This is a genomic window from Bradyrhizobium sp. MI1.11 (genome assembly GCF_055811255.1).
On the sequence record NZ_JBVVPM010000009.1, the window covers coordinates 130156 to 183044 of the forward strand.

Sequence of the window (52889 nt, forward strand, 5' to 3'; positions counted from 1 at the left end):
CCAATCCCCCCCAGCGGGCCCCGGCCGTACCCGCCCCCACGCCTCCCCGGCTCCACCGCCCGGGGCGCCCCGGGGGGGGGGGGGCCGGGCTCCCCCGCCCGACCCAGTATCCCAGAGGCGATTGTGATTGAGCCGAGAGGCTGCGGCGTACTGGATGCCCCGCTTTCGCGGGGCATGGCAGCGGAGGGTGAGGAGCGGACGGAACGCCCCTACCCCTTCTTCTTGACGTCCTTGACGTTGGTGAACGCGATGCCTTCGGCCCGTTCCCTGGTGTAGCCGAGATAGAACTCGTTCCGCGCCAGATAGACGGGATCGCCGTCGACATCGTCGGCGATGCTGGAGGTGTTGGCGGCGATGAAGGTGTCGAGCTTCTTGCGGTCGTCCGAAGAGACCCAGCGCGCGAGCTGGAACTCGCTGACCTCGAACTCGACCGGCAGGGAATATTCCGCATCCAGCCGCGCCTTGAGCACGTCGAGCTGGAGCGCGCCGACGACGCCGACCAACGCGGGCGCACCGTCGCGGGGACGGAACACCTGCACCACGCCCTCTTCCGACATCTGCTGAAGCGCTTCCTTCAGCTTCTTCGCTTTCATCGCATCGGTGAGACGTACGCGGCGGACGATTTCCGGCGCAAAGCTCGGCACGCCGACGAAGTTGAAATCCTCACCGTCGGTCAGCGTATCGCCGATGCGCAGCGTGCCGTGATTGGGAATGCCGACGACATCGCCGGCATAAGCCTCGTCCGCAACCGAACGGTCCTGCGCGAAGAAGAATTGCGGGCTCGACAGCGGCATGCTCTTGCCGGTGCGCACGAGCTTCGCCTTCATGCCGCGGCTGAGCTTGCCGGAGCAGAGGCGGGCGAAGGCGATACGGTCGCGATGGTTGGGATCCATGTTGGCCTGGATCTTGAACACGAAGGCGCTCATGCGCGGGTCGGTGGCTTCGACCTTGCGCTGGTCGCTCTCCTGCGCGCGCGGCTCGGGCGCGAACTTGCCGAGGCCTTGCAGCAGGTCGCCGACGCCGAAATTGCGTAGCGCGCTGCCGAAATAGACCGGCGTCAGATGGCCCTCGCGAAACGCTTCGAGCTCGAACGGCTTTGAAGCCGCGGTGACGAGCTCGAGTTCGTCCTTGACCGCTGACACGTCGAGATTGGCGTTGAGCTTGGCGAGCTCGGCGATCTCGATCTGCTGCGCCGCGCCGGTCTTGGCACCGCCGCCTTCGAGCAGGCGCACGCCGCCATTGACGACGTCATAGGTGCCGAGGAACTCGCGGCCGCGGCCGACAGGCCAGGTCATTGGCGTGGTATCGAGCGCCAGCGTCTTCTCGATCTCGTCCAGGAGCTCGAAGACGTCGCGGCTCTCGCGGTCCATCTTGTTGATGAAGGTGATGATCGGGATGTCCCGGAGACGACACACCTCGAACAGCTTTCGGGTGCGCGCCTCGATGCCCTTGGCGGCGTCGATCACCATGACGGCGGAATCGACCGCCGTGAGCGTGCGATAGGTGTCTTCCGAAAAGTCCTCGTGGCCCGGCGTGTCCAGCAGATTGAAAACGAGGCCCTCGAACTCGAAGGTCATGACCGAGGTCACGACCGAGATGCCGCGCTCGCGCTCGATCTTCATCCAGTCCGAACGCGTGTTGCGGCGCTCGCCCTTGGCCTTGACCTGGCCGGCCAGATTGATGGCGCCACCGAACAGCAGCAGCTTTTCGGTCAGCGTGGTCTTGCCGGCGTCCGGATGCGAGATGATCGCAAAGGTACGCCGCCGCGACACTTCAGCGGCAAGCGAGGAACGGGCCGTCGATTCGGCTGTGGTGGCGATGTCGGACATTGCGGCAGCGTTTGGCAGGGAAAATGAGCCTGATCAAGCCTCATCTGGTGATTGCGGAGCCTTCCGGCCAGCCCCATATCGGGCTTGTTTGGGAGGGACGGCCTTCCCTTCCTATCGGCACGCCAGTCGCGGGGACGACCCTGCCTTGAATGGAGGGTCGTCATGGCCTGGAGCATCCTGTTCGTCGCCGGTCTGCTGGAGGTCTCCTGGGCGATCGGCCTCAAATACACCGAGGGGTTCAGCAAGCTCGTTCCGTCGGTCCTCACGCTCGGCGCCATGGCCGGCAGCATCCTCCTGCTCGGGCTCGCCCTCAAATCGCTGCCGATTGGAACCGCTTATGCAGTCTGGACCGGCATCGGCGCGGTCGGTACCGCGACGCTCGGCATCATCCTGTTCGGCGAGCCGGCCACCGCGTTCCGCCTCGCCAGCATCGGGCTGATCGTCGCCGGGATCGTCGGGCTGAAGCTGGTTACTTGACGAAGAGCTTGACCGCCCACCAGGAGAGCGCGGCTACGATGGCCGAGGCCGGCATGGTGATCACCCAGGCATAGACGATCGAGCTGGCGACGTTCCAGCGCACCGCCGAGAGGCGGCGGGCGGCGCCGACGCCGACAATGGCCCCGGTGATGGTGTGGGTGGTCGAGACGGGAACGCCGAGGAAGGTCGCCATGAACAGGGTCGCGGCACCGCCGGTCTCGGCGCAAAAGCCCTGCATCGGGGTCAACTTGGTGATGCGCAGGCCCATAGTGCGAACGATGCGCCAGCCGCCCATCAGCGTCCCCATCGCCATCGCGGCCTGGCACGAGAGCACCACCCAGAAGGGGACGAAGAATTCGCCGCCGAGCTGGCCCTGCGAATAGAGCAGCACGGCGATGATGCCCATGGTCTTCTGCGCGTCGTTGCCCCCATGGCCGAGCGAATAGAGCGAGGCGGAGGCGAATTGCAGGATGCGGAAGGCGCGATCGACGGCAAAGGGCGTGGAGCGTACCGAGGCCCAGGAGACGATCGCGACCAGCACCATCGCGAGCAGGAAGCCGACCAGCGGAGACAGCACGATGGCGATCACCGTCTTGGACAATCCGCTCCAGACCGCCGCCGAAAGGCCGGCTTTGGCCACACCGGCACCAAACAAGCCGCCGATCAATGCATGAGACGAGGACGACGGGATGCCGAGCGCCCATGTCACCAGGTTCCAGACGATGGCGCCAACGAGCGCGGCGAAGATCACCTGAGCATCCACGATCGCGGGATCGATGATGCCGGTGCCGATGGTCTGGGCGACGTGGAGCCCGAACACCATGAAGGCAACGAAATTGAAGAACGCGGCCCAGAACACCGCGTATTGCGGCCGCAGCACGCGGGTCGAGACGATGGTCGCAATCGAATTGGCGGCGTCGTGCAGGCCGTTCAGGAAGTCGAACAGCAGCGCGACGGCGATCAATCCGACCAGGACGGGAAGACCCAACGCAACATCCACGGCGTGGCCCCTGCCCTAAACTTGCTCGATGACGATGCTGTTGATCTCGTTCGCGACGTCGTCGAAGCGATCGGCGACTTTCTCGAGATGGTCGTAGATTTCCGCGCCGACGATGAAATCCATCGCGTTGCCGTCGCGATGCTTGAGGAAAAGTTCCTTCAGCCCGATATCATGGAGATCGTCGACGCGGCCTTCCAGCTTGCCCAGCTCTTCGGTGATCGCAGTCAGCATGGCCACGTTCTGACCGATCTTCTGCATCAACGGCAGCGCACGGCCGACCAGATTGGCGCATTCGATCAGTAGCCCGCCGATCTCCCGCATCGGCGGCTCGAAGCTGCGGACCTCGAACAGCATCACGGCCTTGGCGGTCTGCTGCATCTGGTCGATGGCGTCGTCCATCGAGGTGATCAGGTTCTTGATGTCGCCGCGGTCGAACGGGGTGATGAAGGTGCGACGCACCGCCGTCAGCACCTCACGGGTGATATTGTCCGCATCGTTCTCGAACTGGTTGACGCGCTGGCAATAGACCGGCGTCTCCTCGCCCCCGTTGAGCATGCTCTGGAGCGCGATCGAACCCTGGATCACGGTCTGGGCGTGGCGGTCGAACAGGTCGAAGAACCGTTCTTCCTTGGGCAGGAAAGAGCGAAACAATCGCATCATGGGAGAGAAACTACCGGTTGGATAATGGCCTGGCCAAAGGGGGCCGTCATGAAACTGTCATAGACCATTTTCGATCCACGCGCGTGCCACCTCACGCCCGTGGAGCCGGATCATCCACCGCTTTCGCGAGTCAACACATCTTCCATTAGATCAATGACTTACAGCGACCGGCGGAAGTAATGCGCGATTTCGCCGATGACACCACGGCGGAAGGTGAGCACGCAGATCACGAAGATCGAGCCCTGGATCACGGTCACCCACTGCCCGAACCCCGCCAGATATTGCTGCATGGCGATGATCACGAAGGCACCGACCACGGGACCGAACACGGTTCCTAGACCACCGACCAGCGTCATCAGCACGACTTCGCCCGACATTGACCAGTGCACGTCGGTGAGCGAGGCGTTCTGCGCCACGAAGACTTTCAGCGCACCGGCAAAGCCGGCCAGCGTGCCCGACAGGACGAAAGCCAGGAACTTGTACTGATCGGTGCGGTAACCCAGCGAGATCGCGCGCGGCTCGTTCTCGCGGATCGCCTTGAGGACTTCGCCGAAGGGCGAGTTGATGATGCGGAAGATCAGCAGGAAGCCGGCGAGGAAGCCGACCAGAACCACGTAATAGAGCACGGTCGGCTTGGTCAGATCGAACACGCCGAACATGCGTCCTTGCGGGATGCCCTGGATGCCGTCTTCGCCATGGGTGAACGGCGCCTGGAGGTAGATGAAGTACAGAAGCTGCGACAGCGCCAGCGTGATCATCGAGAAATAGATGCCCTGGCGCCGGATCGAGATATAGCCCGTGATGAGCGAGAGCACGAAGGCACCGGCGACGCCGACGAGGATGCCGAGCTCCGGCGGCAGCGCCCAGACCTTCAGAGCATGCGCGCTGCAATAGCCGGCCGTGCCTAAGAACATCGCATGACCGAAGGACAGCAAACCGCCATAGCCGATCAGCAGGTTGAAGGCGCAGGCGAGCAGCGCGAAGCACAGTGCCTGCATCACGAAGAACGGGTAGACTCCCGTGAATGGCACCGAAGCCAGCAGCAGCGCCATCACCACGAACACGATCATCTCGTCGCGGATCGCGCGCGGGGTTACCGGCAGCGTGTCGTCCGTCAAGGCTGTCATATCAGGCCGCCCTTCCCGTCAATCCCGTTGGCTTCACCAAGAGCACCAGCACCATCAGCACGAACACGACGGTGTTGGAGGCCTCGGGGTAGAAATATTTGGTCATGCCCTCGATCACACCGAGCGCAAAGCCGGTGATGATGGAGCCCATGATCGATCCCATGCCGCCGATCACGACCACCGCGAACACCACGATGATCAGGTCGGCGCCCATCAGCGGCCGCACCTGGTTGATCGGCGCCGAGAGCACGCCAGCAAGCGCGGCCAGGCCGACACCCAAACCATAGGTCAGCGTGATCATGCGCGGCACGTTGACGCCGAAAGCGCGCACCAGCGTCGGGTTTTCAGTCGCGGCACGCAAATAGGCGCCGAGCCGCGTCTTCTCGATCAGGAACCAGGTCGCAACACACACGATCAGCGAGAAGATGACGACCCAGCCGCGATAGATGGGCAGGAACATGAAGCCGAGATTCATGCCGCCCTTGAGCTGGTCCGGAATGGCGTAAGGCATGCCGGAGGAGCCGAAATAGTTCTGGAACACGCCCTGCACGATCAGCGCAATGCCGAAGGTCAGGAGCAGGCCGTAGAGATGATCGAGCCCCGTCAGCCATTGCAGCATGGTCCGTTCCAGGATCATGCCGAAGATGCCGACGATGATCGGGGCAAGCAGTAACGCCCACCAGTAGTTGATGCCGCCGATGTTCAGCAGGAAGTAGGCGACGAACGCGCCCATCATGTAGAGCGCGCCATGGGCGAAATTGATGATGTTGAGCATGCCGAAGATCACGGCAAGCCCGAGACTGAGCAGCGCGTAGAACGAGCCGTTGATCAGTCCCACCAGTAGCTGAGCGTAAAGAGCCTGCATCGATCCCGCACCCGGTCCCTTCGGCGTTCCCTGAAAGTCGCCCGCAGGCCTGATGGCCTGCGGGCGGTTATCTTACTTCTTCAAGAGCGCGCACTTGCTCTCGGACAGCGGCGTGAAGGCCTGGTCGCCCGGCACCGTGCCGACCAGCTTGTAGAAGTCCCACGGTCCCTTGGACTCGGAGGGCTTCTTCACCTCGAACAGATAGGCATTGTGGATGGTGCGACCGTTGGGCTGGATCTCGCCCTTGCCGAACAGATCGTCTTCCGTCGGCATCGACTTCATCTTCTCGACGACCTTGGCGCCGTCGTGCGGGTTGCCGCCGAGCGCTTCCAGTGCCTTGAAATAGTGACGCACGCCCGCATAGACGCCGGCCTGCACCATGGTCGGCGGTGCGTTGTTCTTCATCTTCTCGGCGAAGCGCTTGGAGAACGCCCGGGTCTGGTCGTTCATGTCCCAGTAGAAGGTCTCGGTGAAGTTGAGGCCTTGAGCGGTCTCGAGCCCGATCGCCTTGACGTCAGTCAGGAACAGCAGCAGCGCCGCGAGCTTCTGGCCGCCCTTGACGATGCCGAACTCGGCCGCCTGCTTGATCGTGTTGGTGGTGTCGCCGCCCGCATTGGCAAGGCCGATGATCTTGGCCTTGGAGGCCTGCGCCTGGAGCAGGAAGGACGAGAAGTCCGGCGTGTTCAGCGGGTGCTTGACGCCGCCGACCACCTTGCCGCCATTGGCCGTAACGACAGCGGTGGTGTCGCGCTCCAGCGCCGCGCCAAAGGCGTAGTCCGCGGTCAGAAAGAACCAGGTGTCGCCGCCAGCCTTCACCAGCGCCTGGCCGGTGGTGTGGGCCAGCATGTAGGTGTCGTAGGTCCAGTGCACCGTGTTGGGCGAGCACTGCGCGTTGGTCAAATCCGAGGTCGCCGCGCCCGAGTTGATGTAGACGCCGTTCTTTTCCTTGACGACGTTGTTGACCGCAAGCGCCACGCCGGAATTCGGCACGTCGACGATGACGTCGACCTTGTCGACGTCAAACCATTGCCGCGCGATCGCGGTGCCGATGTCGGGCTTGTTCTGGTGATCACCCGAGATGATGTCGATCTTCCAGCCCTTCGCAGCCAGGCCGGAATCTTCAATGGCCATCTGCGCGGCGAGCGTCGAGCCCGGTCCGCCGAGGTCGGCATAGAGCCCGGACTGATCGGACAGCGCGCCGATCTTGACGGTCTTGTCCTGCGCGAAGGCTGCACCGGTGGCGGTCACGGCCAGCGCCGTGCCGAGCAGAAACGACGCAATCGACTTTGTCATCATGCTACTTCCCTATGAATCTTCTTGTTGGCAGTTCTAGACGCCGAGATAGGTGTGGAGCTTGTCCATGTTGGCGGCAAGCTCCGCATTGGAAAATCCGTCAATGATCTTGCCGTGCTCGACCACGTAATAGCGGTCGGCGACGGTGGATGCGAACCGGAAGTTCTGCTCGACCAGGAGGATCGTAAAACCCTCTTTCTTGAGCCGCGCAATGGTGTGGCCGATCTGCTGGATGATGACGGGCGCGAGACCCTCGGTCGGCTCGTCCAGCATCAGGAAGTTCGCACCGGTGCGCAGGATGCGCGCGATCGCGAGCATCTGCTGCTCGCCGCCGGAGAGTTTGGTTCCCTGGCTGTTGAGCCGTTCCTTCAGGTTCGGAAACAGATCGAAGATCTGCTCGAGCGGCAATCCGCCGGGACGCACCACCGGTGGCAACAGCAGGTTCTCCCGGACATCGAGGCTGGAGAAAATTCCGCGCTCTTCCGGGCAGAACGCGATTCCCATCCGCGCGATCTTGTCCGAGGTCGTGCGGATGATGTCCTGGTTGTTGAACTTCACCGAGCCGGTGCGCTTGCCGATGATGCCCATGATCGACTTCAGCGTGGTGGTCTTGCCGGCGCCGTTACGCCCGAGCAGGGTGACGACCTCGCCCGCGTTCACGTCGAAGTTGATCCCGTGCAGGATGTGGGACTCGCCGTACCAGGCTTCCAGGTTGCGGACCTGGAGGAGGTTGCCGCCGCTCGCAGTCTTTGCGGGAGCGTCCGCCGTTGCCGTCTCAGCCATGACCGGCTCCCAGATAGGCTTCCTTGACGCGTTCGTCCTTGGTCAGCTCGCTGTAATGGCCTTGCGCGAGCACCTGCCCGCGCGTCAACACGGTGATGATGTCGGAGAGATTGGCCACGACGCTCAGATTATGCTCGACCATCAGGATGGTGTATTTCGCGGAGATGCGCTTGATCAGCGCCGCGATCTTGTCGATGTCCTCGTGGCCCATGCCGGCCATCGGCTCGTCCAGCAGCATCATCTCCGGGTCGAGCGCGAGCGTAGTTGCGATCTCCAGTGCGCGCTTGCGCCCGTAGGGCATCTCGACCGCGGGCGTATTGGAAAACTCGCTGAGGCCGACATCGTTCAACAGCTCGCGCGCGCGATCGTTGAATTGGTTGAGCACGGACTTTGAGCGCCAGAAATCGAAGGAGCTGCCGTGCTGGCGCTGAAGCGCGACGCGGACGTTTTCCAGCGCGGTGAGATGGGGAAATACGGCCGAGATCTGGAACGAGCGAACCAGCCCCAGGCGGGCCACGTCGGCGGGCGCCATCGCGGTGATGTCCTGCCCCTTGTACAGGATTTTTCCGGCAGACGGTTTGAGGAACTTGGTCAAAAGATTGAAACACGTCGTCTTGCCGGCACCGTTCGGGCCGATCAACGCGTGAATGCTCCCACGGCGAACCTTGAGCGCAACGTCGCGGACGGCGAAGAAGCCCGCGAACTCCTTGGTCAAGCCTTCCGTTTCGAGAATGAACTCATCGGCCAAACAGTTTTCCCCCTGCCCGCACAACGCGCGTGGCTATCCTTGTTGCTTCGGCTTTCCGGAGGCCTTGGAGCCACTCCCTGGAGCCCATCCGGAACGCCGCCTCCGGGCGCGGAATATGCCGGAGGTGACGGGGGTTAGGCAAGGCGGAAAGCTGAGCAGGTCAGGCCTCCGGCCGGGAGACTTATGCTCCCTTAGTCGGACGTGTTTTGATGTCGCGCCTGCCCGGCTTCCCGGTTCGCAAAGCGCCGATCATCAAGCCGTCGTTAACGGTCTTTCGTTCCATGCGCCAGCCTTCATAGAAAATTTTCCCGCAGCGAGGATCATGCGCGGGTTTCATGCGTCCGGAATTTCTATTCGCCGGGAATATTGTCTTGGATTTTGCAAGCGCCGCTCCTTCCGTGGTCAAGTCGATCAGGCAGCGTGATCTCCTGAACACGTGGCTGCGGCTCTATGCGCGCGAGCAGACGGCCCCGGCGATTTGGGAGTACCAGCCTGCGCGGCTCGAGGAAGAGCTCTCCGATCTGATCTATTATACGGTGGACATGTCGACGCCGACACCGCGTCTGACCATCCAGAGCGAAGGTACGCGCATCTCGCGCGCCTATGGACACACCGGCAAGGGCGTTCTGCTCGACGACTATATCGGGCCGCGTCTCGTGCCCCTGGTAATGCCGGTCTATCATGAATGCGTGGCGCGCGGGGTGCCAGTCTACAGCGTTGCCGACGTCGATGACATCTACGGCCGTATCGTCGCCTATGAGCGCCTGCTGCTGCCGTTCCAGACCGACGGCAAGGTCTGTCACATCATCGCATCGCTCAAGACCTTCTGCGAGGACGGCGGCTTCGAGATCAAGAATCTGATGCGCGGAAATGACGCGCTGCCGCGCCCGAGATTGCGCGCGGTGATCGACCGCGACCTGTTCCACCGCACCCCAGGCCGCATCGCGCCGGCCGAACTGGTCGAGTTCGCGGACCAGCAGGGCTCCGGCCTTCCCAGCGAGATCATCGAGCTGAACTAGCGCTCAGCGCGATTTGGCGGCCGCTTCCTTGGTCTTGACTTCCTTGGCATAGACGTCCGGCTTGAAGCCGACCAGCAGCTTGCCACCAAATTCAAGCACCGGCCGCTTGATCATCGATGGTTGCGCTAGCATCAACGCCAGCGCCTTTTTCTCGGAGAGGCCTTCCTTGTCGGCATCGGGCAGCTTCTTGAAGGTCGTCCCGGCGCGATTGAGCAGCGTCTCCCAACCGACCTTGTCGCTCCACTGCTTGAGCTTGTCCTTCTCCACGCCCGCCGTCTTGTAGTCGTGAAACGCGTAGGCGACGCCATGGGTGTCGAGCCAGGCGCGCGCCTTCTTCATGGTGTCGCAGTTCTTGATGCCGTAGATGATGTTGGGCAAAACGTTCCTCGCGCATCCGTCGTATCGTGATCCCAAGGCGTTGTACGCAACTCCGGTTCGCGCGACAATATTGCGAATGATGCCATCTCTTCGAACGGACACTCCATGCACGTCACTCACGATCCAGCCGCGACTGCGTCGCCAACCATCGACTTCGACACCTTCCTCGCGGTCGATATCCGCGTCGGCACCATCGTCGATGCGAAGCCCTTCCCGGAGGCGCGCAAGCCGGCCTGGCGGCTGTGGATCGACTTCGGTCCCGCGATCGGTGTGCGCAAGAGCTCGGCACAGATCACCGAAAACCATCCGCTTGAAACGCTGGTGGGCCAACAGGTGGCCGCGGTCGTGAATTTCCCGCCGCGCCAGATCGGCCCGGTTGTCTCGGAGGTGCTCACCCTCGGTTTCCCCGATACCGACGGCAAGGTCGTGCTGGTGCAGCCGAGCAAGCCCGTGCCGAACGGCGGACGGCTGTTCTAGCACCGCGCGATCAAGGGACGGTTCCAGGCCGCCGGCGGCGTCCCATTTAACGGTTCAGCCCTCCTGTTTCCCGACCCGGGGCGTCGGGATTGACCGGGATCCTTTTTTGATAATATAAATGACTGACTGATCGTTTTTTATCTCAGCCGCCCTTATCAACTACCTCCTCCGAGGAACGGATAAAACGATCGACCTGTCAGTTATTTATGGATAGCCGGATGCCCAAGATCAGCGACAAGCAACGCGAAAGCCGGCGGCAGCAGATCCTCGAAGCCGCTCTTGCCTGCTTCGCCGAGGACGGTTTTCACCAGACCGGGATGGCCGACATCGTCAAACGGTCGGGGCTGAGCCACGGTGCGGTCTATCTCTACTTCCAGAGCAAGGACGATCTGATCGAGGCACTCGCCGACGACCGGCACCGGCGCGAGGCCGTGCTCAACTCGGTCGCGCAAGGATCGGGCGATCCGATCGAAGGACTTCACGCACTGGTCGGCGTCTACGCGCAATGGCTCACCGACCCCGCCGGCGAAGCGCGCCGCCGTGTCGGTATCCATGGCTGGGCCGAGGCCCTGCGCAACCGACGCGTCCGCACCAGCGTCGTGCAAGGCATCGACATGCCGCGCGCCCTGATCGTCGCACTGGTCGAGCGCGGCCAGCATGACGGCCTCATCAAGCGCGATCTCGGTCCTGAAGCGATCGCGCGCGTGCTGATCGCGATCTTCCAGGGATTTCTGCTGCAAAAATGCTGGGGCCAGGATTTTGACATCGAGGCCTGCATGGCGGCCGTGACCGGCGTGATCGATGGTTTTCGCACCACGAAGGCCGACGTCAAGCGACGGACCAGGAACTGAGCGATGTCGTGGGTCCACGACCTGCTCGCAGGCATTGGGGTCGGTCTCATCGGCGGGCTGACATCGGGCTTCATGGGCACGAGCCCAGGAGGCGGTCTCGTGATTTTCAGCGTGCTGCTGCTCGGCGCCGAGCAACACGTCGCCCAGGGCACATCGCTGATCACGCAGGTTCCACCGACAGGACTCGCGGGTGTTCGCCGCTATTGGCAGAACGGCAATCGCAGCCCGTTGCTGTGGATCGTCTGGATCGGCATCGGCTTTCTGTTCGGCGGCGCCGGCGGCGGCTACGCTGCGGCCGCAGTCTCCGACGCGGTGTTGCAATGGACCTACGTCGTCTATCTCGTCGCACTGATCGCTCTCCTGATCCTGCGCCGCGACCGCGAGGACAAAAGCAATGAGACCGGCGACCGAGACGAGCTGCCGTGGCTGCCGCTGCTCCTCATCGGCATGCTTGCCGGATTTTCCTCCGGCTTCATGGGCATCGGCGGCGGGCTGGCGATTACCGTCGGGCTGGCGGCAGGCCTGCGGGTGCCGCAGCATCAGGCGCAGCTCGTCAGCCTCGTCTTCTCGGTCATCCCGACCAATATTCCGGCCGCGTGGATCTATTGGAGCAAGGGGCTCATGGTCGGCTGGCCGGCCATCATCGGCATCCTGGCCGGCCTCTGGGTCGGCACCGATCTCGGTGCACGCGCTGCCAATGGCGTCAGCAAATCGGTACTGCGCCGGGTCATGATCGCCCTCATCCTGCTGATGGCGCTCTACATGACCCACAAGGCGCTAACCTGATCTTACGGCCGCTTCGGAATGTTCAGCCCGCGCTCGACCGCCGGACGCGCCAGCCCGCGTTCGAGCCAGGCGGCGACGGATTTGAACTGGCTGAACTCGACGAGATCGCCGGCGCCGTAGAAGCCGATGAGGTTGCGCACCCAGCCGAGCATGGAGATGTCGGCGATGGTGTAGTCGTCGTCCATGAACCATTGCCGGCCGGCAAGATGCATCTCCATCACCCCGAGCAGCCGCTTGGCCTCGCCCACGTAGCGCTCGAGCGGCCGCTTGTCCTCAAAGTCCTTGCCGGCGAATTTGTTGAAAAAGCCGACCTGGCCGAACATCGGCCCGATACCACCCATCTGGAAATGCAACCACTGGAGGGTCTGGTAGCGGCGCGCGGGATCCTGCGGCAGCAGCTTGCCGGTCTTCTCCGCGAGGTATTGCAGGATCGCCCCGGATTCGAACAGCGGCAGCGGCCTCCCGCCGGGACCGTCGGGATCGAGGATCGCCGGGATCTTGCCATTCGGATTGAGCGAGAGGAATTCCGGCGTCTTCTGGTCGTCCTTGCCGAAATCGACGAGATGGACTTCGTAGGGAAGCCCGATCTCTTCCAGCATGATCGAGACCTTGACGCCGTTCGGCGTCGGCAGCGAATAGAGCTGGAGCAGCTCCGGGTGCTTGGCCGGCCAGCGCTTGGTGATGGGAAAGGCGGATAGATCGGACATCAGGACCCCGGCTTCGTTCATGAGATGCCGCCTAGTCTAGGCAAGCGGACGAACGACGCAAGGTCGAGTGGTCAGATCATTTTCCCGCACAGGTCACAGCGGCCGCAGCAAATGGTTGGTGGCGTGCATCACATCGCGCTGCGCGCGTTGCTCGATGAAAAGTTGGCCGGTGACCAGCAGTGCTCCGGTGAAGACGAGCGCAAGCATCGCGGTCGCGAATTGACTGCCATCCCTCATCGGACGAGCTTCTCCGTGTTCGGTTCGCACGAGGAACGCAGGCCAGCCGTCGTCTGTTCCTGCAAGCTTCAAATAAATTGCAGCTTTTTCCCGGCCCCTCGCACGCCGACAGGCTCAATAATTGATCTCCATCCGCAAGCCCCTCGGGTCGGTCTCCTCTCCGCCGAACCTCTGCGTGCTGTCGCGTGCCGCGATGGCGCAGGCACAGGCGTCGATGAGATCGTTACGGCCGATGCCGGTGCCGTGTCGTTGAGTCAGCCATTTCGGCAAACGCGCGAAGCCGCGCTGCTCCAGGAGTGCGATGCGCTGCTCGCGGCCCTCTGCCGAGGCCTTCTTTGCGAGCCGGGCCCGCCCAGCCAGATTCCAAAAAATCAATTCCGGATGCGCTTCGCCGATGGTCGCCTGCCGCTCCGGCGTCATGATCTCGTCGACGTCCCTGATCTTGTCCCTGATGTTCCAGAGCTGCGCCGACACGCCCCTGCCCTTGCCCTCGCGCTCCCAGTAGTGCCGGTTAGCTGCAGCCATATCGGCAAATCGCCAGAGGTCACGGCGCGCGCCGAGAAACACGGCGGGACCGACCCGCTCGCGTGCGCGCAAATCGCAGATGCGGTATCCGCTCCATTTCAATCCGATCGGCATGTCGATCATCGCGCGTGCATGCGGCAGCGCGAGCAGCCGCGCGAGACCCGGCGAATACTCGAAACCGTGATCGCCGCGCTGGTCGATCCAGGCGGCAACCCAGCCGAAGCGAAATCCGTCAAGGCCGAGATAGTTTGGCAACTTCCTGATCCCTGACGGGCGTCCGCCCGCTCCTTTATCCGGGTTCCTCGCCCCGATGTCGCTCGAACAGGCGCTGAGCCAACAACGCATGGCCGAGCGTGCTGCCGGCGCGAACCGCCGCCGCAATCAGCGCGGCTTCCGCGATTTCTTCGCGCGTTACACCGGCCTTCACCGCTTGCGCCGTGTGCACATCGAGGCAATAGGCGCATTGCGTGGTGAGCGCGACCGCGAGCGAGATCAGCTCCCGATATTTTGGCGGAATCAATCCATCCTCGCGCTCGACCGCGTGGTTGAACGCAAGGAACGCGCTGGCCTCGACCGGCGCGAGCGCCACGAAGGCCGCGATGGATTTCAGATCGTCAGGGCTTTGATAATCGCTCATGGCTCATCTCGTCAGATATTCGCGCATCAGAGCGCGGGCGCGATGCAGGCGTGCCTTCACGGTCTGCCGGGTCGCACCGAGTGCGACGGCGATTTCGTCGATGGTCATTTCCTTGACGTCGCGCATCAGCGCGACGTCGCGGTAGTGCGGCGGCAGCGCCTCGAAGGCCGCCGCGACGTCGAGCCGCAAATCGGCCTCAGGACGCGACAGCAGCAGCGCCTCCGCCTCCGCGTCGTCGATCGCCGGCGCAAGGCCCGCCTTGCGGGCGAGCCGCAGGCATTCGCGGCGGACCACACTGAACAGCCAGGCCGAAAACGCCAGCCAGGAGCGGATCGTGCCGACATGGCGAAACAGGATCCACAGCGCCTCCTGCGTCGCATCCTCGGCATCCGCCGAGCTGCGACAGGTGGCGCGGGCGTAGCGGCGGATGTTCGGTTGCGCCGTCTCGAGCAGCGACGCGATCGCCTGGGGATCGCCGAGGCGCGCGGCCTCGAACAGGTCCGGCGAGATCACAGTGGCGCTCATGACACGCCTCCCCTGCCGATACCGGCCATCGCGCACATCGGACAATAACCGACGAGGCCGGTCAGCGCGAAACCGGCGCCGCCGAGCGCAACCAGCCACAGCGCGGCGCCGGTGAGATACACGAATGCCGCGACGGCCACCGCGACGCCCAAGGCGATCCGCACGGCCTGATGCAGGCCGCCGATATTCTTCCTGTAAAAACCCATCACATCCTCCGAGATGAGCCGAGGCAAAATGCCTCGACCGTCAAGAGAGGGCGCGACGACCAGAAAGGATTCGCGGCAACGTGCAGATTTTTTTCGCGATCAGCCTCCGACGGCCTGATAGGCCAGACGCTTGAATTCGAAGAAAAACGGATTCCAGAAGCCCATGTAGCGCTGCGCCATCAGCACGCCGGCGGTATTGGCCTGCGGGCAGATCCACCAATGGGTGCCGGCAAGGCCGCCCCACTGGAATTCGCCGGTCGAATTCGGGGGATCGAACGGCGTCGGCGCGAAGGTGACGGCGCCGCCGAGGCCAAAGCCCTTGCCGGGGATCGGGCCGAGATTGGCGAAGCGGATGTTCTCGCCGGCGGGCAACTGGTTCGTCATCATCAACCGCAGCGTCTCCGGCTTCAGCAGAGCATCCGAGCCGGGGAGCAGCGCCCGTATCAAAGCAAGCATGTCGGGCAAGGTCGAGACCAGTCCGCCGCCACCTGACAGCCGCGGGAATTGCCGCCGATAGGCCTGCGGATAAGGCAGGTCATCGGCCCGGGTGAGGCCGGGCTTCATGGGATCGAGGACATCCGCGCCGTTGTAGAGGGCCACCAGCCTGCCCTGCTGCGCGTCCGGCACGTGGAAGCCGGTGTCGGTCATGCTGAGCGGCTCGAAGATGCGCGCCTTGAGGACGGCGTCGAGCGGCTTGCCGGAGACCACCTCCACGACACGCCCAAGCACGTCGGTCGCAACCGAATATTCCCAGGACGTGCCGGGATGAAAGGACAGCGGCAGATCGGCGAGCTGGTCGATCATGCCGGTCAGCGGCGTCAACGGATTGAGAACGCGCGCCTCGTTATAAGCTTTGAACAGCACCGTACCGGGATCGAAGACGCCGTAGCTGAGGCCGGAGGTGTGAGTCAGAAGCTGCCGGATCGTGATCGGGCTCTTCGCCGGTTCGACGTCGGCAAGGCTCAAAGCGCCCGGCTTCAGAACCTTGCGATTGCCGAGTTGCGGCAGGAATTTCTCGACAACGTCATCGAACCCGATGCGGCCTTCCTCGACCAGCAGCATGATCGCGCAGGTGACGAAGATCTTGGTATTGGAGAACGCACGAAAAATGTGATCGGGCCGCAGCGCGGTGCTCGCCTCGCGATCGGCGAAACCGACGCATTGCTGATCGACGACCTCGCGGCCCCGCAGCACCGCCCAGGATGCACCCGGAATGATCTCCTGATCGACGTAACGCTGCATTGCCGTCCACGTGGCGGAAAAATCAGGTGTTCTGGCGTCCATGTGCTTCCCCCAATGATGGTTGGGATCGATATAGCGTGAATTCGCCGGATATGAAGCCTGACCGGACGGCGCGGCTCATTCCTGCTTCATGAACGCAGTGACGTGCAGGCGGCGCCGAATCCGCATCCCCTGGCGCTGGTACAGCGCGATGGCCGATGAGTTGCTCGAGAACACGTGCAGGAACGGAATTTCGCCGCGCGCCTCGATCTGGCGCGCGACCGCCGCCAGCAGCGCCTGCGCGTAGCCCCGGCCTCGATGGTCGGGGTGGACGCAGACGGCCGTCATCTCGACGAAATTGCCCGGCTTCATGCGCTCGCCGGCCATCGCGACCAATTCGCCGCCGGCGTGGATGCCGAGAAACGTCCCGAGCTCGTGCGTGCGCCGGGCGAATGGACCGGGCTTCGTCAACTCCGTCAGCGCCAACATGGCGGGAACATCGGCCGCACCCAGCCGGACGATCTCGGCATCGCGAAGCGGACTGTCTGCCGGAGAGCCGATCATCTGCTCGCCGGTCTCCGCAAGGACGACCTTGAAGCCGGCGGGAACGTCGACGGCCTCCGGCGTGAACAGCGCGGCGACCTGCGAGCCCGACAGGAGATCACGAAGCGCGGCAAAGCTCGCCTCGGACATGTCGACCATGTCGGCAAAGGGCGTCATGTCCACCGGATAGCGCAACGCTCGCGGGCCACCCTCGGCCAGATGTTTGTGGCTGGTCGTCAGCGCGCTCCAGATCGGGCGATCCAGCAGCGTCACGTCACCGTCGGACACCGTCTCACTCCTTCTCGAAGCTGACGATGACGGCGGCATTGGCGATGAGGATGGGGTCGTTGCCCTGTTCCGGGGCCGAGGGAATCTCTAGCCCGCCCTTCACCGCGTTGACGGTGACAGTGCCGTAAGGCAGCTCCTTCGCGACCGCGTCCTTGTCGACGGCTTCGGGATTCGGCACTGCAATCGTGACGTCCACGAACATGTCGTTCGCAGTCTTGTCGATCATCCGGAAGAAGCCGAGGCTCGAATGCCTGATGGCGTCAGACACGGCACGCTTCGCCGCCTTGGTGGCGTCCCTGCCGTGGACGTCGACGCCCATGCCCATCTCGGTGATACAGCGAACGCGAGCCATGTTCTTATTCCTGTGGTTGATTGGATGATATGGACGCGACTTGTTATCGTATTCAGGCCGGCCCGCATACTCCGTCATTGCGAGGAGCAAAGCGACCGAGCAATCCAGGCCGCCCCCGCGGAGACAACCTGGATTGCTTCGCTTCGCTCGCAATGACGCGGGGGCAGCAGCATCGCACAAACTCACGCCTTCGACTTCTCCCGCGCCCGCAGCTCCTCAACGAGCACCCGCACATTCTCCGAATAATCGATCGGGATCACGACCAGATGCACGCCGCCCTCCTTGAAGGCGGCATCCAAGGTCGGGCCAAAGCTGTCGATGCTCTCGATGCGATGTCCTTTCGCTCCATAAGCCCTCGCGTACAGGACGAAATCGGGATTGCCAAAAGTCATGCCGAAATCGGCGAAGTGATCGACGGCCTGCTTCCAGCGGATCATGCCGTAGGCGTTGTCCTCGAGCACCAGCACGACGAGATTGAGCTTGAGGCGGACGGCGGTCTCCATCCTCCTGGCTATTCATCATGAAGCCGCCGTCGCCGGCGACCGCGAGCACGCGGCGCTCCGGATAGAGCATCGCGGCCATCATCGCCGACGGCAGCCCGGCGCCCATCGTCGCCAGCGCATTGTCGAGCAGCAGCGTGTTGGCGACGCGGGTGCGGTAGTTGCGCGCGAACCAGATCTTGTACATGCCGTTGTCGAGCGCGACGATGCCGTTCTCCGGAATGACCTGCCGAATGTCGTGCACGATGCGTTGCGGCGTCGGCGGCCAGCGCGCTTCTGTGGCGCGGTCGGCGATCTGCGTAAGGATCTTTTCGCGCAGTGGCAGCAGCGCGGCGGCTTGCGGCAGCTTACCTTCGAGCCGGTCGGCGAGTAGCTCCAGGCTGGGGCCGACGTCGCCGACGACTTCCGCATCGGGAAAATAGACCAGCTCGACGCTGGCCGGTGTGTAGCTGACGTGAATCACCTTGGGGCCCGATGGTCCCATGATAAAGGGCGGCTTCTCGATCGGGTCGTGACCGATCGCGACGATCAGATCGGCGGAGTCGATCGCGTCATGAACGTAGTCGCGCTCGGACAGCGCGGCGGTGCCCATGTAGAGATTGGTGCCGCCGGGCACCGTGCCCTTGCCCATCTGCGTGGTGAAGAAGGGAATACCGGTCCGCCGCACGAAACTGGCGATGCCGTGTGTCGCGCGCGGCCGGCTGGTCGCAGCGCCCATCATCACCAGCGGATGCTTCGCGGCCAAAATCATCTCGGCGGCGCGGTCGAGCGCGGCGCGATGGGCGACCGGGATCTCGATCGGATGTACCGGGATCACCGGGACCTCAGGCACTTCATCGCCTGCGATATCTTCGGGCAGTTCGAGATGCACGGGCCCTGGCCGCTCCTCCATCGCCACGCGAAACGCGTCGCGGACCACGGTGGGGATGCTGGAGGCGCTGATGATCTGCCGCGACAGTTTCGTCAACGGCTTCATGGTGGCGACCACATCGACGATCTGGAAACGCGCCTGCCGGCTGCTCATGATCGGCTTCTGGCCGGTGATCAAGATCATCGGCATCGCGCCAAGATGCGCATATGCCGCGCCCGTCGACAGATTGAGCGCGCCCGGGCCGAGCGTGGAAAGACAAACTCCGGGCCTGCCGGTCAACCGCCCGTGCGTCGCGGCCATGAAGGCGGCGGCCTGCTCGTGGCGAGTCAGGATCAGTTCGATTTTGGAGGTGCGGAGCGATTCCACCAGATCGAGGTTCTCCTCGCCGGGCACGCCGAAGATGCGGTCGACACCTTCGTTCTCAAGCGCCGCGACGAACAGGTCGGATCCTTTTGCTTTGCGTTCCCGCCCACTCATGTCGCCTCCCGGTCACAATGTCGGCTCCCGTGTTCCACGGCCGCCGGCACATGGTAACGGTCCGCAGCGCGGGCACAACTCACAAAGAGGCGCGCAACTGCATCATCCCTGTGGCGACAACGCTCGTCCCTCTCGTGTCCTTGCCGCGTGCGCTGTGCTATCGCTCGGGCGATGACTCCTAATACCTTCGAAACCCGCTGCCTGCGCCTGCCCGCCGTCACCAAGGTGGTGCAGTGGGAGGGCACCTCCGTGTTCAAGGTCGGCGGCAAGATGTTCGCACTCGGCGGCGGCTTTGCCGCGCGCTCCGGCGGCTACATGTTCAAGGTCTCGAACATGGCCTATGCCATGCTGATCGAGCACGGCCTTGCGCGGCCGGCGCCCTATCTGGCGCGCGCCAAGTGGGTGCAGCTCGTCGGCAACAACGCGCTATCAGACGCCGAGCTCACGAGCTATCTGGCGCAGGCGCACGCGCTGGTCGCGGCGAAACTCACGCGGAAGTCCCGCAAGGCGCTGGGCCTCGAGTGAAGTGCAGCCGGTGCCGAAGCGAAAGCCTGCGCTGATTGACATCGATGATATGCCTGACTAAAGTCAGATATATCATGCTCGACCCTGTTTCCCGCGTCCGCCGCTTCAACCGTGCCGTCACGTCCGCTGTCGGTGCGCTCGACACGTCATTCCTGGGGCGCGGGCGGCCGTTGGGGGCGGCGCGCGTGCTCAACGCGATCGGGCATGGACGTTCGGACGTGGCCGAGATCCGCGACTATCTCGGCCTCGATTCCGGCCTGATGAGCCGCCTGCTCCGCAGCCTCGAGGACGAGGGGCTGGTCGAGACCATTGCGCATGAGGAAGATGCGCGCCGCCGCGTGGTATCGTTGACTCGTGCGGGCCGGCGCGAGTTCGCGGCCTATGAAGCGCTGTCGAACACGCAGGCCGAGGGCTTCCTTGCCCAGCATTCACAACGCGAGGCGCTGCTGGCGGCGATGGATTTGATTGCTTCCGCATTGACGCGCGAGCGCGTCACGCTGGACGAGATGGATCCGCGGAGCGAACAGGCCCGTTATTGCCTCGGCGAATATTATGGCGAGCTCGGCCGCCGCTTCAAGCAGGGCTTTGACGTCTCGCTGTCGCGCGATCCTGACGCCAAGGATATGCGCCGCCCGCGCGGCACGTTCATCGTCGCGATGTCGGACACGCTGCCGGTCGGCTGCGTCGGGCTGAAAGGCACGGATCACGGCTATGCCGAGATCAAGCGTCTGTGGGTCGCACCGGCGGCGCGCGGATTGCGGCTCGGCCGGCGCCTGATGGACGCGAGCGAGGATGTCGCGCGCGGGCTCGGCATCAAGCTGCTGCGGCTCGACACCAACAGCGCGCTGGCGGAGGCCGGCCAGCTCTACCGAAGAAGCGGCTGGAGCGAGATCCCCCGCTTCAATGACGATCCCTACCCGGACCTGTTCTTCGAAAAACGTCTGTGAGCGCGGGCGCCGATCGCCCTGTTGCCGCGTTATGGCCGGAGCCGCAGGAGCAACGCCATGACCAGGTCCGACCTCGCCGACATCTACCGCAATTACATCGCCTGCCTGAACCGGCAGGATTGGCCCGCCCTCGAACAGTTCGTTCACGGTGACGTCGTCCACAATGCGCGACCGTTCGGATTGTCCGGCTATCGTGCCATGCTGGAGCAGGATTTTCGCTCAATTCCCGATCTGCATTTCAACATCGAGCTGCTGGTCTGCGATCCGCCCCAAATCGCCTCCCGGCTGACGTTCGATTGCACGCCGGCTGGAACGTTTCTGGGGCTGGATGTGAACGGCAGGCGCGTGTCCTTCTGCGAAAACGTGTTCTATCAATTTCGCGACGGAAAAATACGGCACGTGTGGTCCATCGTCGACAAGCCCGCGATCGAGGCGCAGCTCTAGCGCTGCGCCTCGATGAAGCTGCTTACGCAGCCGCCGGCGCCAACTCCGCTCGCGGCTTCGGGAACGGCTTGAAATTCATCGCCATCAGGAAGGCGCCGAGGCCCATCGCCCAGGAGGCGATATAGAGCCAGGCGTAGCTCGAGAACGCATCGTAGATCAGGCCGCCGGCGAGCGGGCCCGTGGCCATGCCGAGACTGCCGGCCATCGCGGTGCCGCCGATCACCGTGCCCATCATCTTGAGCGGGAAGTTCTCGCGGATCAGCACCGCGTAGAGCGGCATGGTGCCGGCATAGATGAAGCCGAAGACGGCCCCGACGGCGTAGAATGTCGTGAGCTGGTGCGCGAAGACATAACCCAGCGCACCGAACGCCTGCAACAGCAGGCCCGAGACGAGCACGCGCTTGGCGCCGAAGCGGTCTCCCATCAGGCCGAAGGCGATGCGCCCGCCGAGGCCAGCAAAACCCTCGATACTGTAGATCGTCACCGCCGCAACGAGCGGGATGCCGCAGCTCACGGCATAGGAGACGGTGTGAATGATCGGGCCGGAATGGGTGGCGCAGCAGAAGAAGTTAGTGGCGAGCAGGATCAGGAATTGCGGCGAGCGCAGCGCCTCCCCCATCGACATCTCGGCTTGCCCGGCGCCCTCGCCCGCAGGCGCGGCCACGGCGTGCGCGAGCGCCGGCGGGCGGCGCACCAGGAACGAGACCGGGATCATGATGGCGCCAACTACCAGCGCTACGATCTGCATCGCGGTGCGCCAGTCATGGTTGGAGACGAGCCAGGCCGCGAGCGGCGCCATCGTCATCGGCGCCATGCCCATGCCGGCCGACACCAGCGAGACCGCGAGGCTGCGATGGGTGTCGAACCAGCCGGTCACGGTCGCCATCATCGGCGCGAAGATCGCCGCACAGGACGCCCCGACCAGAAGGCCGAAGACGAACTGAAACGCCAGCAGCGAGGTGGCGTGGCTCGCCGCGAACAGGCTCACGGTCAGCACCGTCGATCCCATCAGCACCACCGGCCGCGGCCCGAACCGGTCCGTCAACGTGCCCCAGGCCATGCTGGTGAAGGCCATCGCCAGAAAGCCGATCGTCATCGCGCTGGAGATGCCGGTCACCGACCAGCCGGTGTCCTTCGCGATCGGCTGCAGGAACACCGGCAGCGAAAACATGCCGCCGATGGCGACGCAGCCGAGCAAGCCGCCCGCGGCGACGATCACCCAGCGATAGGAGGAAGAGTTCATTTTTGGTCTCCCGTCAGGTCTGTCTGGGTGGAAGACGAATGGGAACATGGTGGACCGACAGGCCGACGCAAGTTTTTGCGGCAGGCTTTTGTGACCTGCCAAACGAAAACGGCGAAAACAACCCCATGCACAGTAGCCGGGCGCTTTGGGATCAAGGACTTACAGCGCAGCCCTTTGCCGTGCGAGGAACCGCCGTTTGACTCGTCGGGCAAAACACCTGCATCATGGCATCATCCCGCCGGTATCGATCTCGTCCCCTCGCGAACAGGCTTCAAGCAGCCACGCCGCGCCGCCACTCGCCGACCGTGAGCCAGACCGCAGAGACCAGGAAGTAGAGCGCACCGACGGCGGCATAGCCCGCGACATTCGCGATCGAGGGAACCGCAGGCGTCGTCGCCTGAAAGATGAGGAAGCCGCCTGCAAGCGCCGATTGGCCACCGCTGAGCACCATGGCCCACTGCGCGCCAAAACTCCGCCAGCGGCGGATGGCCGTCTCCAGCTGCAGCAGTCCGGACACAATCGCCCATGCCCCGAAGATTCCGAGAACCCGGTTCATGCTTGTTTGCAGAGCGACAACGACTGCGATGGTTGTCGCAACGCTCGCCAGAGCGTTGAAAACCTGGGTGCGATTCTGATTGAAGCCGCCGCTGCGAAGCGCGTCCGCGCAGTTGGCTGCAGCGTCCCATGCGGGATAGAGGACGAGCAAGGCGCCGGCGATCACTGGAGAAGAAGCCCCGGCGGCAAACGCAGCAGCGACCCAGGCGACGGAGAACGCCGCTCGCACGAAGTAGTATTGCTTCAGCCATCGCTCGCGGTCGGTATGAACCGGATCCAATTGATATCGCGCCATTGCAGTCTCTCCTATACCTACTAGTTGGTAGTTTTCTTACACGCGGCGAAACCGACTTCGCTCCAGCCCGCTTGCGGGCTGTCGCGATCGTCTCGCCGATGTCTCTCAATGCTTGTTGGCCAGCCGGTCCAGCAGCGGGGTGGTGATCACACCGAATATTTTTGGATCGCCATAGGCACGCGCCGACAGCATCGCGCCGTGAATGGTCGCCATGAATCCTTCGGCCTCGACGCGGGCTGTGCCGGAGAGTTTGAGTCGCCCCTTCCGCTTGCCGCGCTCCAGGACGTCCGTCAGCCAGGAAGCCAGGGAGCGGAAGTGCGCACGGACTTCGAGCGCAACCTCCTCCGGCAGGATCGGAAGCTCGCTGGCCAGCAGCGCGCAGACGCAGAACGGCGCCGTCGCATCATTGATGCACGCCTCCCAGTACGCGACATAGTTTTCGAGTTGTTCGCGCGTATCAGGGACATTGCGCTCGAGCGCGGACAGTCCCGCCTCGGCTTCGGCACGGTAGCGCGACACGAGGGTGCGAACCAGATCGACCTTGCTGGCGAAATGATGGTGGATGCTCGGCTTGCGAATGCCGACAACATCGGCCACGTCGGCATAGCTGAAACCGTTATAGCCGCCCGCGATGATCAAGCTGCGCGCGCAGGCCAGGATGTCGTCGGCAGTTGAGGAGACGTTGGTCATGGGCCTTAACTACCTTCCAGTTGGTAGGGCGTCAAGAACGGGATGCTTCAACCATCCGTGAGTGCTAGGAGCCTGCATGACCATTCGCCCGATCGTCCGCTATCCCGACCGCCGCCTCGCGCTGCCGGCCCGCCCCGTCACCGCGTTCGACGCCGGTTTGCGTGAGCTCGCAACGGATTTGCTCGAGACCATGCGCGCCGCGCCCGGCATCGGCATCACGGCGCCGCATGTCGGCGTGCCCTTGCGCGTCGTCGTGCTCGAACTCGACCCGAAGGACGGACCGCGGACCTACGTCAATCCGGAGATCGAATGGGCCTCGCCCGAGATGATCATGCATCGCGAGGGCAGTGTCTCGATGCCCGGCGTCAACGACGACATCCAGCGCCACGCGCGCGTGCGGATCAGCTATCAGGATCTCGACGGCAACGTGCACAGCGAGGAGTCGGAAGCCTTGCGCGCCGTCTGCCACCAGCACGAGATCGACCAGCTCGACGGCATGTTCTGGATCCAGCGCCTGTCGCGGCTGAAGCGCGAACGGCTGGTGAAGAGGTTTGAGAAGATGTCGCGCGGGTGAGCGGGCCGGCGAAGATCAGGCTTGTGTGAAATCGCGCCGGCTGCTCGATGTGGCGAAATCAAGCCAGCCTGATATGATTGGAACGGTCGGCCCCGTCGGGAGGGAGACGAATGAAATATTCAGGTCGCTGCGCCTGTGGCGCGGTTTGTTACACCATCGCGTCCGCGCCGATCCGCGGCTTCCAATGCCAGTGCAGCGACTGTCAGCGCGACACCGGCAGCGGCCACAGCTCCATCTTCGTGTTCGCGCGCAGCGCAGTCTCGGTGACAGGCGAGGTGCGCGAAATCGAGCGCACCGCCGACAGCGGCGCAATCAAGCGCAAAGGGTTCTGTCCGAGCTGCGGCTCGCCGATCTACAACAAGCCGGACGAGAAGCCGGAGTTCATCGGCATCTATGTCGGCACGCTGGACGATGCCAGCACGTTCAAACCGTCCGTCGTGCTGTTCTGCTCGCGCGGATATGCCTGGGATCACCTCGATCCCGAGATTCCCAAACTCCCGGAATGGCACCCGGGATCGCGCTGATTCTTGCAGATTGAGGGACAGCCAATGGCGATGAGCTTCGAGCTATCGATGCTGGCCGCCGCAATCGTCTGGGGCTTCGTACAGCTTGTCGCCGCCGCGCAAGCCGCGAACCTGCAGTACGGCCTCAGATGGGCTGCGAGCCCGCGCGACACCGAGATGCCGCCGCTCAAGCCCATCCCCGGCCGCCTCAACCGAAATTTCCGCAACTACATGGAGACGTTTCCGTTCTTTGCCGCAGCGATCCTCATCTCTCACGCCGCAGGCGTTCACAATGAGCTGACTTATTGGGGATCGATCGCCTATCTTGGCGGACGCATCGCCTACACCGCGCTTTACCTATCCGGCATACCTCTCGTCCGCTCGCTGTTCTGGAATATCGCCAGCTTTGGCATGCTTGCTGTCTTGGCAGCGCCTTTCGTGCCTCACTGAAGCGGCGAGATGCTACGTGGCCTTTGCCGCGATGCCTTCACGCCCGCTTCCCGCCCCGCCTGGTCATTGGCGCGTTACGACGCTCGCGTTTGCCGCGCGCGATTTCCGTCGCCAGCGCATCCAGCTTCGGCTCCCAGAAATTGCGGAACTGACCGACCCATGCATCCACCGCTTGGAGCCCGGCAGCATCGACCGAATAGAGCCGTCGTTGCGCCTCCGCGCGAACCGTGGCGAAGCCGCTCTCGCGCAGCACCTTGAGGTGCTGCGACACGGCGGCCTGCGTGATCCCGAACTCCGCCCCGATCACTTCGACGACCTTGCCGGAGGCCATCTCGCCGGGCGCAAGCAGCTCGAGGATGCGACGGCGGACGGGGTCGGCGAGGACCTCGAAGATTTGCATCAGCTTCCTGTGCCCGGATGCGCCGCGTCGGGCGGCGTCTCGCCGCGATAGAAGGCGATGGTGCGGTCCGAGCGCTGCTTCGCGGTGGCAGGATCCACGCCGCTTGCGACATGCGCTGCGCGCCAAGACTCGCCGCTGCTCGTCATGAATTCCTTGCCCGCGGGAGAGCCCATCCATGCCTCAGCCGTCTCATGGTCGACCGATGCCCCGGTCGCAACATATCGCTCCAGCCCCGCAATGGCGAGATCCCAGCCGATCCCGACTGCCCCTGGACCGAACTGATTCCAATGATCCTCGATCATCGCGGTGTGCTCAAGCGTCAGCCGCGCCTGGCTTCGTTCTGCCGTCAGCTTGACGTCGATCCAGCTCATCGCGCCGCCGAATTCCCACGTCGCCGCAAAATGGGTCGGCGGCGTACACGCCGTGATGGTCCCGCCGGCATTCCCCTTGAGCTGGTACTTTCCGCCGAGCCGGAGATCTCCCTCGACCGGCAAGAACCAGCGCGGAATGCGTTGTTCGCTGGTCACTGCGTCCCAGAGATCGTCGACGCTGGTTTCGTAAAGCCGCGTCAGTATCACCGCACTGGCCGCTTTCCCGTCCTTGTCGAAATTCCTCACCGAACGCGTAACCAGCCCCAATACCCTGACGACGTCGATCTCCATGGCGCTCCTCCTCGTCGTTTCGTGCCAGGATGAATATCGGTTGAAGCTAATATAAGTCAACTCTTATATTCAGGGAAAATGCCGCTCAGATATTTCCCCGGCGGTTTGCCGAGCGCCTTCTTGAACATGGTGATGAAGGCCGCGACGGAGTCGTAGCCGAGATCGGCGGACACCTGCTGGACGCTCGCGCCGGACGTCAGCTCCCGCAAGGCGACGATCAGATGCAATTGCTGGCGCCAGCGCCCGAAGCTCAAGCCCGTCTCCCGGACGACGAGACGCGCGAGGCTGCTCTCGCTCAGCGCGACGCGATCGGCCCATTCGGCCAGCGTCCTGCGATCGGAAGGGTTTTTCGCCAGCGCTGCGGCAATCTTCTTCAACCGCGGCTCGGGCGAGAGCGGCAGATGAAGCTGCTGAACGGGCATGCGGGGAAGCTCGCGCAGAAGGACGCTGGCCAGAAGGTCCACCCTCGCCTCGTCATCCGCGATCTGATCGGACAATTCGACGATCACTTCACGCAGCAGCGGGGAGATCGAGAGCGTGCAGCAACGATCCGGCAGGTCCACGCGGTCAGGCTCGATATAGACGAAGAACAGCCGGGCATTTTCTGTCGCGAGGTTGCTGTGCTGCATGCCCCCGGGCACCCACACTGCGCAATGCGGCGGCACCATCCACAGACCGGTGGGAATGCGGCATGTCACGGCGCCTCCCAGCGCAAAGACAAGTTGCCCCTTCCGGTGCCTGTGATCGGGCACCTCGCCCTTGGTCCCGATCACGTCGACGCGCACCGCGATAACGGGCGCGGAGACATCATCCACGTCGAGATCAGGCCATGGAAAACGGAGCGGCTGCCGCATGCTTGCCGGTTTTTAGCAATCGATTGGCAGAATATCTAAATCGAGCGAACAAGAAAGTCGATAGGATCTCGGCGTGGCAGCGGTTTCGCTGTGGCCATCCTTCGAGACGCCCGCGTCGGCGGGCTCCTCAGGATGAGGTCTTGTTTCGCGGCACAATCGCAAATCCTCATGGTGAGGAGCCCGCTCTCAGGCGGGCGTCTCGAACCATGAAGGCCAAGCTTTGTGTGCGAATGCCCTGGAGATGTGACCATGCATGGTTCCACAAGTGTGACAGCAGCCGGGCTGCAACGAGTGGTCCGCACGCAAGCAGGCTTCGTGCGTGGCGGCCCGCGCGATGCAAGCGGCGTGATCGCGTTCAAAGGCATTCCCTACGCAGCACCGCCGGCCGGACCTCTGCGTTGGTGCGCACCGCAACCGCCGGCGCCCTGGGATGGCGTGCGCGATGCGCGCGTGTTCGGCGCGGGCTGTCTATCGGCGCTCGAAAACGACCAGCGGCCGGGACCGCGCGACGAGGATTGCCTCTATCTCAACGTCTGGACCGGGGCGAAGCGCGCGGATGAGAAGCGGCCCGTGATGGTGTGGATTCACGGCGGCGGCTTTCAGTTCGGCTCCTCGGCCAATCCTGCAACCGATGGCAACGCGCTAGCAGTGAAAGGTGTCGTCGTCGTCAGCTTCAACTACCGCCTCGGCATCTTCGGCTTCCTCGCCCATCCCGATCTCGACATGGAGGCGCCATCAGGCAATTACGGCCTGCAGGATCAACTGGCGGCGCTGCGCTGGGTCAAGGCCAACATCGCCGGCTTTGGCGGCGACCCCGACAACGTCACCCTGTTCGGCGAATCCGCCGGCGCCATGGCCGTCGGCATCTTGATGGCCTCTCCGCTCGCGCACGGACTGTTTCACAAGGCCATTGGACAGAGCGGCGCGTTCTGGGACGGCAAGCACGGCCCACTCCAGGGCTTTGAAGAAGCCCGCGCGCGTGGTCTGGCTTTTGCCCGGCAACGGGGCAACGGGTCGATCGCAGCTTTGCGCAGCATGCCGGCCGATCGATTGAATGCAGCCGCGCCATGGAGTTTCAGGACCAGCCCGGTCGTGACGGCCTTCTCGCCGAGTATCGATGGTCATGTTGTGCCTGATGTGCCCGCACGGCGATTCCTTCGCGGCGAACAGATGCACATCCCGCTGCTGGCAGGCTGGAATGCCGCCGAAGAATTTCCTTTCCGTTCGCAGTCACTCCCCGACCAATCGGCGCAAGCCTTTGTCGCCGCGGCTGAGGCGATGTTCGGCAAGGAGCGCATGGCCGATTTCCTGAGGGTCTATCCCGCGGCGACCGACGCGGAGGCCAGGACTTCCGCGGCGGCGCTTAACGGCGACTATGTGGTCGGGGAGCAATGCTGGCAGTGGCTGCGTCTGCATCGGCGCGGGCGACAAGCGCCGGTCTACGGCTATCGCTTCAGCTATACCTCGCATTACACGCCGATCGCCTCGCACGTCACTGAAATTCCGTTCGTGTTCGGCACACTGACACCGCAACAGGTGATCGGCAGCTCGGCACCGCCGGCCGAAGAGGACCGCGCGCTGGCGCGGACCATGATGGCCTATTGGGTCAATTTCGCCGCGCATGGCGATCCCAACCGATCGGACCTGCCACCCTGGCCCGCCTATGACGAGAACGACGTCGTGCAGATCCTGGGCAAACCGATCGAATCCCGCCCCAATCCGCAAGCCGCCCGCTTCCGCTTCCTCGATAGCTTCAGGCAGGACGGCATTTTGCCGATGCGCTGGCGGGAGCTGCCGTGAGGCGGCCTCACCCGCCCGCCATCAGCTGCTTCGCCAGCGCCATGTAGGCCGGCAGCGTCACGGGGTCGTTGGCGGCGTTGCCCGCTACGGGGTGCGAGGCGTAGCGCGCGATCACCATCTCGGCCTTGGGATCGATATAGATGCCCTGGCCGTGAACGCCGCGCGCCATATAGGCGCCGTGGGCGTTGTGCGTGACCCACCATTGATTGCGATAGGACGTACCTGTTAGCGTGGTGTAGCCGGCCGGCTTGAATTTTTCGGGATCGCCGCCGCGCACGATGTCCTCGACGACAGACGAAGGCACGATCTGCCGGCCGTTGAAGCGGCCGTGATTGCGCATGGTCTCGCCGAAGCGGGCGAGGTCGCGCAAGGTGGTCGACAGGCCGCCGCCGCCGCTTTCGGTGCCGATGCGATCGACGTGGTAATGCGCGTCTTCCTCCGCGCCCATCGGCTGCCAGATCCGCTCGGAGAGCAGATCGGACAACGTCATGCCGCTGACGCGGCGGATGATCCAGGCCAACGCGTCGGTGTTGACGGTCTTGTAGGCAAAGGCCTTGCCGTGCTCGCCCTGCTTCTTCTGCGCGACCAGGAAATCGAAGATGGTGGTCGCACCGTCATAGCCGGGTGGAATCGGCGCCATGCCGTTGGCGCGCCGCAGTCCCCACACATGCGAGTTCTTGTCGGTATAGACCTCCGTGTATTCGAGCCCGGTGGTCATATCCATGACCTCGTGCACGCGCGCATCGCCGAAGGCGCTGGCCTTCAGCTCAGGCACATACTCCGCGACAGGCGCCTGCCGATCGATCTTGCCCTCGGCGACCAGAATGCCGGCGAGCACGCCCGTGAACGACTTCGTCACCGACATCGCGATATGCGGCTTGTGCGGCTTCAACGCGCCGAAATAGCGCTCATAGATCAGCTTGCCCCGGTGCAGCACGGCGATGCCGTCGGTGTAAGTCTCGTCGAGCATCTTCGCGAACGTGATGGGACGCCCGTCCATCGTGACGCAGGCGACCGCGCCGATGTCGTGGTCCTCGCGCGGCAGCGCCGACGCAGGCCCCGCCCCGCGCCAGACGTTCACGGTCGGCACCAGCTGGCGGATGTTGCTCCAGGCCCAGCGCAGCTCGGGGAAGCTGCGGAACGAGCCGTCCTGGAAACTGATGGTGCGGTCGGGGGAAGGCGGGAAGCCTTTCATCCAGCCGAGTGTTTCGGGATCGGTTTCGGCGGCGCTTGCGGGCGGCTGAGTCGGGGCGGTGGCGGCGGACATCAATATTGGGCTCCGGAAGCGAACGACGGGATTTCGTATCATGGCGATTGGTGGCGAACATCCCGTGTTTGCGCCGAGGTGACCGTCGTCGTGCGCTTGGCGGGTTCGTCGTCAGGTCAGGCGCACCGACATGCCACCGTCAACCGTCATGGGACTGCCCGTCATGAACGATGCCCGGTCGCTCAGGAGAAAAACCGCCGCCTGCGCGATCTCCTTGGGACTCGCCATCCGCTTCATCGGGTGGAGCCCGGCGATAAAATTCAGGGCGTCGGGATTTCCTTCGCCTGCCGCCGGGGTGATGGTCCCTCCAGGCAGAAGCGCGTTGACGCGAATGCCTTCGGCCGCATGCTCGGCGCCCAGCGATTGAGCCAGGCCGATCAGTCCTGCCTTGGAGGCTGCGTACGCCGCCATTCCCGGCATGCCGCCGTTGCTGAACCCAACGAAGGACGACGTGAAAACGATCGAACCGCCGCCCTGCTTGCGCAGCGCCGGGATCTGCGCCTTTGCGCTGAGGAACGCCGAGGTGAGATTCACCGCGAGCACATCGGTCCAGTTTTCGACGCTCATCTCGGGGACCGGCGTCATCTCGCCGACGATGCCGGCATTGTCGAAAGCGCCGTCAAGTTTTCCGAACGTCGTGACGGCGTGCTCGACAAGGCGGGCAGCATAGCCGGTGTCCCGAACGTCGCCCGCAAGAAAAGTCGCGCGCCCTCCGGCGCTCTCGATGCTTGCAACAACCGCCTGCAGCTCGGGGACGCGACGAGCCCCGAGCACCACATCGGCGCCTTCGAACGCGAACAGCGACGCCGCGGCAGCACCGATACCGCTGCTGGCGCCGGTTATGATGATCGTCTTGTTTGCCAGTTCCACCGCGAGACTCTCCTGATGTCAAACAGGATCCGAACAAGACATCAGGCACCGGCGAGCTGCCACCCGTTTCCCGAGTTGAACGCGGGAGCGGATCGCGGCGGACTTGATCGGGGAATGGCGGCCTGTCGGTTTCCGTGATTGGAAGCGACAGGCCGCCGTCAGCGGTCGCTACTTCAGCGGCAAGAAAACGTCCGCAACAGTCTCGTGCTCCGGCACCTCCGGGAAGAAGCTCAGCCGCTGGCAATAGATCGGGAAGTCGCGGGCTTCCTCGCCGCTGGCTGGAAGCCAGTCGCGATAAAGAAAGAGCGCGGCAGGCTCCAGATTGTCGGTGTAGCCGACGACGCGCAGCACCGCGCAGCGCCCGCCAGGGATCTCGCCGGTCTTGATCTCTTCGCCGTTCGCCGCGATCGGCTGGTCGGTGCCGACACAAAGGTCGATGCTGTATTCGTCCCGCTGCGCCGGACGCCTCTCGGAATGCCAAACAGTGAAGGTCGGACTTGTCCTGGGATGCAGGTTCGCCGCCTTGCGCCACGCGATGAAGCGCTGGATGGTGGCGGGAAGCGTCGCCGGGTCGCCGCGATGCTCCATGATTGCCACCGGCGTCGGGGGCACATCACGGATCGTCACGTCGTTGGTGGTAAAAATCTTCTGCATGAGCTTGCTCCTGGCATTGTCGAGAGGCCCCAAGGCCGCAAGCCACGGCTCCCAGTCGGGAGACTTCCGGAAGGAGACGGCGATTGCCCGAACCGTTGCCGAAAGGCGCGAGCGAAGGCATCCGGTGCATCGTAACCGGCATCCATCGCAATCTCCGTCACATCAAGGGCGTCCATATAGGCTAGTTGATGCGAAGCGCGCTTCATGCGGGCCAGCTGGACATAGCGATGCACTGATAATCCGAAGGTTGCCGAGAACTGCCGGTGGAAATGATACTTTGAGAAAGCCGCAACAGCACTCACCGTGTCCAGATCCAGATCACCGTCGAGATGCCGATCGATATGATCCAGCACCCGTCGCATCCGGTCCTGATAGTTTTGCAGCGCCGCCTTCATCGTCCCTCCTCCGTGGCGGCTCCATCTAGTCGCTGACGGCAATGACACGCTCGACCGATCTTGCGGTTTGGCCGAGTCTGGCCAATCCTAGTTCGAATGACCACGCCGATTGCAAGCACCTTCCTCTCCGCGCTAAACTGTCGGAACCCCCTTGACCCACAAGTGGCGTTCCCCTTCGAGCCGACTTCCCGAACATGCACGAGCTGACGCCCGACTTCGAACGCTTTATCCGCGATCTCGAGGACTTCAATCGTGGCTGATGCGGTCAGCGGCCATCCGGGCTGCGGCTTCGGGGAATTCTCATTCGCAAACGGAATCCAAGCATGAATGCAACTCTATCCATCGTCGTCCTGGCTGCCGAGCTCCTCATCAGCGCGTTGGGCGCGTTCGTGTCAATTGCCGCGCTTGGCTTTGCGGGAGAGGTCACGCGATCCAGGGATTTGACCGCCTTTGGCTGGGTCCTGGGGGCGCTTTACTTCGTTGTCGCCTTTACGCCCCTCGTCGCAACCGCATGGGTGGCGCACAGAAGGTTTGTTTCAGACAAAGCATTCCCGGTGCTGGAGGTCATTTCGTCGCCGTACCTGGTGCCGGTGGTGCTGTGGGTTGGCGCAGCGATTTTCTGCATTGGGCTGTTGGCATTTCAAAACGGCGCGGGGCTGGCGCCGCGGTAGCGAGACGCGAAGCGATACCCTTCGGGCCAGGCGAGTCGCAGGCGTCCACGAGGATAGCGGCGGTCAAGGTATCAAAGAGCGCTGGGACGATCGATATCGAATACGTCGATCTGTCGGTCCTCGAACAGATCCTCCAGCGCTTCGGGCCCGTTCGCCAGCGCGTAGTCCCGCTCGGCGTCCGAAATAGGTAGCACCTGCAGCCAGGCGACGGACTTGGCCGAGAAGGACTGTGTTTCAAGGTTCCACAAGAACGGAGAGATGAGCATGGCGTGCTTCATCTCGCGCCCTTCGCCATACAGTTCCAGGGCTCGCGGAATGACGACGCCGGGCAAGGGTGTGATTTCGCCCTTCTTGATGCTGAAAGCGCAGGTCGCGATCATGTTGGCGCCCTCGGCGCATTCCGTCGCCAGAGCCAGCAAAATCTCGACGCCCAGGGCCTTGCCGCCGGACGTCAGGCCTGTCTTCGCGTCGGAGAGCGCGAGGCTGGCATAGGTGGAAACGCCTCCTGCCGGGACGTTCTTGATGATCATGATATCGACGTCGCAGACGTGGGCATCATCCCAATATTTCGTAACCGTCGGTGAGCCCTGCGTAGCATCTCTCAAATAGCGGGCGAGAGATCTGTTGTCTTCCGAAACCACCATGGCTCCTCACGTCAAATCCAAGATCGTCGGCAGTCATATCTTCACCGTGATGACTGCGAGCATACGATCATCGCTCTGTCCTGTCGTGCGACCTCGGTATAGACGGGGCCGGTGGTCATATCCATGACCTCGTGCACGCGCGTCGCCAAAGGCGCTGGCCTTTAGCTCCGGCACAGCCGCGCATCCAGCCGCTTGCAGACGCACCAGTGTTGACATCGCCGAAAGTGTGTAATAGTGATGGTTACACACAAACGAGATCGTCATGCCGACCAGCACCCGCTTCGCCGTTGCCGTTCATATCCTCACCGGACTTGCCGTGAGCGACGGAAAGCCGCTGCGGTCCGAGGATCTCGCCTGGTCGGCCAACACCGGTGCCGTCGTCATCCGCGGGCTTTTGTCCCGCCTGAGCGATGCCGGGCTGACGCGTTCGCAGCTCGGAGCGGGTGGCGGCTCCTTGCTGGCGAAACCGGCAAAGAAGATACGGCTGCTCGATGTCTATGCGGCGGTCGAGGACACCGAGCTGTTTTCGCTGCACCGGACCCCGCCCTGCGAGAGTTGCGCGGTCGGCGGCAATATCATCGCGGCGATACAACCCGCCCTAGACCGCGCGCGCAAAGCGCTCGAGGCTGAACTCGCAAAAACGACAGTGGCGGATGTTGCAGCCGAGGTGGCGCGGCTGGGCAAGTTCTCCATTCCGCTCGCCTGGTGATTTGTTTTGCTCTTAAATGTAATCGTGTCATCGACACATAATATCTTCAATGCCGAACGGCATCGATCAGTAACGACCGACCAGCCTTCGGGGCGCTGGCGGTCCTTCTTTCAAGCCCCTCACCTCACAGGAGTCCATCATGAGTATTGGTATCATCGGTTCTGGCGCCCTCGGCTCGAACCTCGCACGCGCTCTCGCCAGGAAAGGCATCTCGGCCACTATCTCCAACAGCCGCGGACCGGAATCGCTGGCGTCGCTGATTCAGGAGTTCGGCCCTTCAATCAAGGCCGGCACCGTGCAAGAGGCAGCCGGCGCCGATATCGTAATCGCCGCCATCCGCTGGACTGATGTGGAGAAGGTGTTCAGCCGCTTGCCGGCCTGGAACGGTCGCATCGTCGTCGACGCCACCAATCCGGTGGAATTCCTCGATCCCAACTCGGCGGATGCGAAGGACCCGAGCAACCCGCTCGCGGCCTACGGCATCAAGGCCGTCGATCTCGGCGACAAGCATTCGAGCGAGGTCTTCAGCCAGTTCGTTCCGGGCGCCCGCGTGGTCAAGGACGTCGCGGCGCTGTCGAATCCGGACGTTGCGGGTGGCCGGCACGTACTGTTCTATTCGGGCGATGACGCTGCCGCAAAGGCCGAGGTTCGCAAACTCATCGAAGGCACCGGCTTCTTCCCGGTGGATCTGGGCTCGCTCGAGGTCGGCGGACGATTGGCAACACTGCCCTTCGGCGCGCTGGCCGCGCACAACTTCATCAAGATCTAGCAGGCGCCGGAACGAAAAAGGGGAGCCCGCATGTCGCGGGCTCCCTCTCTCGTACATGCCGACGTCAGCCGGCTCTCAGTGGCCGGCAGGCTCCAACGCCTTCTGCACCATCGCGGTGTTGACATATTGCGTCATGCTGGCGATCTTGCCGTCCTTCAGCAGATAGAGATGCGCGAAATTGGCGCGCATGGATTTGCCCGTCGCCTTGTAGGTCCCGGAGTAGACGCCGAAGGCGGCGACGCGGTCGCCGTCTTCGAGATAGGTGTGAACATCGGCGCGGTAGCCGGTCCATTCGGTGGCGAGACGCCGGAATACGCCTGATATGATCGCGTCGGGTCCGACATAGGTGCCCGCGTACGGAAACCCTTCCGCTTCGGTCCACGCGGCATCGGGAGCGAGAGCGGCCAGGAGATTCCGGCCGTTCTGTTCCGACGATGATCCCTCATAGGTGGCGCGGATCAGATCGAGGTTGCGAGCCATCTCAGCCCCACTTCATCTCGCCGGTGGCGACCTTGGCGCCGATGTCGAGCGCAACGCCCATGCCGAGGCCGGGGAAGCGCGCTTCCATCGCTGCCTTGAGCGCGGCGGAATCCTTGGCCTTGGCCAGCTCTTCGTCAAACGCCTTGAGGTAAGCGATGGTGTGCTCGACACCGGACAGGTCGGTCTTCGCATCCACCGACAGATGGCCGGGCACGACAATCGCCGGCTTGCGCGCCGCGATCTTTTCGAGATTGGCGATCCAGGCCCCGCGCTGCTCCTTGGTCGGCGTGTCGGCGGTCCAGACATGGACGCCGGAGAAGATCAGCACGCCGCCGAACACCGCGTTGAGCGAGTGCACGAACAGATAGCGCCGGTTGACCAGGCCGTCTGCGCCGACGATCTCGATGCTCTCGCCGTCCACGCTGAGCGTCTTGCCGTCGAACGCTTCGGGGATCACCACATCGGCGAGCACCTGCGGGCCGTTCGCCTTGAGCTGCGGTCCCCAGACCGCAAGCTTCTTTTCCACACTGGCGTTAATGGCCGCCACCGTCGCGGGCGCCGCCAGCACGCGTGCCTCGGGGAAGACCGCCTTGATGGCGCCGAGGCTGAAGTAATAATCCGGGTCCGACTGGGTGATGTAGATGGTGGTGAGCTTCTTGCCGGTGGCCTTGATGGCGTCTGCGACAGCCTTGCCATCTGACAGCGTGAAGCCGCCATCGATCAGTACGGCTTCGCTCGGCCCGGACACCAGAACGGGAGCCCGGAAGAAACCGTTCTGTCCGGCTGGAAAATGCTTCCAGGTGAGCCCGCCGGCGGCATGGCCAAGCCCTGCGGGTGCGAAGAGTGCGGCGGCGCCCGCGGCGAGAGTGGTTTTCATGATGGTTCTCCTTGTCGGCATGTTGGTCTCCTGGTGCTGGTCTGGGATCGCGAAATTCAAACTGGATGGTCCGGTCTCTGTTGAGCGCGGCGCTCAGGCCGCCTTGAGTCCGTCGACGAGGACGTCGAGGCTGCCGAACAGCGCGCTCGCCTGCATCAGGCGGCGATCATGGCCCGTCCCTACGATGAGGGCCGGGACACCGTTGACGCCGAACCGGCGCATCTCGGCACGCGCAGCCTCCAGGCGCGCGCGGTAGGCGATGATCAATGCGGTGTCGGGGCTCGCCAGACGCGCGGCAACCTCAGGCAAATTCATCGTGCGCAGCACGTCCGACAGAACGGAGATATCCGTGCTGTCGCGGCCCTCGACATAGCGGACGAGCTGGAAGGCCTTCAGCGCCGCGAACTCCCGATCCGGGGCCATGAGCGCGACTGCCGTGAGCGCCAGTGTCGTCGGGCCGGAATCGAACAGGCGCGTGCGGTCGCCCAGCACATCGCGGCGATAGGCTTCGCTGAAGGGCTGGCCGCTCAAGCGCGAAATCCGCTGGTCGTTGCTCCAGGCATAAGCGGCAAAGCCGTCGTCCATCGGACGCGCGCCCTCGCCGGCAAACAGGCCTGTCGGCGCAAGTTCGACAGCGAAATCCGGCCGGGCGACGAGCTGTTCGAGCAGCGCGGCGGCGCCGTAGCACCAGCCGCAGAGCGGATCGAACAGGTAGGTGATGGGAATGGGCGCGGACATGGCGATCTCCTTGAACCGCAATGTGGCACGCGCACATTGGTAGATAAATATCAACAGAATATACAGAATGTATGCTATTGACTGACAATAGATGACCGGACGAGCCATGAACCTGAACCGCCTCGCCTATTTCGCAGCCGTCGTGGACACCGGATCCTTCACGCGGGCAGCCGAACGGCTCGGCATCACCAAGGCCGTGGTGAGCCAGCAGGTGGCGCAGCTGGAGCGCGACCTCGGCACCAGCCTGCTCGTGCGCACGACGCGCCGGGTCCATCCGACCGAGGCGGGCCGGACGTTTCATGCGCGCTGCGTCATGATCCTGCGCGAAGCGGAGGATGCCTTCGACGAGCTCGCCCAGGCAGCCGCCGAGCCGACCGGCACATTGCGGATCACGGCGCCCAACGACTACGGCACGGCCGTCGTCGTTGCCGTCGTCACCGCCTACGCGGCGCGCTATCCCAACTGCCGCGTGGAGTTGACGCTCGAAGATCAGACGGTCGATCTCGCCTCAGGCCAGATCGACATGGCGATCCGTGTCGGCTGGCTGGTCGATTCCAGCCTGCAGGCGCGCAAGACCGGATCGTTCCGGCAATGTCTGGTCGGCGCTCCCGCGTTCACGGATCGGATCGCCGCCGCGCGCGATCCCGACGACATCGTCACGCTGCCGTTCATCGCCAACATGGCGCTGCGCGAGCCGCTGCTGTGGCAGTTTTCGCGCGGCGATCTCGATCGACGCGCTGTGCGGCTGCAAGCAAGCATCGCGATCGACACGACGCCGGGGGTACTCGCGGCCGTGCTCGCCGGCGGCGGCCTTTCGGTGCTGCCAGACTTCCTGGTGGCCGACGATCTCGCGGCGGGCCGCCTCATTCACATCCTGCCGCAATGGCAACTGCCATCCGGCGGCATTCACACGGTCTACCCCGCGGCCCGCTTCCGGCCGCCCAAGGTGACGGCGTTCGTGGAGATGCTGATCGCGGCTCAGCGACAGGCGGGTTCGGTTGGGGCGGAGTAGCGGTGGGCAGCCAATTAGAGGCCACGCCCTCCCTATGCCTGCGCGATGATCAGGACGGCGGCAGCTCGTCGAAGGGATCATGCACGGGTACGCCGAGCGGCAGGAAATGCCTCGCGTTGCGTGACAAGACCGTCAACGAGTGCTGACGCGCAGTTGCGGCAATCATGATATCGGCAAATCCCGGAGAATGCCCCTGCCCTCGCGCGCGGTCCGACAATTGTCCGGCGATCCGCGCAGTGGGGGTATCGAACGCCAGGATTCGATCCTCATACAGGTGCAGCACGGCTTCCAGCCGTTGAGCCAAATCTCTACTCCTGCGCGTGGCTTTCTCGCGTCGCAATTTGGCTATTCCGTCCTCAACCTCCGCAATCGTCACGACGGACAAGAACAAGGAGGCGGATTGCGCATCCATCCACGCGACGAGTGCCGCAGGCGTCGGCCGGTTCGGCGAGGCGGCAGATATGACATTGGTATCGACGAGATACACGTCTCAGAAGTCGGTCTTGCGCAGCTTGGCGCGATTACGCGTCGGCACATCGCCCGCCCGCACGGGGGCCGCCATCAGCAGGCGCCCGAAGCTCGGCACCTGCGACAGACGCCGCCACTCCTCATAGCTCAAGACCACCGCCTGCTTTTTACCGTGACGCGTGATGATCGCGGGCTTGCCATCGACCGCTTCATCGACGACCGCGGAGAGGTTAGCCTTTGCGTCACGAAGCTGAATCTCTCGCATGAGTCCTCCAATATGACTACAGTAGTCATATTGGAGGGCGGCTTGTATTTCAAGGCATTCCCGGCCGACCACCGGACGGCATCCGAATGGACCGACCTGCCCCGTCAGTCGCGCGATACGGACAGCCCCGCGAGAAGCGGCGCGTACGCGGCGAGCCTGCGGGATACGAACTCGGTGAAGAGCCGCACGCGCTTGGTCTTGCGTGTCTCGCCCTGTGTGAGGAGCCAAACCGTTCCGTACATGTGTAGCTCGGTGCCCGGCACCCTCACCAGCAGGGGGTCGGCATCGCCGACGAAGCACGGCAGCGTCGTGATCCCGAGCCCTTGCCGGACCGCAGCGATCTGCGTCCCGGCGTCTGAGGTCCTGAATGGAACGCCCGTGGTGCGGACCTCGCCCGCGCTGGCCCAGTCCGGGATGCCGTGCATGCTGATGACGATCCAGCGCAAGGGATCAGGCGCGCCCGCGCGCCAGGCGGCCAGCCGATCCCTGGATATGTAGACGGCGCCGAACAGCTCCGGTCCCTTCATGCCGTGAAGATTTTGCGGGAGGGTTTTGCGGTCATAGACGACGCGGATCGCGACGTCGGCCTCCCGGTTGGTCAGATTAGCCAGCTCGCCGGCCGACAAGATATCCATCTCGATATCAGGATGCAGGCGCGCAAAATCGGCGAAATCGGGCATCAGCAGGTGCGTCGCAAGCGGCGGCGCCAGCGTCACCCGCAGACGCCCACGCACGCTCTGGTCGCGCCCGAACACACGCGTCTCCAGCAGGTGTGAGGAGGCTTCCATCTGGTCCGCGAATTCGAGGACCTCCTCGCCCGCAGCCGTCAGGCGGTAGCCCGAAGGCAGCTTTTCGAACATCTGCACCCCGAGGCGTTCCTCGAGCTGGGCGATGCGTCGCAGCACGGTCGCGTGGTTCACACCGAGGTGCTCGGCGGCCGCCCGCACCGAGCCTCCGCGCGCGACGGCTAGAAAATAGCGAACGTCATCCCAGTCGATCATGGTGCAATCCCGCACCGCGCGGTGCGCCTTCCAAAGCCCGGATCTGACGCCTCCTACAGCAGTCCGAGGGGTCATCATAGCCAGTTCCGACAAATACGACCCAGTTCCGAACGGCGGACCGTCGCGGCTGGCGTCGGACGCGCGGCCGGATCGATTTTGCACCACCGATGTGCGCGCTTCCGCACTCAACGCCTGACGCCGGCGGACCTATGTCGGGGACGTCGGGGGCAGATGCTGTCCCGGCACCACGACAGGAGAAATTATGGGAAAGCTTGACGGCAAGGTTGCAGTCATCACGGGTGGCGCGACCGGCATCGGCCGCGCCGCGGCAAGGCGCTTCATCGAGGACGGCGCCTTCGTCTTCATCTTCGGCCGCCGGCAGCAAGCGCTCGACGCGGCCGTCGCCGCCCTCGGGCCCAATGCCCGCGCGGTGAAGGGCTCGGTCTCGGATGAGCCCGACCTCGACCGACTCTACGCGGCGGTGAAGGCTGAGCGCGGAACCCTCGACATCGTCTTCGCCAATGCCGGCGCGGGAAGCCAGCTTGCGCTCGGCAAGATCACCGCCACGCATATCGACGAAACCTTCGACACCAATGTGAAGGGGACGATCTTCACGGTGCAGAAGGCGCTGCCGCTGATGCGCCGGGGCGGTTCGATCATCCTGACCGGATCGAGCGCCGGCACCACGGGCGCGCCGGCCATGAGCGCCTACAGCGCGAGCAAGGCGGCCGTGCGTAACCTCGCGCGGACCTGGGCGGAGGACCTGAAGGGCAGCGGCATCCGCGTCAACGTGCTGTCGCCCGGGGCGACTGCGACCGAACTCGCGAAGGAAGCGTTGGGCGAAGAGGGACAGAAGGTCTTCGCCGCGATGACTCCGCTGCAGCGCATGGCCGATCCCTCGGAGATCGGAGCCGTCGCGGCCTTTCTCGCCTCGTCGGACAGCAGCTTCATGACCGCCAGCGAAGTCGCCGTCGACGGCGGCCTGGCGCAACTCTGATCCCGGCGCAGTCCCGCGCCTGGCCCACACACACAACGAAGGAAGAAAGATCATGAAAAAACTAGAAGGCAAGATCGCAGTCATCACCGGCGGCAGCAGCGGGATCGGGCTGGCCACAGCCAAGCGCTTCGTGGACGAAGGCGCGCATGTCGTGATCACCGGACGACGCGAGAAAGAACTGAAGGAAGCCACGGCCTTCATCGAGAGAAACGTGACGACGGTCATCGGCGACGTGTCGCGCCTGGAAGATCTGGACCGGCTCTATGCCGTCGTGAAAGAGAAACATGGTCACATCGACATTCTCTTCGCGAACGCGGGCGCGGGAACGATCGCACCGCTCGCGATGGCTACCGAGGCCCATTTCGACCAGACCTTCGACGTCAACGTGAAGGGGCTGTTCTTCACCGTGCAGAAGGCCCTCCCCCTCTTCAGGGACGGCGGTTCGATCATCCTGAACTCTTCGGTGTCGAACGTGAAGGGGTTGCCAGGGTTCAGCGTCTACGCCGCGAGCAAGGCGGCGGTGCGCAGCTTCTCGCGCGCCTGGACGCTGGAGCTGAAGGACCGCAAGATCCGTGTCAACACGATGAGCCCCGGACCAACCGAAACCCCTGCCCTGGAAACAACGACGGGCTTGACCGCCGAGCAAGCCAAGCAAGCCGCCGCCGGATTTGCTTCACAGGTCCCGATGGGTCGCAGGGGCAAGCCGGAGGAAATCGCGGCTGCCGTCACGTTCCTCGCCTCCGATGAAAGTTCTTACGTCACCGGCGTGGATCTCGCCGTCGATGGCGGCATGGCGCAGGTCTGACCGCGCCATCGACACAAGATCGGAGAAACATCATGAGCTACGCAATTATCGGCTTCGGCCATATCGGCCAGGCCCTGGCCAGGGCGTTTGCCCGCAATGGCATCGAAGTATCCGTTGCAACCACGCGCGACCCGGAAAGCTTTGCATCCGCCGCGGCCGCGATCGGACCCACGATCATTCCCAAAAAGCTGGCGGACGCCGTCAAGGCGGACATCATCGTTTTGGCCGTCCGTTTCGAGTCGCACCAGGATGTCGCGAAGGCGCTGCCCACCTGGCAGGGCAAGACGATCGTCGATGTGACCAATGCCTACGGCGTGCCGCCTGAGAAACTGGGAGGACGACCTTCTTCCAAGGCCCTCGCGCAAGCCTTCACCGGCGGTCGACTGGTCAAGGGCTTCAACCATTTGGGTGCTGCCGTGCTTGGCCAGGATCCGGCCGTCCATGGTGGCAGGAGAGTCGTATTCCTGGCGAGCGACGACGACGCTGCCGCAGCGGAAATTGTCGCGCTTGCGGAAAAGCTCGGCTTCGCGCCGATCAAACTCGGCGGGCTTTCCGAAGGCGGACTGCTCGTGCAGGCGCGCGGAAACAGCTGGGGCCACCTGATCTTCAAGGATCTGGTCAAGTTCGGCTGATGAACACGGGGACACGAAGCATGCGATCGGATCGCGCGCGATCCGATCCGAGCGAAACGGAGAAATTCCCATGAGTATCGAGAAGAACATCCAGACCGTGAAGGACTTCTTCGCCGCGATCGGCCGTGGCGACAGAGAGGCTCTGCTGGCGCTGGTCACTGAGGACATCGAGTGGATCATTCCGGGCGAGGACTGGCCGCTGGCCGGAACGCATCGCGGGCACGACGGGGTGACGGATCTGCTGGAGACGGCATCCAGGTCGGTCGAAACGTCCACCGAACCCCGGGAGTTCGTCGCGCAAGGCGACCGGGTCCTGGTCGTCGGCTTCGCGAAGGGGAAGATCAAAGCCACGAACAAGACGTTTAGGGACGACTGGGTCTTCGCCATCACCGTTCGCAACGGCAAACTGACGAACATCAGGGAATACATCGACACGCAGGCACTGGCACGAGTCGCGCGCGTGTCGAATGCCTAAGCCTAAAGGAGATCCAGATGTACGACCAATCCAAGCTGTCCAAGTTGATCCGGTTCGCACGCATCAATGCGGGCTCCACCGTCATCGACGTTTACCCAGGCGATGGCGACTGGACCCGTCTCTTCTCCGAGATCGTGGGAGGCTAAGGACGGGTTGACAGCTTCGTGCCGGCCGAAGTGGCCCACTTCAAGAACGATCCGCTCGGTCGCATCCAGGCGCTTGCAAGGGAGCCGGGTCGAGACAACGTCGAAGCCGTCTCGGCGGACCTCGTGGCGATGCCGGAGGTCACGCGACCGGCGGATGTGCTGTGGCTGCACCTGTTCTACCACGATCTCCACACCGCACTGATCCAGGCCCGGGGCGCGACGGCGGCCCAATTCAATCGAGCCGTCTACGAGCGGCTGAAGCCCGGCGGGTGCTACGTCATCGTCGACCACGCCGCCGCGCTCGGGGCGGGCACGAGCGAGGCCCAGTCGCTGCATCGGATCGAGCCTGCATCCGTTCGCAAGGAGGTGGAGGCGGCCGGCTTCGTGCTGGACGCACAAAGCACCCTGCTCGCGAACAAGGACGACCCGCACACGATCAAGGTGTTCGATCCCGCCATCAAAGGCAACACCGATCGCTTCGCCTATCGGTTCGTGAAGCCGTGACGCCTTCCCCGCGAAAGCAGCGCGCGACCCTTCACTCCCGCACAATCGACCGCGCCGGGATGCCCGCGCCGATCAGGATGCGGCAAATCCCTGAATGTTTGTTACCCGGCATGACGGCGGGCTCAGGCCTGCTGGGTGGGATAAAGCGTGAGGATGTTGACGTTGACCCTGGGCGGTTGCGTCACCGCGTAGAGGATGGCAGCGGCGATGTCCTCGCTCTCGAGCTGCTCCATGTCTCCCAGTCTGGTCTCCACCGCCTGGCGGACATCGGGACGCATCTGCGCGACAAACTCGGTTTTGACGGCCCCCGGCTCGATCGTCGTGACGCGGATGCCGTCCTTCCCGACTTCGCGTCGAAGCGATTCCGCCATGGCGCTGGCAGCATGCTTGGTCCCGGAATAGACCGTTGAGGCATGGATATAGCGTCCGGTGCCGGATGAGAGGATCACGATATGCCCCGAACCTTGCCGCTTCATTCCCGGCAGCGCGGCATGGATCGGGTAGAGCAGCCCCAGGAAGTTTACGTCGATCATCTGACGGTATTCAGCTGTCGTGGTGTTCTGGAACGGCGCGGCGACGCCAACGCCGGCTATGCAGAGCAACATGTCGAGCCGCCCAAACTCCTCGATAGCGCGCAGCACCATCGCCGAGACCTGCGCCTCGTCCGAAACATCGACTTCGAGCGGAAGCGCCTGGCCGCCGGCTTGGCGTATCCGCTCCGCAAGATCTCCCAAGCGCTGCATGCGCCGGGCTGCGATCGCCACGCGCGCTCCTTCGGCTGCAAGAGCCACGGCCGTTGCTGCTCCAATCCCGGATGACGCTCCGGTCACCAGCGCGACTTTTCCGATCAGTTTGCCTGTGCCCATGCGATGTCTCCGTTCGTCTTGCTCCCGCGGCTCACAGCATTGAACGACTTCTTGACGAAATCGCGGTGCGGCTTGTGCGGAGCGGACGCGCGAGTATCCGAGGCGAGGCTGCCGCGCAGCAGCAGCAAGCCCCAATACGAATGCGACGGATTTCGCTTTTGGCGGCGGGCTTCAGCAGCTCCAAACCGGCCGCTGGGCATCGACCTGACAGCGAAGTTGATCGTCGGCGCCCACGCGCGTGCTGCTATGAATCGGGGACCAGAACGGCGAGAAACTCCGGGAAGCTCGTCGCGACCAACTCCACGCGGTCCTCGCCAGGCTCCTGTTCGTGATCCCACCAATAGATGGCTCCGGTGCTCGGACCCATGCGGCAATCCAAAAGGTAGAGGTTACCACCTTGGTCTTCGCCAACTGCCAGCATCCCTTCGGGAAGGACGTCGCCAACCAGTTCATAACAACCATCGAGTTGGAGGTAGTCTTCAGCGTCCCCGATTTCGAAGATGCAGCTCACATCCCAGTAGTCTGGATTGGTCGAGACGACCTGAACCGGACGAGACGGCTCTTCCCTGTGTGACCGCAGGAAGGCGAGATACGTCACGGGCAAGCTGGCCCCAAGCGCTGCTTCCAAGCTCTCAATTCGTCGTTCGGCGTCCATAACGCGATGCTAGCGCTCGGCCCGCTCTGGCTCAATCGTCATCCCGCCCTCGTTCTTGAGCTTTCGGTCAGCCGGATCACTTTTGGGCCCTGCCGTCAGATGACTGCTCTGCCGACCCGCCGATTTTCTTCGCGACCACATAGACGTCGACGCCGCTCATCGAGCATTCCTCGCTTGATGCCTGGCTTTTCGTGATGACCTCGATTGTCTTGCCATCCTTGGTGTGAAACGTGATGTCGTAAACCTCCTGGTGGAGGTCCTTGCCGATCTTTTCGGATGCGAGACGAACGGCCTTGGTCTGCGCCTCGATCACGGATGGAATATCGATCAGGCCGGCGTTCTTGAGGTGCACGAGGGCCATGTTCGTGGGCCAACTCGCGCAGTCCGGAGACTTCGCCAGAGCCACCGCAGCCGGCATCACAAATATTGCGGCCAGTACCACTTTCAACGCGGCGCGCATCAATGCACCACCTTGATCGAGTGGTCGCCACTTTCGCAGATCTGCTTGCGCCTATTGATGGGCAGGACGGTAACGTACATGCCGTCGCGGTCGCCGCGCTTGTAGAGCTTCTTGCCAGGCTTAAGCTTCGGAAGTCCCGTATCGGTCAACAAGGTACTCTCCGTTCGGTTCGCCGCCAGATACTATCATGGTACTGCTTCATTATTCTCAAATACGTTGTTATCTTTTTGTCAAAAGAAACTCGACTGCCCTGTCAACTGAGGCCCTGCGAATGAAAAGCTTGAACAATCTAGAGTGCGTGACCCTCTTCGTTGACGACCTCGCGCGCGCGAGGGCATTCTACGAGTCCGTGTTCGACGCCAGGCCGATCTATTCCGACGCCGTATGCAGCGTGATCGGGCTCGGTGGCGTAATGGTCAATTTGCTACAGGAGACGGAGGCACTGCAGCTTGTGCAGCCGGTGGTGCCGGCTGCTTCGAGCGCCGGACCTCGCATGCTCATGACCATTCGAGTCGGCGATGTCGATGATGCCTGTGAGAGGCTCCGGCAAAACGGCGTAGACTTGGTGAACGGCCCGATCGATCGTCCCTGGGGTCGCCGCACCGCCGCCTTTTCCGACCCATCCGGTCATATGTGGGAGATCGCACAGGAGATACCCTCCTAACATCCGTCATCCGCACCGGGACGTCTGCACCAAAGCGGTTCTCATTGGCGAGTGGCAGAGCATTGCTCCGATGGCATCAACAGGGCCAATCGGGCGATAGCGCCGCTATCCCCCTACTCCCACGCTATCATTTCAAACGACTTTTCGTCGTTGATTCGCCAGCACAAATTAAGCAGTTTGACGGACAAATGCCGACGGTATACCCGCCGCAATTCTTCGGTCTTGAATTCACAGAAAAATTCGACCCGCTCGCATCCTGGTGATTGCGCGAACTATCGGAGTCAATCGACTGATCAGCGCTGCTCAAGTGACCAGGATCGCCATTCCCGCCCTGGCGCGGCGTAGCTTCAAATACCGTCAGAGATCAGGAACGCGCTGATCCCGTCGTTCGATGCCACTCGTGCTGTCTCGTCGTTACGCGCCACCACCGGCCGAGACCAACCGATCGGGATCACGCGGTTCGGACAGAAGGTTGAGATCGTGCCATCGTCAGGACCTCGCCGAGATCATGGGTCACGAACAGCACGGTCTGCTGCTCACGCTCGCAGATGCGAAACAGCACATCGTGCATGTCGATCTTGGTGCTGGTGTCGAGCACGCCGAACGGCTCGTCCATCAGCAGGACCTGCGGTTCGACGACCAGGGTTCGAATCAAGGCGGCGCGCTGGCGCATGCCGCCCGACGATGCGGAGGGGTAGGCATGGCCGAAACCCTCCAGTCCGGCTTGCGCGAGGCAAGCACGGACACGATCCTTTCGCTCCGCCGGAACACCGGCTAGCTCCAGGCCCTAGCCGATGATATAGGCGTGCGCTTCTCCTTCGTGGGTGGCACCGCACGATTGGTCGCGAATTCTCATACCGGGTGCTGGCCGCCGTGGCTCCGCTTTCTATGGCGCCTCGCAGAAGCCATGGACCGCCTCGTCCATATGGTTGGGCGGCACCATGTCGCACGAATGTTTAGCAACACCGACATCATCTTTGATCGAATTTGGCCAGTCGCCACCGCACGAGATCGTCGGCGCCTGGCCCGGCCTGCGGCCGGACGTCTCGCAGCCGCACCACCTCCCCCGACTTGTCGTCGATCAACGCGACCTTCACCGGACGTCCGCTGTTCTTGTTGATAAACTTGAGCGGCGGTCCCGCGTCGCCTGCAATGGCCCACTTGTCCCCGACCTGGGCAAGCGCCTGAATCACCAGGACGATGTCCCACCCTCTCCGTGTGAGGATGTATTCGTAGCGATCCGGGCCCGTCTGGTATTGCCGCCGCTCGATCAAGTGGTTTTCTTCCAGATGCCTCAGCCGGTCCGAGAGCGTCGCATGCGTAACACCGGTCGACTTCCTCAACTCCTCATATTTGCTCAGCCCCAGCGAGAGATCGCGCAGGATCAACACGGCCCAGCGGTCGCCGACGGCGTCGAGTACGCCGGCAATCGAGCACCTCATTCCCTCAAAGCCCTTCGACCGCATCACTTCCGTTCCCGCAAATTACTCTGATTACTAGAGTAATTCGATTGCGCGCGCAAATCCCTGGAAATGGCTTGCCTTTTTATAACTCTTATTATTAGAGTTACACAACAAGGGAGCGGCCATGGCACACCTGCTTGATCTGGTTCTCGAGGCCCACGGTGCCGCGCAATGGAAGCGGTTTCGCAGCATTGAAGGAGATATGTCCATCGTTGGTGGCCTGTGGGCGCGAAAAGGCTGGCCGGACGTGCTGAAGAACGTTCGCGTCACCGCCGATATTGCCCAACAGCAGCTCAGCTACCAGCCGTTCACGGCCGACGGCCTGCGCAGCTTCTATCGTCCCGACCTGGTCGCGATCGATGCTCTCGATGGCAAGCGCCTTAAGCAGCGGGCTAATCCGCGCGATGCATTTGCCGGTCATACGCCGGCGACCTCGTGGGACGATCTGGACCTTGCTTATTTCAGTGGCTACGCGATGTGGAACTACCTGAACACGCCCTTCATGTTCGCGTTGGGAGGCTTCGTGGCCGAAGAGATCGAACCGTGCGTTGACGGCAATCAGACGTGGCGCCGCCTCAAGATCACTTTTCCAGAGTCGGTTGCCACACACTCACCCGAGCAGGTGTTCTATGTCGACAGTAATGGCCTGATCGCGAGGCTTGACTACTTCGCGAATGTCCCCGGCGGCATTGCGACGGCGCACTACACGTCCGACTATCGCGACTTCGACGGAATCAAGATCCCCACCAAGCGCCGTGCCTATCGCCGAAACACGGACGGAACTCCGATCCGGGACGAGGTCGGCGTCGCCATCGACATCGCCAACATCAGGCTTTCGTGAGGGAGGGTTTATGGCCGAAACCGAAAGGCGTCATGCCGTGACGCTCGAAATCAACGGCACGCAAAAGACCATTGCGGTGGAATCGCGAAAATTGCTGGTCCACCTGATCAGGGAGGACCTTGGCCTCACCGGCACGCATGTCGGCTGCGATACCTCACAATGCGGCGCCTGCACTGTGGAGATCGACGGTCGAGCGGTAAAGTCGTGTACTGTGCTGGCGGTGATGGCAGACGGGGCGTCGATCACGACAATCGAGGGCGTGACCGACCCAGGTGGCGAACTCAGCCCCATTCAGGCGGCATTTCATGAGCATCACGCCCTGCAGTGCGGCTTCTGCACGCCGGGCATGGTGATGAGCGTGCGCCAGCTATTAAGGGATCAGCCGGATCCGAGTGAGCACGAGATCCGCCACGGACTTGCCGGCAACATCTGCCGCTGCACCGGCTATCACAACATCGTCCGGGCGGTCGAAAGCCTGGTATCGAAAGGCGATCAGCCATGAACGATACGACCGCGATGCCCTATATCGGCCAGCCGCTCAGGCGCCGCGAGGATTTCAAACTCCTCGCCGGCAAGGGCCGCTACGTTGATGATGTCAGGTTGCCGGGTATGCTACATATGGCGGTACTGCGGTCACCGCACGCCCACGCCGAGATACGAAGCGTCGATCTGTCCGCCGCCAAAACCGCGCCGGGTGTCCGCCTCGTTTTGTCAGGCAAGGCGCTCGACGGCAAAATCGGCCCGATCGTACCGAACTGGGTCATTCCAGGCAGCAAGGTGCCGTTCCGTCCCGTGGTCGCGACCGATCGCGTTCGCTTTGTCGGCGAGTGCGTGGCGCTGGTGGTGGCGGAGACACTGGCTGAGGCCTATGACGCGATTGGCCTGATCGATGTCGATTACCAGGTACTGGCCGCCGTGATAGACGAAGAAGGTGCCATCGGCGATGGCGCACCGCAGCTCCACGATAACGTGCCCGGCAACATCACTACAATTTACAAGGTGCGCGGGGGCGACTACCAGAACGCCACTCGCAAGGCCGATCACGTCATCGGACTGCGCGTCGTCAACAACCGCCTGATTCCGACGTGCATGGAAACGCGCGCGATCGTTGCCTCGCCAGAACCCGACGGCACGCTGACGGTCTATATCGGCAGCCAGGTTCCGCATATGCACCGGCGCTGGATCGCCGAGACGGTCGGCATTCCCGAGCATCAGTTGCGGGTGGTCGCGCCAGATATCGGGGGCGGCTTCGGCGCCAAGATGCATCTGTATCCGGAAGACCTGCTCTGCCCCTACCTGGCGCGCGAGCTTGGCACACCCGTTAAATGGTGGGAAAGCCGTTCCGAAAGCCATCAATCGACTAGTCACGGTCGCGCTCATACCGAGAATATTGAGGTCGCTTTCAAGAATGACGGCACCATTCTTGGCCTGAAGGTCGCAACGCTAGGTAATGTCGGCGCCTATCTCTCCAACATGGCCAGCGGGGGTCCAACGGTAAACACCATAAATTTCGGCACTGGCACCTACAAGATCGACAATTACGAAGCCATTTCCCGCGTCGTTGTCACTAATACCGTGCCAGTTGACGCCTATCGTGGCTATGGCCGGCCCGAAGGCGCCTATATCGCCGAGCGTGCGATCGATGCGGTGGCGCGTCACCTCAAGCTCGATCAGGTCGAGGTGCGGCGGAGGAATTTCGTTCAACCGAAGGAATTCCCCTATCGGCCCTACGGCAGCATGGGCGTGATGTATGACAGCGGCAACTATCAGGGGCTGCTCGAGAAAGCGCTCGCGGCGTTCGGCTATGACGCTCGGCGGAGCGAATGCGAGGCCCTGCGTGGCAGCGGCATCTATCGCGGCATTGGCATCGCGGCCTATACGCATATGTGCGGGATGGCACCATCACGCCGGTTGGCCATGAGCGGGTTTGACCGTGGCGGCTGGGAAAGCGCGCGGGTCAGCATCGACTCCAGCGGGCGAGCCACGATCTATTCGGGCTCGATGAGCCAGGGACAAGGCCACATCACTTCGCTATCGCAGATCGCGGCAGACGTACTGCAGATTCCGATTGAAAACATCGACATCGTACAGGGTGACACGCGCCAGGTGCAGGCCGGCCACGGGACCTTCAATTCCCGTTCGATGGCAGTCGGCGGATCCAGCGTGCACGTTTCGTCGCAGCGCATTGTCGCCAAGGCCAAGAAGATTGCAGCAGGAATGCTGGAAGTGGACGAGAAGGATGTTTCCTATTCGGCGGGCGCGTTCAGCGTGCCCGGCACCGATATTGCGCCGGTGCCGTTCTCGAAGGTGGCCCGCATGGCCTATGTCGGCCACAAGCTTCCGGACGAGGTCGCGCCGGGCCTTGATGAGACGGTGTTCTATGATCCGACTGGCATGGGCTCGCCGTCAGGTATTCACCTCTCTTATATCGAGGTCGATCCGGAAACGGGGATCGTCGACATTCTCGATTACGTCGCCGTCGACGATGTCGGCACGCTGATCAACCCTCGCCTTGCGGCTGGCCAGATCCATGGCGGCGTCGTGCAGGGGATCGCGCAGGCGCTCTATGAAGAGGTCAGCTACGATCCCGACAATGGGCAACTTCTGACCGGCTCGCTGCTCGACTATGCCGTTCCGCGCGCCGAGCATGTGCCGAACATCCGATCGCTGTTCCAGGAAACGCCCTCGCCGACCAATCCGATCGGTGTCAAGGGTATCGGCGAGAGCGGCTCGATAGCCGCCCCACCTTGCATGGTTCACGCCGTACTCGATGCCTTGTCCCCCTTCGGTATCACTCATCTCGACATGCCGCTGACGCCGCCCCGAATCTGGGCGGCGGTGCAAACGGCACGCACGGGAGTCTCCCAATGATCCCCGCAGCCTTCGACTATGTCCGCGCGTCCTCGGTCACCCAGGTGATAGATCTACTGCGCGACGATCCCGACGGAACGAAGCTTGTGGCCGGTGGCCATACCTTACTGCCGGCGCTGAAGCTGCGGCTGGCCTCCCCCGCGCTCCTGATCGATATTGGAGGCCTCGTCGAGCTCAAGGGAATCGAGATTAGCGAGACCAGCATCAGGATCGGCGCATTGACGACGCATACCGAGCTCTTTACTTTCGAGCCGCTGAATAAAGAGCTGCCAGTGTTTCGCCAGGCGGCCAGCCTCATTGCCGATCCCCAGGTACGTAACCGCGGCACGATCGGGGGCTCGCTCGCGAACGCGGATCCAGCGGCTGACTGGCCGGCGGTTGTGGTGGCGCTGCAGGCAGAGATCGAAATCGCAGGCACGAATGGCCCGAGAAGGGTGGCGGCAAAGGACTTCTTCGTCGATATCTTTTCGACGGTTCTGGAACCGAACGAGATTCTCGCCAGCATCCGTATCCCGAAGCCGACGGCCGGCATGCGCTTCATCTACCGAAAGATCCGGCACCCCGCCAGCGGTTTTGCCGTCGTGGGAATCGCCGTCGGCGTTCGACTACAGCATGGCGTCGTTGCCGAGATTTCCGTTGGCGTCACCGGTGCAGCGAACCACGCGTTCGCCGCTCACCAAGCCGCCGATTTCCTGACCGGCAAGACGCTTTCACGGGAAAACGTCGATCAGGCAGCAAAATTGCTGAGCGAGACCACGGAGTGGCTCTCGGACCGCTACGCGTCGGCGGAGTACCGCGCCAATCTCGTCCGGATCGAGACTACGCGGGCGCTACTTGCGCTTTCGTCGTGAGACGGGAGCCTTCCGGACAGCCGCCACACGATCAATGGCCTCGCCGCCAAATCGCTTGCGGTTGAACGGAACAGCACCTGCTCCGGCAACGGCCTCGACGTCCTCGAGCCGCAGCGGCTTGCCGGCCGTCGTCCGCAATTCCGGATATTCGATCGGGCGCCCGGCAATGCGGTCGCGGAACACGACCTGCGGCCCAGCCGGCTCGGCCAGCCAGTCGTCACCCCATTTCTTGAGCGCGAGATAGGCTGGAAAGAAATCGCGTCCCTTCTTAGTGAGAACGTACTCATACCGACCGGCGTGTTCGGGTAGTGGCACCCGCGCCATGACACCGGCCTCGACGAACTTCTTCAGTCGACTGCTCAAAATATTGGGCGCGACGCCGACGTAGTACTCGAACTCGTCAAAGCGCTTCACTCCATAGTATGCTTCGCGCAGGATAAGCATGGACCACCGGTCGCCCACGACCTCCATGGCACGCGCCATGGAGCATTCCTTGTTGGCAAGACGGCTTTGCT

The 52889-nt window shown here is 63.2% G+C and carries 65 protein-coding genes and 3 pseudogenes; 26 read left to right on the forward strand and 42 right to left on the reverse strand.

The features are described from left to right. Positions 1–209: 209 nt before the first annotated feature. Positions 210–1829: a peptide chain release factor 3 gene (locus AC0L30_RS12085; protein WP_007592078.1), complete on the reverse strand. Its 1620-nt coding sequence runs from the start codon at positions 1827–1829 to the stop codon at positions 210–212. 162 nt (positions 1830–1991) lie between these two features. Between AC0L30_RS12085 and sugE the strand changes: the two genes are divergently transcribed. Beyond that, entirely contained in the window at positions 1992–2306 is a 315-nt protein-coding gene (sugE, locus tag AC0L30_RS12090) for a quaternary ammonium compound efflux SMR transporter SugE (RefSeq protein WP_007592079.1), read from the forward strand. Here the strand turns inward: sugE and AC0L30_RS12095 are convergent. The 7 genes from AC0L30_RS12095 to AC0L30_RS12125 all read right to left on the reverse strand — a co-directional run bounded on the left by AC0L30_RS12095 (position 2299) and on the right by AC0L30_RS12125 (position 8782). After that, a complete protein-coding gene (locus AC0L30_RS12095) occupies positions 2299–3306 on the reverse strand; it encodes an inorganic phosphate transporter (RefSeq protein WP_007592081.1) in 1008 nt (335 codons plus the stop codon). The two genes, sugE and AC0L30_RS12095, sit on opposite strands and share 8 nt — an antisense overlap. A 15-nt stretch (positions 3307–3321) precedes the next feature. Further along, positions 3322–3966, reverse strand: a complete 645-nt coding sequence (locus tag AC0L30_RS12100) for a DUF47 domain-containing protein (RefSeq protein ID WP_007592082.1) — start codon at positions 3964–3966, stop codon at positions 3322–3324. A gap of 158 nt (positions 3967–4124) precedes the next feature. After that, positions 4125–5093, reverse strand: coding sequence for a branched-chain amino acid ABC transporter permease (locus AC0L30_RS12105; RefSeq protein WP_007592084.1), 969 nt, complete (start codon positions 5091–5093; stop codon positions 4125–4127). Between the two features lies 1 nt (position 5094). After that, positions 5095–5958 (reverse strand): branched-chain amino acid ABC transporter permease, encoded by an 864-nt coding sequence (locus AC0L30_RS12110; protein WP_007592087.1) that lies wholly within the window; start codon positions 5956–5958, stop codon positions 5095–5097. A gap of 72 nt (positions 5959–6030) precedes the next feature. Next, on the reverse strand, positions 6031–7254 hold the full coding sequence (locus tag AC0L30_RS12115) for an ABC transporter substrate-binding protein (RefSeq protein WP_007592089.1): 1224 nt from the start codon (positions 7252–7254) through the stop codon (positions 6031–6033). 33 nt (positions 7255–7287) lie between these two features. Next, positions 7288–8034: an ABC transporter ATP-binding protein gene (locus tag AC0L30_RS12120; protein WP_007592091.1), complete on the reverse strand. Its 747-nt coding sequence runs from the start codon at positions 8032–8034 to the stop codon at positions 7288–7290. Beyond that, complete coding sequence (locus AC0L30_RS12125; RefSeq protein ID WP_018459153.1) at positions 8027–8782, reverse strand: ABC transporter ATP-binding protein; 756 nt, start codon at positions 8780–8782, stop codon at positions 8027–8029. Before AC0L30_RS12125 ends, AC0L30_RS12120 begins: the two co-directional genes overlap by 8 nt. 335 nt (positions 8783–9117) lie before the next feature. On the opposite strand from AC0L30_RS12125, the gene AC0L30_RS12130 reads away from it, so the two are divergent. Continuing rightward, positions 9118–9801, forward strand: coding sequence for a hypothetical protein (locus AC0L30_RS12130; protein ID WP_007592094.1), 684 nt, complete (start codon positions 9118–9120; stop codon positions 9799–9801). 3 nt (positions 9802–9804) lie between these two features. On the opposite strand, the gene AC0L30_RS12135 is transcribed toward AC0L30_RS12130, so the two are convergent. After that, entirely contained in the window at positions 9805–10179 is a 375-nt protein-coding gene (locus AC0L30_RS12135) for an ArsC family reductase (protein ID WP_007592095.1), read from the reverse strand. Positions 10180–10284: 105 nt separating this feature from the next. Here AC0L30_RS12135 and AC0L30_RS12140 point away from each other — a divergent pair, with 105 nt between their 5' ends. The 3 genes from AC0L30_RS12140 (at position 10285) to AC0L30_RS12150 (ending at position 12293) form a co-directional block, all read left to right on the forward strand. Next, complete coding sequence (locus AC0L30_RS12140) at positions 10285–10656, forward strand: tRNA-binding protein (protein WP_007592097.1); 372 nt, start codon at positions 10285–10287, stop codon at positions 10654–10656. Between the two features lie 218 nt (positions 10657–10874). Continuing rightward, the gene (locus AC0L30_RS12145; protein WP_007592099.1) at positions 10875–11507 is read left to right on the forward strand and encodes a TetR/AcrR family transcriptional regulator; all 633 of its coding nucleotides are present in this window, start codon (positions 10875–10877) and stop codon (positions 11505–11507) included. Positions 11508–11510: 3 nt separating this feature from the next. Beyond that, positions 11511–12293 carry a sulfite exporter TauE/SafE family protein gene (locus tag AC0L30_RS12150; protein WP_354127953.1) on the forward strand — a complete coding sequence of 261 codons (783 nt, stop codon included), beginning with the start codon at positions 11511–11513 and terminating at the stop codon, positions 12291–12293. A gap of 2 nt (positions 12294–12295) precedes the next feature. On the opposite strand, the gene AC0L30_RS12155 is transcribed toward AC0L30_RS12150, so the two are convergent. From AC0L30_RS12155 to AC0L30_RS12200, 10 genes and pseudogenes are all read right to left on the reverse strand, one after another. Beyond that, positions 12296–13000 (reverse strand): glutathione S-transferase family protein, encoded by a 705-nt coding sequence (locus tag AC0L30_RS12155; RefSeq protein WP_035994942.1) that lies wholly within the window; start codon positions 12998–13000, stop codon positions 12296–12298. Between the two features lie 93 nt (positions 13001–13093). Then, a complete protein-coding gene (locus AC0L30_RS12160; RefSeq protein WP_007592105.1) occupies positions 13094–13237 on the reverse strand; it encodes a hypothetical protein in 144 nt (47 codons plus the stop codon). A 114-nt stretch (positions 13238–13351) separates the two neighbouring features. After that, positions 13352–14017 carry a DUF429 domain-containing protein gene (locus AC0L30_RS12165; protein ID WP_007592108.1) on the reverse strand — a complete coding sequence of 222 codons (666 nt, stop codon included), beginning with the start codon at positions 14015–14017 and terminating at the stop codon, positions 13352–13354. A 34-nt stretch (positions 14018–14051) separates the two neighbouring features. Then, positions 14052–14399 (reverse strand): carboxymuconolactone decarboxylase family protein, encoded by a 348-nt coding sequence (locus AC0L30_RS12170; protein ID WP_007592111.1) that lies wholly within the window; start codon positions 14397–14399, stop codon positions 14052–14054. A 3-nt stretch (positions 14400–14402) separates the two neighbouring features. Then, complete coding sequence (locus AC0L30_RS12175; RefSeq protein WP_007592113.1) at positions 14403–14924, reverse strand: RNA polymerase sigma factor; 522 nt, start codon at positions 14922–14924, stop codon at positions 14403–14405. Then, entirely contained in the window at positions 14921–15130 is a 210-nt protein-coding gene (locus tag AC0L30_RS12180; RefSeq protein ID WP_007592115.1) for a YgaP family membrane protein, read from the reverse strand. The genes AC0L30_RS12175 and AC0L30_RS12180 overlap by 4 nt, the downstream gene beginning before the upstream one ends. Before the next feature lie 99 nt (positions 15131–15229). Then, positions 15230–16414, reverse strand: coding sequence for a serine hydrolase domain-containing protein (locus tag AC0L30_RS12185; protein ID WP_088940865.1), 1185 nt, complete (start codon positions 16412–16414; stop codon positions 15230–15232). Between the two features lie 75 nt (positions 16415–16489). Further along, a complete protein-coding gene (locus tag AC0L30_RS12190) occupies positions 16490–17182 on the reverse strand; it encodes a GNAT family N-acetyltransferase (RefSeq protein WP_007592119.1) in 693 nt (230 codons plus the stop codon). Between the two features lie 4 nt (positions 17183–17186). After that, positions 17187–17534, reverse strand: coding sequence for a Lin0512 family protein (locus tag AC0L30_RS12195; protein ID WP_007592122.1), 348 nt, complete (start codon positions 17532–17534; stop codon positions 17187–17189). A gap of 182 nt (positions 17535–17716) precedes the next feature. Then, positions 17717–19382 (reverse strand): annotated as a pseudogene (locus AC0L30_RS12200) (acetolactate synthase large subunit). Positions 19383–19553: 171 nt separating this feature from the next. Between AC0L30_RS12200 and AC0L30_RS12205 the strand changes: the two are divergent. From AC0L30_RS12205 to AC0L30_RS12215, 3 genes are all read left to right on the forward strand, one after another. Then, a complete protein-coding gene (locus tag AC0L30_RS12205) occupies positions 19554–19907 on the forward strand; it encodes an MmcQ/YjbR family DNA-binding protein (RefSeq protein ID WP_007592125.1) in 354 nt (117 codons plus the stop codon). A gap of 74 nt (positions 19908–19981) precedes the next feature. After that, positions 19982–20854 (forward strand): bifunctional helix-turn-helix transcriptional regulator/GNAT family N-acetyltransferase, encoded by an 873-nt coding sequence (locus tag AC0L30_RS12210; RefSeq protein WP_035992844.1) that lies wholly within the window; start codon positions 19982–19984, stop codon positions 20852–20854. A gap of 57 nt (positions 20855–20911) precedes the next feature. Further along, on the forward strand, positions 20912–21298 hold the full coding sequence (locus AC0L30_RS12215; protein ID WP_007592129.1) for an ester cyclase: 387 nt from the start codon (positions 20912–20914) through the stop codon (positions 21296–21298). Between the two features lie 22 nt (positions 21299–21320). On the opposite strand, the gene AC0L30_RS12220 is transcribed toward AC0L30_RS12215, so the two are convergent. The 3 genes from AC0L30_RS12220 to AC0L30_RS12230 all read right to left on the reverse strand — a co-directional run bounded on the left by AC0L30_RS12220 (position 21321) and on the right by AC0L30_RS12230 (position 24081). Further along, complete coding sequence (locus tag AC0L30_RS12220; protein WP_007592130.1) at positions 21321–22541, reverse strand: MFS transporter; 1221 nt, start codon at positions 22539–22541, stop codon at positions 21321–21323. Positions 22542–22812: 271 nt separating this feature from the next. Continuing rightward, entirely contained in the window at positions 22813–23391 is a 579-nt protein-coding gene (locus AC0L30_RS12225) for a DUF308 domain-containing protein (RefSeq protein ID WP_007592132.1), read from the reverse strand. A 105-nt stretch (positions 23392–23496) separates the two neighbouring features. Beyond that, a complete protein-coding gene (locus AC0L30_RS12230; RefSeq protein WP_007592134.1) occupies positions 23497–24081 on the reverse strand; it encodes a TetR/AcrR family transcriptional regulator in 585 nt (194 codons plus the stop codon). Positions 24082–24157: 76 nt separating this feature from the next. Between AC0L30_RS12230 and AC0L30_RS12235 the strand changes: the two genes are divergently transcribed. From AC0L30_RS12235 to AC0L30_RS12245, 3 genes are all read left to right on the forward strand, one after another. Further along, positions 24158–24655, forward strand: a complete 498-nt coding sequence (locus AC0L30_RS12235) for a peptide deformylase (RefSeq protein WP_007592136.1) — start codon at positions 24158–24160, stop codon at positions 24653–24655. Positions 24656–24765: 110 nt separating this feature from the next. Then, positions 24766–25179, forward strand: a complete 414-nt coding sequence (locus AC0L30_RS12240; RefSeq protein WP_007592137.1) for a GFA family protein — start codon at positions 24766–24768, stop codon at positions 25177–25179. A 24-nt stretch (positions 25180–25203) separates the two neighbouring features. After that, positions 25204–25608 (forward strand): MAPEG family protein, encoded by a 405-nt coding sequence (locus AC0L30_RS12245; RefSeq protein WP_007592139.1) that lies wholly within the window; start codon positions 25204–25206, stop codon positions 25606–25608. Positions 25609–25645: 37 nt separating this feature from the next. On the opposite strand, the gene AC0L30_RS12250 is transcribed toward AC0L30_RS12245, so the two are convergent. The 3 genes from AC0L30_RS12250 to AC0L30_RS12260 are packed head-to-tail and all read right to left on the reverse strand — an operon-like array spanning position 25646 to position 27524. Then, positions 25646–26008, reverse strand: coding sequence for an ArsR/SmtB family transcription factor (locus tag AC0L30_RS12250; RefSeq protein ID WP_007592142.1), 363 nt, complete (start codon positions 26006–26008; stop codon positions 25646–25648). Further along, on the reverse strand, positions 26008–26670 hold the full coding sequence (locus AC0L30_RS12255; RefSeq protein WP_007592144.1) for an SRPBCC family protein: 663 nt from the start codon (positions 26668–26670) through the stop codon (positions 26008–26010). The genes AC0L30_RS12250 and AC0L30_RS12255 overlap by 1 nt, the downstream gene beginning before the upstream one ends. A gap of 56 nt (positions 26671–26726) precedes the next feature. Beyond that, positions 26727–27524, reverse strand: a complete 798-nt coding sequence (locus AC0L30_RS12260) for an AraC family transcriptional regulator (RefSeq protein ID WP_354163874.1) — start codon at positions 27522–27524, stop codon at positions 26727–26729. Between the two features lie 249 nt (positions 27525–27773). Here AC0L30_RS12260 and AC0L30_RS12265 point away from each other — a divergent pair, with 249 nt between their 5' ends. Continuing rightward, positions 27774–29324, forward strand: coding sequence for a carboxylesterase/lipase family protein (locus tag AC0L30_RS12265; protein WP_473404342.1), 1551 nt, complete (start codon positions 27774–27776; stop codon positions 29322–29324). 7 nt (positions 29325–29331) lie between these two features. On the opposite strand, the gene AC0L30_RS12270 is transcribed toward AC0L30_RS12265, so the two are convergent. From AC0L30_RS12270 to AC0L30_RS12280, 3 genes and pseudogenes are all read right to left on the reverse strand, one after another. Beyond that, complete coding sequence (locus tag AC0L30_RS12270) at positions 29332–30591, reverse strand: serine hydrolase domain-containing protein (protein WP_007592147.1); 1260 nt, start codon at positions 30589–30591, stop codon at positions 29332–29334. Between the two features lie 111 nt (positions 30592–30702). Further along, a complete protein-coding gene (locus AC0L30_RS12275) occupies positions 30703–31461 on the reverse strand; it encodes an SDR family oxidoreductase (protein ID WP_007592149.1) in 759 nt (252 codons plus the stop codon). Between the two features lie 168 nt (positions 31462–31629). Next, positions 31630–32510 (reverse strand): annotated as a pseudogene (locus AC0L30_RS12280) (AraC family transcriptional regulator). Between the two features lie 323 nt (positions 32511–32833). Between AC0L30_RS12280 and AC0L30_RS12285 the strand changes: the two are divergent. Further along, positions 32834–33181 (forward strand): hypothetical protein, encoded by a 348-nt coding sequence (locus AC0L30_RS12285; protein WP_007592152.1) that lies wholly within the window; start codon positions 32834–32836, stop codon positions 33179–33181. A gap of 71 nt (positions 33182–33252) precedes the next feature. Here AC0L30_RS12285 and AC0L30_RS12290 read toward each other — a convergent pair whose 3' ends face one another. Then, positions 33253–33711 carry a suppressor of fused domain protein gene (locus AC0L30_RS12290; RefSeq protein ID WP_473367148.1) on the reverse strand — a complete coding sequence of 153 codons (459 nt, stop codon included), beginning with the start codon at positions 33709–33711 and terminating at the stop codon, positions 33253–33255. A gap of 376 nt (positions 33712–34087) precedes the next feature. Between AC0L30_RS12290 and AC0L30_RS12295 the strand changes: the two genes are divergently transcribed. Beyond that, complete coding sequence (locus tag AC0L30_RS12295; RefSeq protein ID WP_007592157.1) at positions 34088–34534, forward strand: Rrf2 family transcriptional regulator; 447 nt, start codon at positions 34088–34090, stop codon at positions 34532–34534. A 139-nt stretch (positions 34535–34673) separates the two neighbouring features. Next, the gene (locus AC0L30_RS12300) at positions 34674–35303 is read left to right on the forward strand and encodes an NADPH-dependent F420 reductase (RefSeq protein ID WP_473404343.1); all 630 of its coding nucleotides are present in this window, start codon (positions 34674–34676) and stop codon (positions 35301–35303) included. 75 nt (positions 35304–35378) lie between these two features. Here AC0L30_RS12300 and AC0L30_RS12305 read toward each other — a convergent pair whose 3' ends face one another. The 3 genes from AC0L30_RS12305 to AC0L30_RS12315 form a co-directional block, all read right to left on the reverse strand. Continuing rightward, positions 35379–35783, reverse strand: coding sequence for a nuclear transport factor 2 family protein (locus tag AC0L30_RS12305; protein ID WP_473367146.1), 405 nt, complete (start codon positions 35781–35783; stop codon positions 35379–35381). Between the two features lies 1 nt (position 35784). Then, positions 35785–36681 (reverse strand): MBL fold metallo-hydrolase, encoded by an 897-nt coding sequence (locus AC0L30_RS12310; RefSeq protein ID WP_198288229.1) that lies wholly within the window; start codon positions 36679–36681, stop codon positions 35785–35787. Positions 36682–36753: 72 nt separating this feature from the next. Then, the gene (locus tag AC0L30_RS12315) at positions 36754–37398 is read right to left on the reverse strand and encodes a DsbA family protein (RefSeq protein ID WP_007592163.1); all 645 of its coding nucleotides are present in this window, start codon (positions 37396–37398) and stop codon (positions 36754–36756) included. A 106-nt stretch (positions 37399–37504) separates the two neighbouring features. On the opposite strand from AC0L30_RS12315, the gene AC0L30_RS12320 reads away from it, so the two are divergent. Continuing rightward, on the forward strand, positions 37505–38410 hold the full coding sequence (locus AC0L30_RS12320; RefSeq protein ID WP_007592166.1) for a LysR family transcriptional regulator: 906 nt from the start codon (positions 37505–37507) through the stop codon (positions 38408–38410). Between the two features lie 49 nt (positions 38411–38459). Here AC0L30_RS12320 and AC0L30_RS12325 read toward each other — a convergent pair whose 3' ends face one another. The 3 genes from AC0L30_RS12325 to AC0L30_RS12335 all read right to left on the reverse strand — a co-directional run bounded on the left by AC0L30_RS12325 (position 38460) and on the right by AC0L30_RS12335 (position 40144). Then, the gene (locus AC0L30_RS12325; protein ID WP_007592168.1) at positions 38460–38897 is read right to left on the reverse strand and encodes a type II toxin-antitoxin system VapC family toxin; all 438 of its coding nucleotides are present in this window, start codon (positions 38895–38897) and stop codon (positions 38460–38462) included. A 3-nt stretch (positions 38898–38900) separates the two neighbouring features. Continuing rightward, entirely contained in the window at positions 38901–39143 is a 243-nt protein-coding gene (locus AC0L30_RS12330; protein ID WP_007592169.1) for a type II toxin-antitoxin system Phd/YefM family antitoxin, read from the reverse strand. Between the two features lie 104 nt (positions 39144–39247). Further along, a complete protein-coding gene (locus tag AC0L30_RS12335) occupies positions 39248–40144 on the reverse strand; it encodes a LysR family transcriptional regulator (protein ID WP_007592170.1) in 897 nt (298 codons plus the stop codon). Between the two features lie 262 nt (positions 40145–40406). On the opposite strand from AC0L30_RS12335, the gene AC0L30_RS12340 reads away from it, so the two are divergent. The 5 genes and pseudogenes from AC0L30_RS12340 (at position 40407) to AC0L30_RS12360 (ending at position 43703) form a co-directional block, all read left to right on the forward strand. After that, positions 40407–41141 carry an SDR family NAD(P)-dependent oxidoreductase gene (locus AC0L30_RS12340; protein WP_007592172.1) on the forward strand — a complete coding sequence of 245 codons (735 nt, stop codon included), beginning with the start codon at positions 40407–40409 and terminating at the stop codon, positions 41139–41141. A 52-nt stretch (positions 41142–41193) separates the two neighbouring features. Then, the gene (locus AC0L30_RS12345) at positions 41194–41946 is read left to right on the forward strand and encodes a glucose 1-dehydrogenase (RefSeq protein ID WP_007592174.1); all 753 of its coding nucleotides are present in this window, start codon (positions 41194–41196) and stop codon (positions 41944–41946) included. Between the two features lie 32 nt (positions 41947–41978). Next, complete coding sequence (locus AC0L30_RS12350) at positions 41979–42578, forward strand: NADPH-dependent F420 reductase (RefSeq protein ID WP_007592176.1); 600 nt, start codon at positions 41979–41981, stop codon at positions 42576–42578. Between the two features lie 70 nt (positions 42579–42648). Further along, positions 42649–43053 carry a nuclear transport factor 2 family protein gene (locus AC0L30_RS12355; protein ID WP_473404344.1) on the forward strand — a complete coding sequence of 135 codons (405 nt, stop codon included), beginning with the start codon at positions 42649–42651 and terminating at the stop codon, positions 43051–43053. Positions 43054–43070: 17 nt separating this feature from the next. Continuing rightward, positions 43071–43703: pseudogene (locus AC0L30_RS12360) on the forward strand (class I SAM-dependent methyltransferase). 122 nt (positions 43704–43825) lie between these two features. On the opposite strand, the gene AC0L30_RS12365 reads toward AC0L30_RS12360, so the two are convergent. The 4 genes from AC0L30_RS12365 to AC0L30_RS12380 all read right to left on the reverse strand — a co-directional run bounded on the left by AC0L30_RS12365 (position 43826) and on the right by AC0L30_RS12380 (position 45836). After that, complete coding sequence (locus AC0L30_RS12365) at positions 43826–44569, reverse strand: SDR family oxidoreductase (protein ID WP_007592179.1); 744 nt, start codon at positions 44567–44569, stop codon at positions 43826–43828. A gap of 244 nt (positions 44570–44813) precedes the next feature. Then, positions 44814–45224, reverse strand: coding sequence for an SMI1/KNR4 family protein (locus AC0L30_RS12370; protein ID WP_007592181.1), 411 nt, complete (start codon positions 45222–45224; stop codon positions 44814–44816). 76 nt (positions 45225–45300) lie between these two features. Continuing rightward, positions 45301–45684, reverse strand: coding sequence for a hypothetical protein (locus AC0L30_RS12375; protein ID WP_007592184.1), 384 nt, complete (start codon positions 45682–45684; stop codon positions 45301–45303). After that, positions 45684–45836, reverse strand: coding sequence for an integrase (locus tag AC0L30_RS12380; protein WP_035992850.1), 153 nt, complete (start codon positions 45834–45836; stop codon positions 45684–45686). The genes AC0L30_RS12375 and AC0L30_RS12380 overlap by 1 nt, the downstream gene beginning before the upstream one ends. Positions 45837–45955: 119 nt before the next feature. Here AC0L30_RS12380 and AC0L30_RS12385 point away from each other — a divergent pair, with 119 nt between their 5' ends. Next, a complete protein-coding gene (locus AC0L30_RS12385) occupies positions 45956–46348 on the forward strand; it encodes a VOC family protein (RefSeq protein WP_007592186.1) in 393 nt (130 codons plus the stop codon). A 451-nt stretch (positions 46349–46799) separates the two neighbouring features. On the opposite strand, the gene AC0L30_RS12390 is transcribed toward AC0L30_RS12385, so the two are convergent. Together AC0L30_RS12390 and AC0L30_RS12395 are read right to left on the reverse strand one after the other, a co-directional pair. Further along, positions 46800–47132 carry an ATP-binding cassette domain-containing protein gene (locus AC0L30_RS12390; RefSeq protein WP_473404390.1) on the reverse strand — a complete coding sequence of 111 codons (333 nt, stop codon included), beginning with the start codon at positions 47130–47132 and terminating at the stop codon, positions 46800–46802. 187 nt (positions 47133–47319) lie between these two features. Further along, positions 47320–47814 carry a winged helix-turn-helix transcriptional regulator gene (locus AC0L30_RS12395; protein ID WP_473404345.1) on the reverse strand — a complete coding sequence of 165 codons (495 nt, stop codon included), beginning with the start codon at positions 47812–47814 and terminating at the stop codon, positions 47320–47322. Positions 47815–47935: 121 nt separating this feature from the next. Here AC0L30_RS12395 and AC0L30_RS12400 point away from each other — a divergent pair, with 121 nt between their 5' ends. From AC0L30_RS12400 to AC0L30_RS12415, 4 genes are read left to right on the forward strand one after another with little or no spacing between them, the layout of a single operon-like run. Then, entirely contained in the window at positions 47936–48652 is a 717-nt protein-coding gene (locus AC0L30_RS12400; protein ID WP_473404346.1) for a hypothetical protein, read from the forward strand. 10 nt (positions 48653–48662) lie between these two features. Further along, positions 48663–49154, forward strand: coding sequence for a (2Fe-2S)-binding protein (locus AC0L30_RS12405; protein ID WP_473404347.1), 492 nt, complete (start codon positions 48663–48665; stop codon positions 49152–49154). Beyond that, positions 49151–51523 carry a xanthine dehydrogenase family protein molybdopterin-binding subunit gene (locus tag AC0L30_RS12410; RefSeq protein ID WP_473404348.1) on the forward strand — a complete coding sequence of 791 codons (2373 nt, stop codon included), beginning with the start codon at positions 49151–49153 and terminating at the stop codon, positions 51521–51523. The genes AC0L30_RS12405 and AC0L30_RS12410 overlap by 4 nt, the downstream gene beginning before the upstream one ends. After that, complete coding sequence (locus AC0L30_RS12415; RefSeq protein ID WP_473404349.1) at positions 51520–52374, forward strand: FAD binding domain-containing protein; 855 nt, start codon at positions 51520–51522, stop codon at positions 52372–52374. The genes AC0L30_RS12410 and AC0L30_RS12415 overlap by 4 nt, the downstream gene beginning before the upstream one ends. Here the strand turns inward: AC0L30_RS12415 and AC0L30_RS12420 are convergent. Then, positions 52354–52857 carry a winged helix-turn-helix transcriptional regulator gene (locus AC0L30_RS12420; RefSeq protein WP_473404350.1) on the reverse strand — a complete coding sequence of 168 codons (504 nt, stop codon included), beginning with the start codon at positions 52855–52857 and terminating at the stop codon, positions 52354–52356. The genes AC0L30_RS12415 and AC0L30_RS12420 overlap by 21 nt on opposite strands. Between the last annotated feature and the right edge of the window lie 32 nt (positions 52858–52889).

Excerpts from the sequence above, each read along its gene's own strand:
- AC0L30_RS12085 (WP_007592078.1), bottom strand. The coding sequence starts at position 1,829 with ATGTCCGACATCGCCACCACAGCCGAATCGACGGCCCGTTCCTCGCTT.
- sugE (WP_007592079.1), top strand. The coding sequence starts at position 1,992 with ATGGCCTGGAGCATCCTGTTCGTCGCCGGTCTGCTGGAGGTCTCCTGG.
- AC0L30_RS12100 (WP_007592082.1), bottom strand. The coding sequence starts at position 3,966 with ATGATGCGATTGTTTCGCTCTTTCCTGCCCAAGGAAGAACGGTTCTTC.
- AC0L30_RS12105 (WP_007592084.1), bottom strand. The coding sequence starts at position 5,093 with ATGACAGCCTTGACGGACGACACGCTGCCGGTAACCCCGCGCGCGATC.
- AC0L30_RS12110 (WP_007592087.1), bottom strand. The coding sequence starts at position 5,958 with ATGCAGGCTCTTTACGCTCAGCTACTGGTGGGACTGATCAACGGCTCG.
- AC0L30_RS12115 (WP_007592089.1), bottom strand. The coding sequence starts at position 7,254 with ATGATGACAAAGTCGATTGCGTCGTTTCTGCTCGGCACGGCGCTGGCC.
- AC0L30_RS12120 (WP_007592091.1), bottom strand. The coding sequence starts at position 8,034 with ATGGCTGAGACGGCAACGGCGGACGCTCCCGCAAAGACTGCGAGCGGC.
- AC0L30_RS12130 (WP_007592094.1), top strand. The coding sequence starts at position 9,118 with ATGCGTCCGGAATTTCTATTCGCCGGGAATATTGTCTTGGATTTTGCA.
- AC0L30_RS12140 (WP_007592097.1), top strand. The coding sequence starts at position 10,285 with ATGCACGTCACTCACGATCCAGCCGCGACTGCGTCGCCAACCATCGAC.
- AC0L30_RS12145 (WP_007592099.1), top strand. The coding sequence starts at position 10,875 with ATGCCCAAGATCAGCGACAAGCAACGCGAAAGCCGGCGGCAGCAGATC.
- AC0L30_RS12150 (WP_354127953.1), top strand. The coding sequence starts at position 11,511 with ATGTCGTGGGTCCACGACCTGCTCGCAGGCATTGGGGTCGGTCTCATC.
- AC0L30_RS12155 (WP_035994942.1), bottom strand. The coding sequence starts at position 13,000 with ATGTCCGATCTATCCGCCTTTCCCATCACCAAGCGCTGGCCGGCCAAG.
- AC0L30_RS12160 (WP_007592105.1), bottom strand. The coding sequence starts at position 13,237 with ATGAGGGATGGCAGTCAATTCGCGACCGCGATGCTTGCGCTCGTCTTC.
- AC0L30_RS12170 (WP_007592111.1), bottom strand. The coding sequence starts at position 14,399 with ATGAGCGATTATCAAAGCCCTGACGATCTGAAATCCATCGCGGCCTTC.
- AC0L30_RS12175 (WP_007592113.1), bottom strand. The coding sequence starts at position 14,924 with ATGAGCGCCACTGTGATCTCGCCGGACCTGTTCGAGGCCGCGCGCCTC.
- AC0L30_RS12180 (WP_007592115.1), bottom strand. The coding sequence starts at position 15,130 with ATGGGTTTTTACAGGAAGAATATCGGCGGCCTGCATCAGGCCGTGCGG.
- AC0L30_RS12185 (WP_088940865.1), bottom strand. The coding sequence starts at position 16,414 with ATGGACGCCAGAACACCTGATTTTTCCGCCACGTGGACGGCAATGCAG.
- AC0L30_RS12195 (WP_007592122.1), bottom strand. The coding sequence starts at position 17,534 with ATGGCTCGCGTTCGCTGTATCACCGAGATGGGCATGGGCGTCGACGTC.
- AC0L30_RS12205 (WP_007592125.1), top strand. The coding sequence starts at position 19,554 with ATGACTCCTAATACCTTCGAAACCCGCTGCCTGCGCCTGCCCGCCGTC.
- AC0L30_RS12210 (WP_035992844.1), top strand. The coding sequence starts at position 19,982 with ATGCTCGACCCTGTTTCCCGCGTCCGCCGCTTCAACCGTGCCGTCACG.
- AC0L30_RS12215 (WP_007592129.1), top strand. The coding sequence starts at position 20,912 with ATGACCAGGTCCGACCTCGCCGACATCTACCGCAATTACATCGCCTGC.
- AC0L30_RS12220 (WP_007592130.1), bottom strand. The coding sequence starts at position 22,541 with ATGAACTCTTCCTCCTATCGCTGGGTGATCGTCGCCGCGGGCGGCTTG.
- AC0L30_RS12225 (WP_007592132.1), bottom strand. The coding sequence starts at position 23,391 with ATGGCGCGATATCAATTGGATCCGGTTCATACCGACCGCGAGCGATGG.
- AC0L30_RS12230 (WP_007592134.1), bottom strand. The coding sequence starts at position 24,081 with ATGACCAACGTCTCCTCAACTGCCGACGACATCCTGGCCTGCGCGCGC.
- AC0L30_RS12235 (WP_007592136.1), top strand. The coding sequence starts at position 24,158 with ATGACCATTCGCCCGATCGTCCGCTATCCCGACCGCCGCCTCGCGCTG.
- AC0L30_RS12240 (WP_007592137.1), top strand. The coding sequence starts at position 24,766 with ATGAAATATTCAGGTCGCTGCGCCTGTGGCGCGGTTTGTTACACCATC.
- AC0L30_RS12245 (WP_007592139.1), top strand. The coding sequence starts at position 25,204 with ATGGCGATGAGCTTCGAGCTATCGATGCTGGCCGCCGCAATCGTCTGG.
- AC0L30_RS12250 (WP_007592142.1), bottom strand. The coding sequence starts at position 26,008 with ATGCAAATCTTCGAGGTCCTCGCCGACCCCGTCCGCCGTCGCATCCTC.
- AC0L30_RS12255 (WP_007592144.1), bottom strand. The coding sequence starts at position 26,670 with ATGGAGATCGACGTCGTCAGGGTATTGGGGCTGGTTACGCGTTCGGTG.
- AC0L30_RS12260 (WP_354163874.1), bottom strand. The coding sequence starts at position 27,524 with ATGCGGCAGCCGCTCCGTTTTCCATGGCCTGATCTCGACGTGGATGAT.
- AC0L30_RS12265 (WP_473404342.1), top strand. The coding sequence starts at position 27,774 with ATGCATGGTTCCACAAGTGTGACAGCAGCCGGGCTGCAACGAGTGGTC.
- AC0L30_RS12270 (WP_007592147.1), bottom strand. The coding sequence starts at position 30,591 with ATGTCCGCCGCCACCGCCCCGACTCAGCCGCCCGCAAGCGCCGCCGAA.
- AC0L30_RS12285 (WP_007592152.1), top strand. The coding sequence starts at position 32,834 with ATGAATGCAACTCTATCCATCGTCGTCCTGGCTGCCGAGCTCCTCATC.
- AC0L30_RS12290 (WP_473367148.1), bottom strand. The coding sequence starts at position 33,711 with ATGATCATCAAGAACGTCCCGGCAGGAGGCGTTTCCACCTATGCCAGC.
- AC0L30_RS12295 (WP_007592157.1), top strand. The coding sequence starts at position 34,088 with ATGCCGACCAGCACCCGCTTCGCCGTTGCCGTTCATATCCTCACCGGA.
- AC0L30_RS12300 (WP_473404343.1), top strand. The coding sequence starts at position 34,674 with ATGAGTATTGGTATCATCGGTTCTGGCGCCCTCGGCTCGAACCTCGCA.
- AC0L30_RS12305 (WP_473367146.1), bottom strand. The coding sequence starts at position 35,783 with ATGGCTCGCAACCTCGATCTGATCCGCGCCACCTATGAGGGATCATCG.
- AC0L30_RS12310 (WP_198288229.1), bottom strand. The coding sequence starts at position 36,681 with ATGCCGACAAGGAGAACCATCATGAAAACCACTCTCGCCGCGGGCGCC.
- AC0L30_RS12315 (WP_007592163.1), bottom strand. The coding sequence starts at position 37,398 with ATGTCCGCGCCCATTCCCATCACCTACCTGTTCGATCCGCTCTGCGGC.
- AC0L30_RS12320 (WP_007592166.1), top strand. The coding sequence starts at position 37,505 with ATGAACCTGAACCGCCTCGCCTATTTCGCAGCCGTCGTGGACACCGGA.
- AC0L30_RS12330 (WP_007592169.1), bottom strand. The coding sequence starts at position 39,143 with ATGCGAGAGATTCAGCTTCGTGACGCAAAGGCTAACCTCTCCGCGGTC.
- AC0L30_RS12335 (WP_007592170.1), bottom strand. The coding sequence starts at position 40,144 with ATGATCGACTGGGATGACGTTCGCTATTTTCTAGCCGTCGCGCGCGGA.
- AC0L30_RS12340 (WP_007592172.1), top strand. The coding sequence starts at position 40,407 with ATGGGAAAGCTTGACGGCAAGGTTGCAGTCATCACGGGTGGCGCGACC.
- AC0L30_RS12345 (WP_007592174.1), top strand. The coding sequence starts at position 41,194 with ATGAAAAAACTAGAAGGCAAGATCGCAGTCATCACCGGCGGCAGCAGC.
- AC0L30_RS12350 (WP_007592176.1), top strand. The coding sequence starts at position 41,979 with ATGAGCTACGCAATTATCGGCTTCGGCCATATCGGCCAGGCCCTGGCC.
- AC0L30_RS12355 (WP_473404344.1), top strand. The coding sequence starts at position 42,649 with ATGAGTATCGAGAAGAACATCCAGACCGTGAAGGACTTCTTCGCCGCG.
- AC0L30_RS12365 (WP_007592179.1), bottom strand. The coding sequence starts at position 44,569 with ATGGGCACAGGCAAACTGATCGGAAAAGTCGCGCTGGTGACCGGAGCG.
- AC0L30_RS12370 (WP_007592181.1), bottom strand. The coding sequence starts at position 45,224 with ATGGACGCCGAACGACGAATTGAGAGCTTGGAAGCAGCGCTTGGGGCC.
- AC0L30_RS12375 (WP_007592184.1), bottom strand. The coding sequence starts at position 45,684 with ATGCGCGCCGCGTTGAAAGTGGTACTGGCCGCAATATTTGTGATGCCG.
- AC0L30_RS12385 (WP_007592186.1), top strand. The coding sequence starts at position 45,956 with ATGAAAAGCTTGAACAATCTAGAGTGCGTGACCCTCTTCGTTGACGAC.
- AC0L30_RS12395 (WP_473404345.1), bottom strand. The coding sequence starts at position 47,814 with ATGCGGTCGAAGGGCTTTGAGGGAATGAGGTGCTCGATTGCCGGCGTA.
- AC0L30_RS12400 (WP_473404346.1), top strand. The coding sequence starts at position 47,936 with ATGGCACACCTGCTTGATCTGGTTCTCGAGGCCCACGGTGCCGCGCAA.
- AC0L30_RS12405 (WP_473404347.1), top strand. The coding sequence starts at position 48,663 with ATGGCCGAAACCGAAAGGCGTCATGCCGTGACGCTCGAAATCAACGGC.
- AC0L30_RS12410 (WP_473404348.1), top strand. The coding sequence starts at position 49,151 with ATGAACGATACGACCGCGATGCCCTATATCGGCCAGCCGCTCAGGCGC.
- AC0L30_RS12415 (WP_473404349.1), top strand. The coding sequence starts at position 51,520 with ATGATCCCCGCAGCCTTCGACTATGTCCGCGCGTCCTCGGTCACCCAG.
- AC0L30_RS12420 (WP_473404350.1), bottom strand. The coding sequence starts at position 52,857 with ATGGCGCGTGCCATGGAGGTCGTGGGCGACCGGTGGTCCATGCTTATC.